Annotated in this window: 54 protein-coding genes and 1 pseudogene (1 of these 55 cut by a window edge); 37 read left to right on the top strand and 18 right to left on the bottom strand. The window is 70.6% G+C overall.

Features of this window, described 5'->3' with window-relative positions; genetic code table 11:
* Positions 1-1,219, bottom strand: partial view of an FtsX-like permease family protein gene (locus D458_RS0105620; RefSeq protein WP_017585746.1) — the beginning only. The gene continues 1,331 nt to the left of window position 1, outside the view; 1,219 of the gene's 2,550 nt are visible here — the first part of the coding sequence; its start codon is at positions 1,217-1,219; its stop codon lies beyond the left edge, outside the window.
* Positions 1,219-1,929 carry an ABC transporter ATP-binding protein gene (locus tag D458_RS0105615; RefSeq protein WP_026119032.1) on the bottom strand — a complete coding sequence of 237 codons (711 nt, stop codon included), beginning with the start codon at positions 1,927-1,929 and terminating at the stop codon, positions 1,219-1,221. Before D458_RS0105615 ends, D458_RS0105620 begins: the two co-directional genes overlap by 1 nt.
* A 170-nt stretch (positions 1,930-2,099) precedes the next feature.
* Here D458_RS0105615 and D458_RS0105610 point away from each other — a divergent pair, with 170 nt between their 5' ends.
* Both D458_RS0105610 and D458_RS0105605 read left to right on the top strand, forming a co-directional pair.
* The gene (locus tag D458_RS0105610; protein WP_239647897.1) at positions 2,100-3,314 is read left to right on the top strand and encodes a sensor histidine kinase; all 1,215 of its coding nucleotides are present in this window, start codon (positions 2,100-2,102) and stop codon (positions 3,312-3,314) included.
* Positions 3,302-3,940: a response regulator transcription factor gene (locus tag D458_RS0105605; RefSeq protein WP_017585743.1), complete on the top strand. Its 639-nt coding sequence runs from the start codon at positions 3,302-3,304 to the stop codon at positions 3,938-3,940. Before D458_RS0105610 ends, D458_RS0105605 begins: the two co-directional genes overlap by 13 nt.
* Here the strand turns inward: D458_RS0105605 and D458_RS0105600 are convergent.
* The gene (locus tag D458_RS0105600; RefSeq protein WP_083936244.1) at positions 3,925-6,975 is read right to left on the bottom strand and encodes a BTAD domain-containing putative transcriptional regulator; all 3,051 of its coding nucleotides are present in this window, start codon (positions 6,973-6,975) and stop codon (positions 3,925-3,927) included. The two genes, D458_RS0105605 and D458_RS0105600, sit on opposite strands and share 16 nt — an antisense overlap.
* Positions 6,976-7,353: 378 nt before the next feature.
* Here D458_RS0105600 and D458_RS33015 point away from each other — a divergent pair, with 378 nt between their 5' ends.
* From D458_RS33015 to D458_RS0105565, 6 genes are all read left to right on the top strand, one after another.
* Positions 7,354-7,869: a hypothetical protein gene (locus tag D458_RS33015; RefSeq protein ID WP_017585741.1), complete on the top strand. Its 516-nt coding sequence runs from the start codon at positions 7,354-7,356 to the stop codon at positions 7,867-7,869.
* A 97-nt stretch (positions 7,870-7,966) separates the two neighbouring features.
* A complete protein-coding gene (locus D458_RS0105585) occupies positions 7,967-8,578 on the top strand; it encodes a flavodoxin family protein (RefSeq protein WP_026119031.1) in 612 nt (203 codons plus the stop codon).
* 149 nt (positions 8,579-8,727) lie between these two features.
* Positions 8,728-9,390 carry a HemK2/MTQ2 family protein methyltransferase gene (locus D458_RS0105580; RefSeq protein ID WP_017585739.1) on the top strand — a complete coding sequence of 221 codons (663 nt, stop codon included), beginning with the start codon at positions 8,728-8,730 and terminating at the stop codon, positions 9,388-9,390.
* A complete protein-coding gene (locus D458_RS0105575; protein ID WP_017585738.1) occupies positions 9,383-9,595 on the top strand; it encodes a CDGSH iron-sulfur domain-containing protein in 213 nt (70 codons plus the stop codon). Before D458_RS0105580 ends, D458_RS0105575 begins: the two co-directional genes overlap by 8 nt.
* The gene (locus D458_RS0105570) at positions 9,592-10,593 is read left to right on the top strand and encodes an iron-containing redox enzyme family protein (RefSeq protein WP_017585737.1); all 1,002 of its coding nucleotides are present in this window, start codon (positions 9,592-9,594) and stop codon (positions 10,591-10,593) included. Before D458_RS0105575 ends, D458_RS0105570 begins: the two co-directional genes overlap by 4 nt.
* Entirely contained in the window at positions 10,590-11,591 is a 1,002-nt protein-coding gene (locus D458_RS0105565) for an L-histidine N(alpha)-methyltransferase (RefSeq protein ID WP_017585736.1), read from the top strand. The genes D458_RS0105570 and D458_RS0105565 overlap by 4 nt, the downstream gene beginning before the upstream one ends.
* A 96-nt stretch (positions 11,592-11,687) precedes the next feature.
* Here D458_RS0105565 and D458_RS0105560 read toward each other — a convergent pair whose 3' ends face one another.
* Positions 11,688-13,328, bottom strand: coding sequence for a PucR family transcriptional regulator (locus D458_RS0105560; RefSeq protein WP_017585735.1), 1,641 nt, complete (start codon positions 13,326-13,328; stop codon positions 11,688-11,690).
* A 300-nt stretch (positions 13,329-13,628) separates the two neighbouring features.
* Between D458_RS0105560 and D458_RS0105555 the strand changes: the two genes are divergently transcribed.
* Positions 13,629-15,314 (top strand): thiamine pyrophosphate-binding protein, encoded by a 1,686-nt coding sequence (locus tag D458_RS0105555; protein WP_017585734.1) that lies wholly within the window; start codon positions 13,629-13,631, stop codon positions 15,312-15,314.
* On the top strand, positions 15,311-16,303 hold the full coding sequence (locus tag D458_RS0105550; RefSeq protein ID WP_051049600.1) for a C-terminal binding protein: 993 nt from the start codon (positions 15,311-15,313) through the stop codon (positions 16,301-16,303). Before D458_RS0105555 ends, D458_RS0105550 begins: the two co-directional genes overlap by 4 nt.
* Positions 16,304-16,566: 263 nt before the next feature.
* Here D458_RS0105550 and D458_RS33010 read toward each other — a convergent pair whose 3' ends face one another.
* Positions 16,567-18,444 carry a rhamnogalacturonan lyase gene (locus D458_RS33010; RefSeq protein ID WP_051049599.1) on the bottom strand — a complete coding sequence of 626 codons (1,878 nt, stop codon included), beginning with the start codon at positions 18,442-18,444 and terminating at the stop codon, positions 16,567-16,569.
* A 369-nt stretch (positions 18,445-18,813) separates the two neighbouring features.
* Here D458_RS33010 and D458_RS0105540 point away from each other — a divergent pair, with 369 nt between their 5' ends.
* On the top strand, positions 18,814-20,343 hold the full coding sequence (locus D458_RS0105540; protein WP_017585732.1) for an alpha/beta hydrolase: 1,530 nt from the start codon (positions 18,814-18,816) through the stop codon (positions 20,341-20,343).
* Between the two features lie 73 nt (positions 20,344-20,416).
* On the top strand, positions 20,417-21,154 hold the full coding sequence (locus tag D458_RS0105535) for a helix-turn-helix domain-containing protein (RefSeq protein WP_017585731.1): 738 nt from the start codon (positions 20,417-20,419) through the stop codon (positions 21,152-21,154).
* 136 nt (positions 21,155-21,290) lie between these two features.
* Here D458_RS0105535 and D458_RS0105530 read toward each other — a convergent pair whose 3' ends face one another.
* Positions 21,291-23,870 carry a glycoside hydrolase family 9 protein gene (locus D458_RS0105530; protein WP_017585730.1) on the bottom strand — a complete coding sequence of 860 codons (2,580 nt, stop codon included), beginning with the start codon at positions 23,868-23,870 and terminating at the stop codon, positions 21,291-21,293.
* 394 nt (positions 23,871-24,264) lie between these two features.
* Entirely contained in the window at positions 24,265-24,702 is a 438-nt protein-coding gene (locus tag D458_RS0105525) for a CoA-binding protein (protein ID WP_026119028.1), read from the bottom strand.
* On the opposite strand from D458_RS0105525, the gene D458_RS36240 reads away from it, so the two are divergent.
* From D458_RS36240 to D458_RS38140, 5 genes are all read left to right on the top strand, one after another.
* Positions 24,701-24,880 (top strand): hypothetical protein, encoded by a 180-nt coding sequence (locus tag D458_RS36240; protein ID WP_152521060.1) that lies wholly within the window; start codon positions 24,701-24,703, stop codon positions 24,878-24,880. The two genes, D458_RS0105525 and D458_RS36240, sit on opposite strands and share 2 nt — an antisense overlap.
* A gap of 215 nt (positions 24,881-25,095) precedes the next feature.
* A complete protein-coding gene (locus tag D458_RS35295; RefSeq protein ID WP_239647896.1) occupies positions 25,096-25,575 on the top strand; it encodes a hypothetical protein in 480 nt (159 codons plus the stop codon).
* 102 nt (positions 25,576-25,677) lie between these two features.
* Positions 25,678-26,166: a DUF4265 domain-containing protein gene (locus D458_RS35290; protein ID WP_083936243.1), complete on the top strand. Its 489-nt coding sequence runs from the start codon at positions 25,678-25,680 to the stop codon at positions 26,164-26,166.
* A gap of 90 nt (positions 26,167-26,256) precedes the next feature.
* Positions 26,257-26,781, top strand: coding sequence for a hypothetical protein (locus D458_RS36235; protein WP_152521059.1), 525 nt, complete (start codon positions 26,257-26,259; stop codon positions 26,779-26,781).
* Positions 26,782-26,963: 182 nt separating this feature from the next.
* Positions 26,964-27,239, top strand: a complete 276-nt coding sequence (locus D458_RS38140) for a DUF4240 domain-containing protein (protein ID WP_083936242.1) — start codon at positions 26,964-26,966, stop codon at positions 27,237-27,239.
* Between the two features lie 232 nt (positions 27,240-27,471).
* Here the strand turns inward: D458_RS38140 and D458_RS0105520 are convergent, their stop codons facing one another.
* Both D458_RS0105520 and D458_RS0105515 read right to left on the bottom strand, forming a co-directional pair.
* A complete protein-coding gene (locus D458_RS0105520; RefSeq protein ID WP_017585728.1) occupies positions 27,472-27,876 on the bottom strand; it encodes a DUF397 domain-containing protein in 405 nt (134 codons plus the stop codon).
* Entirely contained in the window at positions 27,873-28,736 is an 864-nt protein-coding gene (locus D458_RS0105515; RefSeq protein WP_026119027.1) for a helix-turn-helix domain-containing protein, read from the bottom strand. The genes D458_RS0105520 and D458_RS0105515 overlap by 4 nt, the downstream gene beginning before the upstream one ends.
* A 328-nt stretch (positions 28,737-29,064) precedes the next feature.
* Between D458_RS0105515 and D458_RS0105510 the strand changes: the two genes are divergently transcribed.
* Positions 29,065-29,520 (top strand): ATP-binding protein, encoded by a 456-nt coding sequence (locus D458_RS0105510; protein ID WP_239647895.1) that lies wholly within the window; start codon positions 29,065-29,067, stop codon positions 29,518-29,520.
* Positions 29,521-29,665: 145 nt separating this feature from the next.
* The gene (locus tag D458_RS0105505; RefSeq protein WP_239647894.1) at positions 29,666-29,932 is read left to right on the top strand and encodes a hypothetical protein; all 267 of its coding nucleotides are present in this window, start codon (positions 29,666-29,668) and stop codon (positions 29,930-29,932) included.
* Between the two features lie 49 nt (positions 29,933-29,981).
* Here D458_RS0105505 and D458_RS0105500 read toward each other — a convergent pair whose 3' ends face one another.
* Positions 29,982-30,740, bottom strand: coding sequence for a cupin domain-containing protein (locus D458_RS0105500; protein WP_017585724.1), 759 nt, complete (start codon positions 30,738-30,740; stop codon positions 29,982-29,984).
* Between the two features lie 218 nt (positions 30,741-30,958).
* Between D458_RS0105500 and D458_RS0105495 the strand changes: the two genes are divergently transcribed.
* Positions 30,959-32,002, top strand: coding sequence for a LacI family DNA-binding transcriptional regulator (locus D458_RS0105495; protein WP_026119026.1), 1,044 nt, complete (start codon positions 30,959-30,961; stop codon positions 32,000-32,002).
* Positions 32,003-32,172: 170 nt separating this feature from the next.
* Here the strand turns inward: D458_RS0105495 and D458_RS0105490 are convergent, their stop codons facing one another.
* Entirely contained in the window at positions 32,173-33,222 is a 1,050-nt protein-coding gene (locus tag D458_RS0105490; RefSeq protein ID WP_026119025.1) for a LacI family DNA-binding transcriptional regulator, read from the bottom strand.
* 162 nt (positions 33,223-33,384) lie between these two features.
* Between D458_RS0105490 and D458_RS33005 the strand changes: the two genes are divergently transcribed.
* From D458_RS33005 to D458_RS0105460, 6 genes are all read left to right on the top strand, one after another.
* Positions 33,385-34,230 (top strand): ABC transporter permease, encoded by an 846-nt coding sequence (locus D458_RS33005; RefSeq protein WP_051049597.1) that lies wholly within the window; start codon positions 33,385-33,387, stop codon positions 34,228-34,230.
* 131 nt (positions 34,231-34,361) lie between these two features.
* Entirely contained in the window at positions 34,362-35,399 is a 1,038-nt protein-coding gene (locus D458_RS0105480) for an ABC transporter substrate-binding protein (RefSeq protein WP_017585720.1), read from the top strand.
* 6 nt (positions 35,400-35,405) lie between these two features.
* Positions 35,406-36,245 carry an ABC transporter ATP-binding protein gene (locus tag D458_RS0105475; RefSeq protein WP_017585719.1) on the top strand — a complete coding sequence of 280 codons (840 nt, stop codon included), beginning with the start codon at positions 35,406-35,408 and terminating at the stop codon, positions 36,243-36,245.
* A 52-nt stretch (positions 36,246-36,297) separates the two neighbouring features.
* Positions 36,298-37,458, top strand: a complete 1,161-nt coding sequence (locus D458_RS0105470; RefSeq protein ID WP_017585718.1) for a Gfo/Idh/MocA family protein — start codon at positions 36,298-36,300, stop codon at positions 37,456-37,458.
* Positions 37,455-38,684, top strand: coding sequence for a dihydrodipicolinate synthase family protein (locus D458_RS0105465; protein ID WP_017585717.1), 1,230 nt, complete (start codon positions 37,455-37,457; stop codon positions 38,682-38,684). The genes D458_RS0105470 and D458_RS0105465 overlap by 4 nt, the downstream gene beginning before the upstream one ends.
* A complete protein-coding gene (locus D458_RS0105460; protein ID WP_017585716.1) occupies positions 38,684-39,550 on the top strand; it encodes a sugar phosphate isomerase/epimerase family protein in 867 nt (288 codons plus the stop codon). The genes D458_RS0105465 and D458_RS0105460 overlap by 1 nt, the downstream gene beginning before the upstream one ends.
* A gap of 215 nt (positions 39,551-39,765) precedes the next feature.
* On the opposite strand, the gene D458_RS0105455 is transcribed toward D458_RS0105460, so the two are convergent.
* A complete protein-coding gene (locus tag D458_RS0105455; RefSeq protein ID WP_017585715.1) occupies positions 39,766-39,960 on the bottom strand; it encodes a DUF1918 domain-containing protein in 195 nt (64 codons plus the stop codon).
* 130 nt (positions 39,961-40,090) lie between these two features.
* On the opposite strand from D458_RS0105455, the gene D458_RS0105450 reads away from it, so the two are divergent.
* Positions 40,091-40,297, top strand: coding sequence for a hypothetical protein (locus tag D458_RS0105450; protein WP_017585714.1), 207 nt, complete (start codon positions 40,091-40,093; stop codon positions 40,295-40,297).
* Positions 40,298-40,330: 33 nt separating this feature from the next.
* On the opposite strand, the gene fdhA is transcribed toward D458_RS0105450, so the two are convergent.
* Positions 40,331-41,551 (bottom strand): formaldehyde dehydrogenase, glutathione-independent, encoded by a 1,221-nt coding sequence (gene fdhA / locus D458_RS0105445; RefSeq protein WP_017585713.1) that lies wholly within the window; start codon positions 41,549-41,551, stop codon positions 40,331-40,333.
* Between the two features lie 154 nt (positions 41,552-41,705).
* Complete coding sequence (locus D458_RS0105440; RefSeq protein WP_017585712.1) at positions 41,706-42,155, bottom strand: hypothetical protein; 450 nt, start codon at positions 42,153-42,155, stop codon at positions 41,706-41,708.
* A gap of 76 nt (positions 42,156-42,231) precedes the next feature.
* On the opposite strand from D458_RS0105440, the gene D458_RS0105435 reads away from it, so the two are divergent.
* The 6 genes from D458_RS0105435 to D458_RS0105410 all read left to right on the top strand — a co-directional run bounded on the left by D458_RS0105435 (position 42,232) and on the right by D458_RS0105410 (position 47,598).
* Positions 42,232-42,966, top strand: coding sequence for a DsbA family protein (locus tag D458_RS0105435; protein ID WP_017585711.1), 735 nt, complete (start codon positions 42,232-42,234; stop codon positions 42,964-42,966).
* Between the two features lie 4 nt (positions 42,967-42,970).
* Complete coding sequence (locus D458_RS0105430) at positions 42,971-43,846, top strand: cytochrome c biogenesis CcdA family protein (protein WP_017585710.1); 876 nt, start codon at positions 42,971-42,973, stop codon at positions 43,844-43,846.
* A gap of 265 nt (positions 43,847-44,111) precedes the next feature.
* The gene (locus tag D458_RS0105425) at positions 44,112-44,891 is read left to right on the top strand and encodes a DsbA family protein (protein ID WP_017585709.1); all 780 of its coding nucleotides are present in this window, start codon (positions 44,112-44,114) and stop codon (positions 44,889-44,891) included.
* A 155-nt stretch (positions 44,892-45,046) separates the two neighbouring features.
* Positions 45,047-45,427 (top strand): BlaI/MecI/CopY family transcriptional regulator, encoded by a 381-nt coding sequence (locus D458_RS0105420; protein WP_017585708.1) that lies wholly within the window; start codon positions 45,047-45,049, stop codon positions 45,425-45,427.
* A gap of 244 nt (positions 45,428-45,671) precedes the next feature.
* On the top strand, positions 45,672-46,619 hold the full coding sequence (locus D458_RS0105415) for a M56 family metallopeptidase (protein WP_017585707.1): 948 nt from the start codon (positions 45,672-45,674) through the stop codon (positions 46,617-46,619).
* Between the two features lie 145 nt (positions 46,620-46,764).
* Positions 46,765-47,598: a hypothetical protein gene (locus D458_RS0105410; RefSeq protein WP_017585706.1), complete on the top strand. Its 834-nt coding sequence runs from the start codon at positions 46,765-46,767 to the stop codon at positions 47,596-47,598.
* 71 nt (positions 47,599-47,669) lie between these two features.
* On the opposite strand, the gene fusA is transcribed toward D458_RS0105410, so the two are convergent.
* Positions 47,670-49,772 carry an elongation factor G gene (gene fusA / locus D458_RS0105405; protein WP_017585705.1) on the bottom strand — a complete coding sequence of 701 codons (2,103 nt, stop codon included), beginning with the start codon at positions 49,770-49,772 and terminating at the stop codon, positions 47,670-47,672.
* A 209-nt stretch (positions 49,773-49,981) separates the two neighbouring features.
* On the opposite strand from fusA, the gene D458_RS33000 reads away from it, so the two are divergent.
* From D458_RS33000 to D458_RS0105390, 3 genes are all read left to right on the top strand, one after another.
* Entirely contained in the window at positions 49,982-50,662 is a 681-nt protein-coding gene (locus tag D458_RS33000; RefSeq protein ID WP_017585704.1) for a DUF402 domain-containing protein, read from the top strand.
* Between the two features lie 189 nt (positions 50,663-50,851).
* Positions 50,852-51,838: an ATP-binding cassette domain-containing protein gene (locus D458_RS0105395; RefSeq protein ID WP_017585703.1), complete on the top strand. Its 987-nt coding sequence runs from the start codon at positions 50,852-50,854 to the stop codon at positions 51,836-51,838.
* The gene (locus D458_RS0105390; protein WP_017585702.1) at positions 51,835-52,704 is read left to right on the top strand and encodes an ABC transporter permease; all 870 of its coding nucleotides are present in this window, start codon (positions 51,835-51,837) and stop codon (positions 52,702-52,704) included. The genes D458_RS0105395 and D458_RS0105390 overlap by 4 nt, the downstream gene beginning before the upstream one ends.
* Positions 52,705-52,863: 159 nt before the next feature.
* On the opposite strand, the gene D458_RS0105385 is transcribed toward D458_RS0105390, so the two are convergent.
* Positions 52,864-54,108, bottom strand: a complete 1,245-nt coding sequence (locus D458_RS0105385; protein WP_017585701.1) for an alpha/beta hydrolase family protein — start codon at positions 54,106-54,108, stop codon at positions 52,864-52,866.
* Between the two features lie 186 nt (positions 54,109-54,294).
* Here D458_RS0105385 and leuE point away from each other — a divergent pair, with 186 nt between their 5' ends.
* Positions 54,295-54,954 carry a leucine efflux protein LeuE gene (gene leuE, locus D458_RS0105380; protein WP_017585700.1) on the top strand — a complete coding sequence of 220 codons (660 nt, stop codon included), beginning with the start codon at positions 54,295-54,297 and terminating at the stop codon, positions 54,952-54,954.
* A gap of 24 nt (positions 54,955-54,978) precedes the next feature.
* Here leuE and D458_RS0105375 read toward each other — a convergent pair whose 3' ends face one another.
* Both D458_RS0105375 and D458_RS36685 read right to left on the bottom strand, forming a co-directional pair.
* Positions 54,979-55,668, bottom strand: a complete 690-nt coding sequence (locus tag D458_RS0105375) for a response regulator transcription factor (RefSeq protein ID WP_275042277.1) — start codon at positions 55,666-55,668, stop codon at positions 54,979-54,981.
* Between the two features lie 34 nt (positions 55,669-55,702).
* Positions 55,703-56,047: pseudogene (locus D458_RS36685) on the bottom strand (two-component sensor histidine kinase); the annotation flags it as partial.

Here is a 56,047-nt window from a genome sequence, read left to right as displayed (position 1 = left end):
CGGGCGCGCGCCGGGGCGAGGACGACTCGCGCAGGGCCTCCACCGGGTCGGCGGTGGCCGGACGTGCGGCGGCGACCGTCCCGCCGACCAGGGCGGTCAGGACTGTCAGGAGGACGGCGCCGACAGCGGGCAGCGGGCCCAGGACCAGAGGCAGGTCGGCCGGGAGCACGCCGAGGGAGACGAACGCCCCGCGCATCGCCTCCGCGACCAGGAAACCGGGCAGGCAGCCCAGGGCGCCGGCGACCAGCGACAACAGCAGGACCTCCGAGCCCACCATGCGCAGCACCTGCACAGGGGTGGCGCCGATGGCCCGGAGTACGGCGAACTCGCGCCTGCGCGTGTCGATCGACAGGGCGAGCGTGCCCGACACCACGAACAGCGCGATGAGCACCGCCAGCCCGCCGAAGGACGTGGCGATGAGCAGCATCAGCCCCCGGGCCCGGTCGAGGTCGGTGAACTCCGCCCGGTGGGTGAGCGCCCCGGTGCGGGCCACCGCTCCGGTGTCACCCGCGGCCGACTCCAGGGCGGCGGCGACCGTGTCGGGGTCGGCGCCCTCCTCCATGAGCACGCCCACGGTGTCGTAGGCACCGGGATCGGCGGCCAGGCGCCCGGTCTCCTCGGCGGACAGGAACAGGGAGCTCTGGCGCCCCTCGGTTCCGGAGGCGTGGGCCACCAGGCCGCTGACACGGTAGGAGCGGGGTTCGGCCGCGTGAACGACCTCCACCGGGTCACCGACTCCCACGCCGAGCGCGGCGGCCAGCGGGGCCTCCAGGGCCACCTCGTCGGTCCGCCCGGGCGCCTCGCCCTCCGCGACCACGAAGGGGCCCAACGGGGCGGTGGCCCAGTCGTGTCCGGACACCGGGACCGGCACCGTGTCCCCCTGCGGGGAACGCACGGCCAACGTCAGGTGGTGGTCGCCGATCGCCGACGCCACCCCGTCCACGGCGCCGAAGCTGCCGACCAGGTCCGAGGACAGGCGCACCGGTTCGGTGAGCCGGGGCCGGACGGTGAGGTCCGCGCCGGGCAGGACCAGGGTCTCCTGGCCGTTGACCACCGCGTCCGCCGCCGCGTAGCGGTACGGGGTCACCGAGGAGCGCAGGCCCGACTCGACCAGCACGCCGGAGGCGACGATCAGGGCGGACCCGCAGAGCAAGGCGAGGAAAGCACCCGCGAACGAACCCTTGCGGGCGCGCAGGGTCTTCCAGGCGATACCCAGCATCACCGGCTCCCGAAGCGGCTCATGCGCGCGGCCACGGTCTCGGGCGTGGGCGCGTCGAGCGAGTCGGCGATGAGCCCGTCCGCGAGGAAGAGCACGGTCTGGGCGTAGGACGCGGCGACGGGGTCGTGGGTCACCATGAGGACGGTCTGTCCCATGGAGTGCACGGTGGAGCGCAGCAGCTCCATCACCTGGGTGCTGGTGTGGGAGTCCAGGGCGCCGGTCGGCTCGTCGGCCAGGACCAGGTCGGGCCGGGTGATGAGTGCCCGGGCGAGTGCCACGCGCTGCTGCTGACCGCCGGAGAGCTCGTTGGGGCGGTGGTCGAGCCGGTCGTGGATGCCCACCTGGCGCACCACCCGGTCAGCCCACTCGTGGTCCACGGGCACCCCGCCCAGGCGCAGCGGCATCGTGATGTTGTCCTGCACGCTCAGCGCGGACAGCAGGTTGTACGCCTGGAACACGAACCCCACGCGCTCCCGGCGCAGGCGGCTGAGGGCGTTCTGCGACATTCCCGCCAGGCTGGTCCCGCCCAACAGCACTTCACCGTCGGTGGGCCGGTCGAGCCCCGCCGCGCAGTGCAGGAAGGTGCTTTTCCCGGACCCGGAGGGGCCCATTACCGCAGTGAAGCTTCCTTTGGCAAGTTCTACGGAAATACCACGAAGGGCGTGCACCTTTCCGGCCCCCGTGTCGTATGTTCTGTGCACGTCACGCATGTGGAGGGCAGGTGTTCCTGCGGGGTTCGACCCGTTCCCCGATCCGGTACCATGTCGTTTTTTCTTCGTCCGAAACATTGCGCCCCCTTCGAATGGTATCGCCGGAATGGTAGCATCGGTTCGAAAATTGCTTTCCCGATTATCGGTCCGGGAGTTTCCTTTTGGCGTGCGTGGTTGAACTGCGGGAGGGGATGCTCGGGGGTGCGCGTGCGGCCGTCCTCTACTGCCTGCGCTCGGGGGCGGGTGCCCTGCGCTCGTGGCTCCTGCTCAGCGCCCTGATCGGGGCCCAGGCCCTGGTGGTCGTGTATGTCGGACTCCACCTGCGCCAGTGGGTCATGGTTCTCGTGGTGCGCGGAGCCGCGCGGGACCTCGCCCTGGCCCGGGGATATCTGCAAGATCCGGAACAGCAGCGGGGGGAAACCGAAAACCCCCGTTCCCCGGACACCTGGAACTCGATTCGCTGGATGTGCGTCAACTCGGCCCTCGGTCTGCTGTGCGCGGTCATCGCCATCATTCTCGGAATCGGTGTCCTGGTCTCCTTCACCTGCCTTTTCTGGTGGTGGGCGCTGCCGGCGGAAATGGCAGTGAGCCCCGGAGGTTATCCCGTCAACTCGTGGGGAGTGGCCCTCACCACTCCGCTGGTCGGACTGGTCTACCTCGTTCTCACCTGGTATTTCGTCCCCCGCACGGCGTCCGTCCACGCGCACCTGGCCGGGCGCACCCTCCGGCGGTCGGGCGTCGACCGGCTCCGGGACCGGCTCGCCGAGGCCAACATCCTTCGTCAGGAGGCGCTGGAGGCCCACGGCATGGAGCTGCGCCGAATCGAGCGGGACCTGCACGACGGCACCCAGAACCGGCTCGTCGCCGTCCGCATGCACCTGGGCCTGATCGAGCGGGTGACGGCCACGGACCCCGACCGGGCGCGGGAGCTGATGACCCGCGCGAAGGAGGCGTCGGAGGAGGCTCTCAGGGAGCTGCGCGCCGTGGTCCGCAGCATCTACCCGCCGATCCTCGCGGATCAGGGACTCGCCGCCGCCGTCTCCTCCCTCGCCTCCCGCTCGGGAGTGCCCTGCGAGGTGGCGGTCGGGAAACTGTCCCGGCTCCCGGCGGCGGTCGAGTCCGCGGCCTACTTCGTCGTCACCGAGTCCCTCACCAACGTCGCCAAGCACTCCGGTGCCACCCTGGCCCGGGTACACCTCGCGGAGGAGGCGGGCACGCTCACCGTGACGGTCACCGACGACGGCGGGGGCGGGGCCGACGAGCACCTGGGCAGCGGACTTTCCGGGATACGCCATCGGGTGGCGGCCTTCGACGGCCGGACCCGCATCTCCAGCCCGCCGGGCGGGCCGACCGTCATCGAGGTGAGACTCCCGTGCGCGTTCTGATCGCCGAGGACGACGTGCTGCTCCGACAGGGGCTCGTCCTGCTCCTGGAGGTGGAGGGGTTCGAAGTGGTCGGTGCGGCGGGTGACAGCGCCGAGTTCCACGTGATGTTCGAGGAGCTGAAGCCCGACGTCGCCGTTTTGGACGTGCGCCTGCCACCCGGCCACCGCAGGGAGGGCCTCGACATAGCAGCGCGGATCCGCGCCGAGACCCCGGGTTTTCCCGTCCTCGTGCTCTCCGCGCACGTGGAGGACGGGTACGCGGTCGAGCTGCTCACGGACAGCCACGGCATCGGCTACCTGCTCAAGGACCGCATCGGCGACGTCTCCGAGTTCTCCGACGCGCTCAGGCGCGTGGCCGGGGGAGGGGTGGCCCTCGATCCCGAGGTGATCGCCCACCTGCTCAACACGCGTTCCAGGAACGACCCGCTGGAGAACCTGAGCCCCCGCGAGAAACAGGTGCTCTCCCTCATGGCAGAGGGTCACGACAACGCCAGGATCTGCGGCCTCCTGGAACTGTCCACCCCCACGGTGGGCAAGCACATCGGCTCGATCTTCACCAAACTCGGCCTCACCGAAGAGGGGAGCAACCGCAGGGTGCGGGCGGTCCTGGCCTACCTCCGGGGCTGAGACCCCGGTTCCGGGACCGGCTCGGGTCCGTCGGATCCCAGCCGCTCGCGCAGCTCCCCGGTGAGGCGGCGCACGTACGGGCTGCCCAGGTCGGGGCGCCCCCGCACGCGCGACGCCCGGTCCAGGGCGCCCGCGGCCCCGCGCGGATCGCCTTCGGCTGAGAGCACCCGGGCCTCCAGCTCGGCCACGCGCGCGCTGACCTCGGTACTGGCCAGGGAATCCGCGAACGCCTCCGCGCGTTCCCAGGCCCTGCGGGCCCGGGACGGTCCGTCCTCGGCCAGGATCAGCTCCACCTCTCGGCACAGGACCTCGGCCCGCAGGTAACCGACGTCCACCAGAGCGCCGTCGAGCTGTTCCTGAGCCCGGTCGAGCAGTTCCCGCGCCCGTGCGCCGTGTCCTCGGAGAAGGGCCAGCTCCACCAGGCTCAACACGCACAGGATCCGGTGTTCGACGGCGGTGGGTTCGGGGTCGTCCCACACGCCGCGCAGCACGCGCTCGGCCTCGTCGAACCGCTCCGCCCGCACCAGTTCACCGCCGAGTTGGACCAGGAGCGACACCGGCTGGGCCGAGGAACCCAGGGAGCGCTCCAGCTCCAGGGCACGGCGCAGATCGCGGACTGCCCCGTCGTTCTCACCGCGTGAGGACCGGTAACCGGCGAGCGCGGCGGTGAGCTGCACGGTCGTCCACACGTCGCCCAGAGCACCGAAGGACTCCGCGGCTGAGGCGGTGAGCTGTTCGGCTCGGACGGCGTCCCCGTCGCCCTCGGCGGCCAGGGCAGCGGTGGCCAGGCCCGCCGCGCGCACCCAGGGGTGGTCATGGTTCCGGGAGGTCTCGGCGTCCGCACGCACCCCCGCGTGGTCACCGGTCGTGAGCCGGTACTTCGGGGCGATCATCGCGAGCGGAGGGTACTCCGCCAGGGCCTCGGGGGTCAGCGCGTGGTCGGCCCTCCGGGGCAGGTACCCGTCCGGGACGGGTACGGGCAGGATGGCGAGCACCGCAGGGAAGACCGCCCGGGCGGTGGCGGGGAGTTCGTCCGCGGTGCCGGACAGCTCCCCCAGCCAGCGGGCCGCCTCCTCGTAGCGTCCGCGTACCACCCAGTACCAGCACAGGGCCAGCGCGATCCGGGCCGCGAGCGCCGTTTCCCCGTGGCGCACCAGGTGGCGCATACTCTCCGCGAGGTTGTCGTGCTCCTCGTCGAGCAGTTCCAGTGCCTGTCCCTGCTCCGGGCCGATCAGCCGCAGGGAGGCGTCCTCCGCCAGGTCGGCGAAGTACCGCGAGGCCGCGTCTCGCGTGCTGCGCTCCTCGCCGCTCTCGCGCAGGCGCTCCTCCAGGTACACGCGGGGGGTCGCCATGAGGCGGTGCCGCACCCCCGACCCGGGTGACTCCGCGACCTGTACGAGGGATCGGTCGACCAGGGCGGACAGGAGGAAAGGGACGTCGGCGCGGGCGAGGCCCTCGCACACCGCCTGCGCGGCGGAGACCGTGGAACCGCCGGGCAGGATCGACAGTCTGCGCGAGACCAGGCGCTCCTCCTCGGTGAGCAGGTCCCAGGTCCAGTCGAGCACCGCGCGCAGGGTGCGGTGGCGGGCGTTGGTGGCCCGTCGGGCGCCCGACAGCAGCTGGAAGCGTTCGTCCAGGTGGTGGGAGATCTGGTGGACCGTCATCGAGCGGATCCGGGCCGCCGCCAGCTCGATGGCCAGCGGCAGCCCGTCCAGACGGCGGCATATCTCCGACACCGCCGCGGCGTTGTCCTCGTTCACCGTGAAGCCGGGCCGGGCCAGGGCCGCCAGTTCGGCGAACATCTCCACGGCCTCCGAGCCGTCGGTGCTCAGGGGATCCACCCGCACGAGGGCTTCTCCGCCGACTGCGAGAGGCTCGCGGCTGGTGGCCAGCACATACAGGTCGGGGCAGTGTGAGAGCAGCCGTTCGGCCAGCCCCGCCACGCCTTCCACCAGGTGTTCGCAGTTGTCCAGGACCAGCAGGGTGGGCGTCGCCGACAGCGCGGAGACCACGCGGGTGAAACGGTCCGGGCCGGGGGGAACGGCCGCTGCACCGCCCAGGGCACTGGCCAGCGCCTCGATCAGGCCGTCGTGTTCGCGCAGGGGGGCCAGCTCCACGAAGCGCACGCGCGGTTGCGGTCCCCGGGAGGAGCAGTACTCGGCGGCGAGCCGGGTCTTGCCGACCCCGCCCGGACCGATCAGGGTCGCCAGCCGGGTCCTGTCGAAGGCCGCGCCGATGGCGGTGAGTTCGTCGCTGCGGCCGAAGAACCGGGTGAAGTAGGGGTTCACCCACTCCCTGGGCCGGGCGGGGGAGCGGTCCCGCAGCAGTTCCTGGTGCAGCTCGCGCAGCCAGGCCGCGGGGTCGGTGCCCAGCTCACGGGAGAGAGCCGAGCGCAGACCCTCGTAGACGGTGAGCGCCTCCCCGACCCGGCCGGTGGTGTGCAGCGCCCGCACCAGCAGACCGTGGCAGCGTTCGCGCAGGGGGTGGTCCGCGCACAGGGAGCGCAGCTCCGGCAGGACGGCGGGTGCCTCGCCCAACCGGAGGACGGCGTCGGCACGGTCCTCGACCGCGGTCAGCCGGAGCTCCTCCAACCGCGCGGCGTTCTGGCGGGCGAAGTCCGCGTCCACTCCGCTGAGAGGGGTGCCGCGCCACAGGCCCAGGGCCTCGTCCAGGACGGACGCGGCCTGCCCCGGCGAGTGTTCGAGCAGACGTGTGCCCTCCGAGCACAGCCTGGTGAACGCGTGAAGGTCGACCTCTCCGGGCGCCAGGTCCAGCCGGTACCCGCCGGAGTGGGCGTCGGGGCCGATCTCCAGACCGTGCTCGCGCAGACTGCTCCGGGCCCGCGAGACCAGTCGCCGCAGGGTGTGCACGCCCCCGTCCGGGGGATCACCGTCCCACAGGTCGTCGAGGAGCGTGTCCACCGGGACGGTCCGTCCGGGGGACAGTGCCAGCCGGGCCAGCAGGGAGGTGGCACGTCCGCCCACCAAGGGCAGGCGTCGGCCCTGACCGTCCCGCACTTCGAAAGGTCCCAGCATCGCGACTCGCACGCTGGACAATCTCTCAGAGCCCGCCGTCGGCGCACAAGGCGGATCCTGCGCCGGAACCGTGCCCGTCCGTCGGGGGCGAGCCTGATGCCGTCGGCGCCGATCCGCTCGTGGTTCTCGTCGAGCAGCGTTCTTCCTGTCGGGGTGTCCACAACGAGGAGGCCGACGGCTTCTTCGGAGGGTGGTCGCCTGTGGGAGGTCTCCTCGGTGAGAACCACCTTTTCGCAGGTCAACTATTGCCCGATAACTTATCTCCTTGTAAACGATAGGTGAGGGGTTCAAGTTTCCTCGCTGGCTCTCGTGCTTCCTCTGACCCGGTCACACGGTCGGGCCGGAGTCGTTTCCGGAGGCTCCAGCAGGACGAAGGCGGTGGCGTTGGATTTCGCGGCGGAGTTGAGAGCCCTGGCGAAAAGGATCGGGGCCGATCATGGGGACCTCGACAGCGAACATGACCGCTGGGCCGTCTACTCCCGCGCGATCCGGGTCGAGGAGGAGTGGCCGCTCCTGCTGGAGCTGGTCCGGCAGGAACCGGACGGGCCGCTCGCCTCCACCGTGGTCGTGACCCTCCTGGGGGTTCTGCCCGCTGCCCGTCGCATGGACTGCGTCGAGGCGCTTCCCGTCGGGAGGAGTCGCGAGTACGCCTCGCTCCGGGCCCGGGAGCTCCTGGTCCTCGAGGGGATCGCGCGGGGAGCTCCGGGGGCGGGCGGCCCGGCCCCTGAGGTGTCAGGATGGTCGAACTGGTTGCAGCTGAGAGCCGCTGAGTCGGCTCAGGACACAAGGGTTCTCGACGCCCTGAGCGCCAACGGCGCCACCAGGAGGATCAGGCACACGGCCAAGGACCGTTTCCGCTCTCTTCGCCTGCCCACCGACCACATGGAGCGGTAGGCCGGTGAGGCTTCTCCGGCGTCATGTTCCCTTAAATTCCCCCTCTCGGGGCGCCGGGCTCGGGGAGAAGCGGGATCACTCTGGGTAGGGTGCCGCCATGTCTTCCACTCTTCGGGCCCTCGCCCTGGTCTGCAGCCTCAAACCGAGTCCGGATCCGTCCAGCAGTGAGTTGCTGGCACAGCAAGTTCTCGACGGCCTCGCCGAACGCGGGGTCCAGGGTGAGTCGGTGCGGGTCGTCGACCACCGGATCCACCCGGGTGTGGCGGTCGACATGGGCTCGGGCGACGAGTGGCCGGCGCTGCGGCAGAAGCTCGTCGACTCCGACATCCTGGTGCTCGCCACGCCCACGTGGGTGGGTCACATGTCGAGCGTCGCCCAGCGGGTGCTGGAACGGATCAACGCGGAGCTCTCGGAGACCGATGACGAGGGGCGGCCCTCGATGTACGGCAAGGTCGCCGTGGTCGCGGTGGTCGGCAACGAGGACGGTGCGCACAAGATCGTCGCCGACTGCGCGCAGGCGTTGAGCGACATCGGGTTCACCATCCCCGCCACGGGCTCCACGTACTGGAACTCCGAGGCGATGAACCCGAAGGACTACATCGACCTCGACAGCACCCCCGAAGCGGTGGCGACCACCACCGCTTCGCTCGCGCGCAATGCCGCGCACCTCGCGCGCCTGCTTCGCGAGCAGCAGTATCCGGCCTCGTGAACGACCGTTGTCCGGCCCGGCCGACGGGGACGAAGACGCCGGTCTCGCCCGCCGACTCCGGGCGCCCTCATCACTCAAAGTGACCGTGCGCGTCCGGAGAGGTGCTTTTTGGGCGATTATCGGCACGGCGGCCGGGTAGTGGACTCTCCATGCTGCTACTGAGGCCACCGGGTGTCTATCGAGCGCAGGGGGACACCTCCCTGCTCCGCCATGTACTGCGCGAGCGCGGTCGGAACGGGGAGTTCGTCGGACGCTCGGTCCTCGACGTCGCCTCGGGCACCGGGGCCCTGGGCATCGAGGCACTGCGCGCCGGAGCGGCCAGCCTCACCGCGATCGACCTGTCACGGCGCTCCGTGGCGGCGACTTGGCTCAACAGCCGCCTGCACGGCATCCCCGCGGTGGTTCTGCGCGGTGACCTGTTCGCTCCGGTGGCCTCACGCCGCTTCGGACTCGTCCTCGCCAACCCGCCCTACGTGCCCTCCGACACCCCTTCGCCTCCGCGCTACCGGATGGCGAGGTGCTGGGACGCGGGGCCGGACGGCCGGCTCCTGCTGGACCGTATATGCGCGGGTGCGCCCGCGGTGCTCGACGAGGACGGCGTCCTTCTGCTCGTGCAGTCGGCGCTCTCCGGTGAACAGGCCACGTTGGACCGCTTCGAGAAGGCGGGGCTGGTGTCCGAGGTCCTCATGAGAGCCCGCATCCCGTTCGGGCCGGTGCTGCGCTCGCGCGCTCACACGCTGCGCGACCGCGGGCTGATCGGCCCCGACCAGACGGAGGAGGAACTCGTGGTCATCGAGGCACGACATGGCTGAGGACCGCCGCAGGGTCGTCGTCACCGGTGAGGGCCCGATCCTCGTCTACGGTCCGGTCGACGTGGAGATGCCCGACGGAACGCGCCTGCTCAGCGACCGAGCGGTCACCGCTCTGTGCACGTGCGGTCGCAGCCGGCGGCGCCCGTTCTGCGACACGAGCCATCGCCGGCGGGTGCGCGACAAGAAGGAGGAGGACGGCTCATGACCGTGACGATGTCGGAGGCGCCGACGCTTCCCTCCCCCCGCGGACCGGTCTCCCGGGCGGTCCTGGCCGCGCTGCGGGGGGACCGGCCCGAGCCTCCGGACGCGGCGCAGGCCCTCCCCTACGGTGAGGACCTCCAGTTGGCGCTCTACTGCTGCTACGAACTCCACTACCGGGGTTTCGCAGGGGTCGACGCCGACCGCGAATGGGATCCGGCGCTCCTCGCGATCCGTGCCGACCTGGAAGAGGTCTTCCTCGGTGCGCTCCGGGAGGACGTGCCCGCCGGTACGGACGCCGAGGGCGAACTCGGCGCGCTCCTCGTCGAACACGTCGACGCGTTCGGGGTCTCGCACCACCTGTGGCGCCACGGGCACCTGTGGCAGCTGCGCGAGTACGTCGCGCACCGTTCGCTCTACCACCTGAAGGAAGCCGATCCGCAGACCTTCGTCGTCCCGCGCCTGCACGGTCCGGCCAAGGCCGCCCTCATGACGGTGCAGCACGACGAGTACGGTGCGGGAGACCCCGAGCGGACGCACTCCAAGCTCTTCGCCGACATGATGACCGAGCTCGGCCTCTCCGACGCCTACGGCGCCTATGTCGACTCCGCCCCCGCCGAGATGCTGGCCGAAGTCAACTTCATGTCGCTGTGCGGTCTGCACCGCGGGTTGCGCGCCGCGCTGATCGGGCAGTTCGCCACCGTCGAACTCACCTCCTCACCCGGGTCGGACCGCCTGGTCAAGGCGATGAGAAGGCTGGGCTGCGGTCCGGACGCCATCCGTTTCTACGCCGAGCACGTCGAGGCCGACGCGGTGCACGAGCAGCTCGTCCGGCGCGAGGTGATCGCGCCGCTGCTGAGTGCCGAACCCGAGCTGGCCGCCGACCTCGTGTTCGGGATCCGGAGCAGCGTCTTCCTGGCCGACCGGTTGGAGGAGCACCTGTTCCGGTGTTGGAACCGCGGCGAGTCGAGTTTCCGTGACGGAGTGGAGGCGAGCAGACCATGACGCTGTCCGGCTCGGAGGCGCGTTACCGCGTCATCCCGCTCGCAGACGGTGACGGCGGGGTCCCGGAGGACGCGGTCGTGCGGGACTGTCTCCGGCAGGACCCGCCCAGGCTCCCCCCGTGGCTCGGCTACGACGCGGTCGGTTCCGAGTACTTCGAACAGATCACCGAACTCCCCACGTACTACCTGACCCGTGTGGAACGCGCCCTGCTGGAGAGCCACTCCGCGGAGATGGCCGAGGAGCTCGCTTGCGGGCGGATCGCGGAACTGGGCAGCGGGAGCGCGAAGAAGACACGGTTGCTGCTGGAGAACTGCCTGCGGTTGGGACCGACCACCTACCTCCCGATCGACGTCGACCAGGCCATGCTGCGCTCCAGCGGAGCCGCCCTGTGCTCGGAACTGGACGAACTGCGGGTCACCGGTCTGTGGGGGCGCTACGAGGCCGCTCTGGAGTGGCTGCGCACCCACTCCGCCGGGCCGCTCGCGGTCCTCTTCCTCGGCAGCAGCTTCGGCAACACCACACGGGAGGAACGGAGTGTCCTGCTCGACGGCGTCGCCCGCAGCCTGGGCCCGGGCGGGAGCTTCCTCGTCTCCGCCGACCTGGACAAGGACCGCGAGGTTCTGGAGACCTGTTACAACGATCCCGCCGGGTACTCGGCCTTCGCCGATTTCCGGCTCAACTACCTCACCCAGCTCAACCGTCGTTACGGCGCCGAGTTCGACCTCGACGACTTCGTCCCTGATGCCCGTTACAACGCGGACACCTCCACGGTGGAAGGGCGTCTTGTGGCCCGCACCGATCTGACGGTGCCGGTACCGGGGCTCGGGATCACACTGGACATCCCGCGCGGGCGGTTCCTCAACGTCGGTTACTCGGTGAAGTTCGACGAGCAGCAGTTGGCCCGCGAAGCGGGGGAGCACGGTTTCCGTCTGCGGACCCGATGGCTGGACCCCGAGTTCCGGTACGGGATCTTCCTCTTCCGCCGTGAGGAGGCCTGAACACCCTGCCCCGGCCCGCTCTGCGCCCGAGCACTGGAACACACGACGAAGGAGTTCGGACCGGACGGTCCCCGGGGCTCCGCGCGGGCCTGTCCCTCATTCCGGGTCGAGGTGGGTGAAGGCCAGGAGCAGGCGGGCCCGGGTGACGGGGTCGCCGAGGTCCCGGCCCAGCCTCTGCTCCGCGTCGCCGATCAGCCTGCGGACGGTGTTGCGGTGCACGCCCAGGGCGCGGGCGGTGCGGTCCCAGGACCCGTTCCGGCGCAGCCACACCGCGAGCGCGGCCCGGGTCTGCGCCGCTTCGGGCGGGGCGAGCGGTGCGAGCACGCGCTGCGCGGCCCCGGAGCCCGCGGCGGTGTCGCCGCTCAACCACAGTTCGTCCGGCGGATCGGGCAGGTAGCCCCTCTGGTGCTGTTCGGTGCGGCGCGCGGACTCGGCGAGGCGTTCGGCCTCGTGCATCGCCTCGGGGAGATCGGTGACCGGGTACGCGTCGCTGACGGCGAGGTACCAGCCCAGCTCCTCGGCCTGGTCGAAGGCGGTGGCGCTGGGCGGACCGGCGGTGAACGCGCGCAGGCGGTCACGGCGGTGGTCGGCGAGGGGCGTGCGGAGCGTGCGGCGCATCCAGCGCACGTCGGAGGGCACGCCGAGGCTGCCGCCGTCGTGCCGGGGACGGACGGCCACCACCGCGTGGGCGCGGCGCCCGCGGCCGGTCAGGAGGGAACTGGCGATCAGGTTTCCGTAGCGGTCCTGTTCCCGCCGGTGGCTCGCCGGTGGCGCGGACTCGACCAGCAGGTGCATGAGGAGCTGGTCGATGGCGGTCGACTGGTCCGCGGGCAGGCTCACGACGAGGCGCATGAGGTTGGCGGCGAGGAGCAGCGCGGTCCGGTCGGTGCGGGAGAGCTCCGGGGAGCGCCCGAGGGCGATCACCGTGGAGGGTCCGCCGGCCCGCCCGCGAGCCTCGGCGCCGACGGTGACCTCGTGGGCGGTGACGGAGAAGTCGGCCCCGCCCTCGGACAGGGTGCGGAACACGGTGGGCGTCCCTCCGCGCGGGAGTGACCGCGCGGCCAGCTTCTCCTCGAGGACGTCGAACAGGGCGGCCGGGTCGGTCTCGAGCGGTCCCCGGCCGGTCTGGAGGATCTCCCCGTCGACCCGCAGCGCCGCCCATCCGCCGCTGGCCTGTGCCAGGACCCCGAGGATCCGCTGCGCGGGGCGACGCTTGAGTGCCGCCTCCGTGAGCTTGCGGGCGGTGGTGTTCATGGCGCTGAGCGAGCGGGTGCGCTCGTCCTCGAGCGCTCGGGTGAGCAGCGCGACCACCTGGGCGAAGACGACCTCGGGCGGGAGCACGACGAGCGGCAGACCGTGGGCCGAACACGCTCGGACGAGGAGCGGCGGGACCTCGGTGTGGACGGGTTCGAGACCGAACACCAGGGCGGCCACCCCCGCCGAGACCAGACGCTCCACGTAGGAGTGCACCGCGGCGGGTTCCCCGGGCAGGCCGAGGCCGGTGATCAGCAGCAGGTCCCCCGGCGTCAGGTAGTCGCCGGGGTCCTCGAGCTCGATCACCACCGGGGCGGCCACGGGGACGGCCCGGATCCGCTCCAGGAGCGCGGGGTCCGCCTCGAGCTCCGCCACGGCGGGCACCGCGAGCCCCGCCTCGAACCGGTCCGTCTCGAGCAGCGTGGCCAGGGGAACGGACGCGCGTTCCAGGTACGGATCCGGTGTTTCCGGTGGCTGCGGCATCGGGGCCTCTCAGGCGACGGGCGCTGCTGGACGTCACCAGCCAGGACGAAATGACTCGGCAGGCTGGAAACCAGGATAGTTCGTCCCTCGCTCTCGCGGAGGCCGCGTGCATAGACTCGCGCTCGTACCCGGAAGCGCCGAACGGGTTCTGTGCCACCCGCACCCCGCCCCACCAGCGGACTCGGGCCGTGCCGACCGCCGCGCGACCTCCCACCGGCCGCTTCCGGCACCTTCACACGCCGGGACCCGCGCTCCGCACATCCGCGGCCGCCCACACCCGCAACCCCTAAGGAAGTCACCTTGGCCACTCGCGACCACGGACCCCGGATCGGCGGCGACGTCGTCCTCGAAACGCTGAGCACGCTGGGCGCCAGGGGAGTCGTCGGGCTGCCCGGACAGCACGCGCTCGGACTGTTCGACGCGCTGCGCCGCTCGGACCTCACCTATCTCAGCGCCCGCATCGAGAACAACGCCGGGTTCATGGCGGACGGCTACTCCCGGGTGACCGGTGAGGTGGCCCCGCTGCTGCTGTCCACGGGACCCGGTGCGCTGACCTCGCTGTCAGCGCTGCAGGAGGCGGCTGCCTCCTCGATCCCGGTGCTCGCCATCAGCGCGCAGATCCCGGTGGCGGGGCTCGGCGGCGGCCGGCACGGCTACCTCCACGAGCTGCCGCAGCAGTCCGACTCGTTCCGCGGCATCGTGAAGAGCGTCGTCACCGTGCGCACGATGGCGCAGATCCCCACCGCCGTGGCCGAGGCCTGGCGGACCGCCCGGACCGCCCCGCAGGGGCCGGTGCTCGTGGAGGTGCCGCAGGACATCCTGCTCGCCCCGGCCGACGAGGTCGTGCCCGACCTGTCCGCGGCGCGGCTGAACGCGGAGCCGCGGCCGCTCGAACCGATCGCGGACGTGGTGGCCCTGGCCGCGCGGACCCTGGCCGGCGCCGAGCGGCCGGTCGTCCTCGCGGGCGGAGGTGTCGTGCGCGCGGGGGCCGAGGCCGAACTGGCGGCCCTGGCCGAACGGCTCGACGCACCCGTCGTCACGACCGTCGGCGGCAAGGGCGCGATGGGCTGGGACCACCCGCTGTCGGCCCGCTCCTGGATCGAGGACATCGCCACGACCGAGTTCCTGGAGGACGCGGACGCGCTGCTGATCGTGGGCAGCGGTGTCGGCGAGCTGTCGAGCAACTACCACACCTTCCGCCCGCGGGGCCGGGTGGTGCAGATCGAGGCCGACCTCGGCAAGCTCGGCTCCAACCACCCCGGGATCGGGATCCACGCCGACGCGAAGCTCGCGCTCGCCGCCCTCGACAGCCGCCTGGAGGAGAGAGGCCGCTCCTCCAGCCCCGAGCGCCGCGCCTCGGCCGGGAAGCGGATCGCGGACCTGCTCGACACCGTGCTCACCCGGGTCGAGGGCCAGGGGCTCGAGGCGGAGCTCGCCCTGGTGCGCGGCCTGCGCGAGGCGGTGCCCGCCGACACCCGCGTCTACTGGGACATGACCATCCTCGCCTACTGGGCGTGGTCGGCCTGGGACCCGCGCGACGCCGAGTTCGCGTCGGCCCAGGGCGCCGGAGGCCTGGGCTACGGCCTGCCCGCGGCGTTGGGCGCCGCGTTCGGCCGGCGTGTGAACGGCGAGAGCGGATCGGTGCTCGCGGTGTCGGGTGACGGCGGCGCCCTGTACGGCGTCGCGGAGCTTGCGGTCGCCGCGCAGCACGATCTGCCGGTGGTCTGGTTGATCGTGGACGACGGCGGATACGGGGTGCTCCGCGAGTACATGACCGGGGCCTTCGGCGAAGCGACCGCGACGGAGCTGACCCGGCCCGACTACGTGGCGCTCGCCGAGTCGTTCGGCGTGCCGGCCGAGAGCACGACCCTGGAGGACGCCCCCGCCGCGGTCGCCCATGCCCTCGAGGCCGGCGGGCCGAGAGTGGTCGTGCTGCCCGCGGTCCTCGAACTGTTCGCCCCGACCCACCTGGAGCGTCTGGCGTGAGTAGGCCACTGGTGCTCTTCACGGACCGGACCGACCTCGATCCCCGGCCCGGGCGGGCGCTGCTCGAGGACGCCGGGTGCGACACGGTCCTCGCCGAGCTGCCGAGCGACCGCTTCGCGGAGCAGGTCCTGCCGGACGGGGCGGAGCGCGCGGTCGCGCTGGTCGTCGGCTTCGCCCGCATCGACAAGCCGCTGCTCGACCGGCTGCCGAACGTCGGCTGTATCGCGACCATGAGCGCGGGGATCGACATGATCGACCGTGCCGAGGCCGAACGCCGCGGCATCTGGATCGTGAACCTCGTGGGCGCCGCGACCGAGGAGGTCGCCGCTCACGCGCTGACCCTCGCGCTGGCGCTCGAACGGCACCTGCGGGAGAGCCTCGCGGTGACCGCGTCGGGAGGCTGGACGGAGGAGCTGGAGCCGGTGCCGAGGCAGCTGAGCGGGCTCACCCTCGGCCTCTTCGGGTTCGGCCGCATCGCGCGTCGTCTCGCGGAGATCGCCGCGCCCGTCTTCGGTGCGGTCGTCGCCCACGACCCGTTCGTGGCGGAGGCACCCGCAGGGGTGAGGCTCGTCGACCGGGACCGGTTGCTCGCCGAGTCGGACGTGCTCTCACTGCACCTGCCGCTCAGCCCGGAGACCGCCGGGTCGATCGGCCGGGAGGCGTTCTCGGCGATGCGTGAGGGGGCGAACCTCGTCAACGTGTCGCGGGGTGAGCTGGTGGACCACGCCGCTCTGGTGGAGGCGCTCGACTCGGGCCGCCTGCGCGGAGCAGCGCTCGACGTGCTCGCGGGGGAGCCCGCGGACCCCGGCGACCCGCTGCGGCGCGACCCGCGTGTGCTGGTGACACCGCACGTCGCGTTCCTCTCCGATGGGTCGCTCGAGCGCTACGTGCTCGACCCCGCCGCGAACGTGCTCGAGTGGCTGCGCGTGGGAAGGCTCGAACAGGCCGCGCTCACCGGAACCGCCGTAGAACCCCTCCTGCTCGGCTGAACAGCCGCCATCGGGGTAGTTCGGCTGCCTGTCCGGCACCGTGGGGAGTCATCCGCCCCTCGGGGGCCGCGGAGAGGCCGCGCGGCCCCCGCGGGAGCCGGGCTGCCGTTCGGTGTCTCCCGGACCCGACCGGGGGACACCGACCAGCCCGGTCTCGTAGGCGAGCACCACCGCCTGCACCCGGGTCGTGCGGAGGACGGGTGCGGGGCACCCCGGCACGGTGCCGGAGTGCCCCGCGTCGGGTCAGAGCGCCCTACGTCGGGTCAGGGCGCGCCGCCCGCGGTGCCCTCACCGAGGGCGAACGACGGGTGCGGGGGCTGGTTGTAGGCGGTGTTCTGCCAGGCCAGCGCCACCCTGTACTGGGAGTCGTCCACGAGGGCGGGCACCCGCAGGTCCGTCTCGTGCGGGGTGGAGTAGATCCGCAGGGCGGTGTTGTCACTGGTACGCCAGACGACCTCTTCGCGCCAGTCGCCGAGGATGTCACCGGACAGGGCGGGGGTGGCCTTGGTGCCGTTGTTGGACGCCACGTCCTCACCCGTGAGCAGGCGGGTACCGCCGTCGGGGCCGTACTTGTCGATCCGGGTCCCGTCGAGCAGTTCACGGCTCGCGTCGCCGTCCCACCACACCAGGAAGTTGGCGGAACCCGGCTTGGCCCCGACCTCCTCGCCGTCGGCGCCGCGCAACCCGGCCACGTTCGAGGACCAGAACTCCGCCCCCGGGTTGTCCGCCCAGATGTCCCCGGCGACGCCGCGCCCGTTGTCGCCGCCGCCCGGACCGAGCTCCCACAGCGTGTCGCCGGTGGCCGCGTCGACGAGCCAGGCGTCCGGAGCCGAGGCGTTCTCGCTCACGCCGTACACCTCCAGGCCGGGCCGGTCGGGGAGGAAGTCGCCGACGTGCAGCGCGTCCCCGTGGCCGTATCCGGTCGCCCACAGGCCGGTGCCGTCGTCGTCGATGGCGGCGGCGCCGAACATGACCTCGTCGCGCCCGTCTCCCTCTGCGTCGGCGACGGACAGGCTGTGGAAGCCCTGCCCGGCGTAGCCCTGGTTGCCGGGGTCGTCGGAGTCGAAGACCCACCGCTGGGACAGCTGACCGTCGCGGAAGTCCCAGGCGGCGACGACCGCGCGGGTGTAGTAGCCGCGGGAGAACACCATGCTGGGGTTTTCGCCGTCCAGGTAGGCGGTACCGGCCAGGAACCGGTCGACGCGGTTGCCGTAGTCGTCGCCCCAGTCCGCGACGTTGCCGCGCGCGGGAACGTAGTCGACGGTGTCCAGGGCCCGGCCGGTGGTGCCCTCGAACACCGTCAGGTACTCGGGGCCGCTGAGCACGTACCCGCTCGGGTTGCGGTGGTCGGCCCCGGCGTCGCCGATGACCGTGCCCTCGCCGTCACGGGTGCCGTCGGCGGTCTTCATGGCGACCTCGGCGCTTCCGTCGCCGTCGTAGTCGTACACCTGGAACTGGGTGTAGTGGGCGCCCGCGCGGATGTTCGCGCCCAGGTCGATGCGCCACAGCCGGGTGCCGTCGAGCGCGTAGGCGTCGATGAGCACGGGGCCGGTGTGCCCGCTCTGGGAGTTGTCCTTGGCGTTGGTCGGATCCCACTTGAGGACGATCTCGTACTGCCCGTCGCCGTCGAGGTCGCCCACGGAGGCGTCGCTGGCGTCGTAGGTGTAGTCGGAGCCGTTCACGCTGCCGCCCTCGGGGCGGTCCAGGGGGACGTCCAGGTACCCGTCGGCGAAGGTGAGGGAGGGCTCCGACGGGGGCTGCTCCTCCCCGTCGACGACGGCGGCGACGGTGTAGGCGGCGTCGGAGGGGGCGCCGGTGTCGAGGTGGTTGGTGGCCCCGGTGAGGGGTTCGGGCGTGATGAGTTCACCGTCGCGGTAGACGTTGAAGGCGGTCGCGGGGTCGTCCTCGCCGAGGAGGCGCCACGTGACGAGGTTGCCGTCGGGGCCGCCGACGCTGACGACGCTCCGGTCGAGGTTCTCGGCCTGCCTGGCGTCGACGGGGTCGGCGCTGGAGGCGGTCGCGGCGGTGGTCGTGTCGTCGCCGCTTCCGGTGAGGACGACCGCGCCGAGGGCGAGCGCGGCCGCCGCGGCGGTGAGGGGGAGGGTGACGGTCCCGTGCCGTCGGTGAGCGGGGGGTCGCATGGCTTTCCTTCTCTCGGGGACGGCGAAGGGGGCGTGCGACCCCGCTTCGCCGGTGCGGGCGAGAAACATGCTCGGTAAGCGCTTACCTGCCGATGGTCGAAAGCAGAAAGTAACACGGTCGCAACGCTCTGGGAAGGCCGGTAAGGCGCGAAGGCGCGCAACGGAGGCGGTGCGCCGACCGGACCGGCCCGCCCCCACCTGCCGTGGGAGTGAGACCTGGCGACACGGGCTTGACCCTGTTCCAGGAACACAGTGTCTGCTTGCGACCGAAGTGTTGGTCGCATGCAGGGGGCAGACGTGGGGGAACGGATACCGCAGAGGGACACCGGGCCGGGGCGGCACCGGAGCCGGATCAGTGCCGGAGTCGGCGTGCTCGCGCTGACAGGCATCCTGGCGGCGTGCGCTCCGGCGCAACCGGGCGGGCAGGGGCCCGGCACCGGATCCCCGAGCGCCGATCTGGACGGCTTCTACGAGCAGGAACTGGCGTGGGAGACCTGCGCCGACTACACGACGACGGACATCGAGGCCTCGCTGCTGGAGCTGGCGCCCGGCGCCGAGTGCGCGCGCATGGAGGTGCCGTTGGACTACGGGGAGCCCGAGGGCGAACGGGCGTCGGTGGCGGTGATGCGGGTGGCGGCCAGGGGTGAGTCGACGGGATCGCTGGTCCACAACCCCGGCGGCCCGGGCGGATCCGGGGTCGTGGGCGCCGCTCTGGCGTTCGCAGGGCTGGCGGAGAGCGAGATCACCGAACGCTTCGACCTGGTCGGCTTCGACCCGCGCGGTGTCGGTGCCACACAGCCCGCCGTGGACTGCTACACCGACGAGGAGGCGGACACGGGGGTCGTTCCGCTGGGATCACAGGGCACCACCGCGCAGTTCACCGAGGACGACACCCGCGCGATCATGGAGCGCTGCGCCGAGGGCTCGGGCGGGTCCGAGGTCCTTCCGCACCTGGGGACGCGGGACACCGCGCGCGACATGGACGTGCTCCGGGCCTCGCTCGGTGAGGAGCGGCTGACCTACTTCGGTCAGAGCTACGGCACCCGGCTGGGCAGCGTCTACGCCGAACAGTTCCCCGAACGCGTGCGCGCGATGGTGCTCGACGGGGCGATGAGCCCGCTCGAAGGCAGCTTCGAGCGCCGCGTGAACGCCTACGCGGGGTTCCAGGGGGCGTTCGACGAGATGGCGGCCTTCTGCGCGGCCGAGGCGGACTGCCCGCTGGGTACCGATCCCGGACAGGCGACGGAGAAGTTCCAGGAGATCGTGCGGCCCCTGCGGGACGACCCCGTGCCCGCGCTGGGCCAGGAGTTGGACTTCGACGGCGCGGTCGGCGGGGTGATCGCCGGGCTCTACACCACGGAGAGCTGGCCGCGGATCATCGAGGGCATCGCCGAGGTCGAGGAGGGAAGCGGTGACGCCCTGATGCAGCTCATCTACGACTTCGGCATGCGCGGCCCCGACGGGGCCTGGCCCAACTCGCTCGAGGCCAACCACGCGATCAACTGTATGGACGAGGAGCGCCTGACCCCGGAACAGGGTGGCGAGCTGCGCGAGTCGACGTACGACCAGGCGCCCTTCATGGACCCGGGCGTGGACGTGACCGACGGGGCGCGTGACGGGTGCGAGCACTGGCCCGCCGAGCCCGGCCTCGGGTTCCCCTACGCGGAGGGCGTCGAAGGCCTGCCCGACACGCTCGTGGTGTCGATCACCGGCGACCCGACGACCCCGCACGCGGGCGGCATCGAGCTCGCGGACACGCTCGGAAGCGCGCTGCTGACGGTCGAGGGCACGGGGCACGGCATCGTCAGCCTCGGGACCAACGAGTGCGTGGACCAGGCCGCGGCCGCGTACCTGATCGACCTCGAAGTGCCCGAGGAGGGGGCGACCTGCACGCTGTGACACTCCGTCCAGGACTTGCCGTAGCGTCAGAGCCCGGACTCGAGCCAGGGGACGCCGGTGGAAGGAGCCGACCATGGGGTGGAGCACACGCGAACTCGCCGAGATGGCGGGCACGACGGTCAACACCATCCGCCACTACCACCGCATCGGCCTGCTCGACGAACCCGAGCGGCGGAGCAACGGCTACAAGCAGTACCGGTCGTGGCACCTCGCACGGGTCATCCAGATACGGCGGCTGCGCGAGCTCGGCGTTCCGTTGACACAGGTGGAGCAGATGGGGGACCGCCCGGGCAACGTCACCGACGCGTTGCGGGTGCTCGACGCCGAGCTCGCCGTCAGCATCGAACGGCTCCAGCGGGCGCGCGCCGAACTGGCCGTACTGCTGCACGACCGGACCCCGATCGACGTTCCGACCGACTTCGGCTCGGTCGCCGAACGGCTGACTCCGGCGGACCGTGCGGTCCTCGCGATCTCGTCCAGGTTCTACGACGAGAAGGCGATGGGCGACCTCAAGAGCATGATCGAGGCCGAACCCACCGACCTCGACGAGGAGATCAACACCCTGTCCCCCGATGCGAGCGAGGACGTCCGGCAGCGCCTGGCCGAACAGGTGGCGCGGATCATCGCCCAGCACCAGAGGGACTTCCCCTGGATGAAGGACCCGGGACCGCGACTGACCATGGTCCGGGCCGAGGCCGTGAAGACGGCGGCACAGTCCGTCAACGACCTCTACAACGAGGCCCAGCGCGACGTCCTGCGACGCGCGATCCTCCTTCTGGGCGAGGACCCGTCAGGCGGACCCTGGGCGTAGGAGACGCCCGGGGTTCCTCTGAGCCCTGACTCCGGATCCCGGCCCTCGGGATCCGACAGGTCTGGCTCACGGACTGACCGTGTGCCCCCCCGGGAGAGGGCACACGGTCATCTCGGCCGGGGCCCGTGAGGGACGGTCAGCCGCAGACCGTGCCGTTGAGGGCGAACCGTTCCGGGGAGGGGCTGTGCTCCGACGCGCTGCGGCCCACGAAACCGAAGGTCACCTCACCGCCGGCGGGGATCACGGAGTTCCAGTCCAGTCCGCTGACGGACACCGCGCGCCCGGCCTGCACGAGTTCGGAACTCCACGAGTGGCTCACCGTCTGCCCGGCGGGGAAGGACCAGTCCACCCCCCAGCCGCTGACGGGTTCGGCCCCGTTGTTGCGGACGGTCACCTGGGTGTTGAACCCGCCTGGCCAGGCGCCGTGCGTCGTGTACTCCACCTCGCAGGTGGAGGGCGCGGCCGCGGTCGCGGTGCCCTGGTCGGTGATGAAGCCGGACACCCAGGCCAGGGTCGAGTTCCAGTTGATCGTCAGCTCGTTGGTCGCCCACGCGTCGATGTGGTCGATGTAGCAGAACTGGGGTGCGCAGCCCTCCAGGTTGGCCCGGCTCACCGGATCCCAGGTGCCGGTGTCGGAGTTCGGCCCGCCGGAGAGGGTCCCCCTCGGAGGGTTGGGCAGGGCCGGGTCGAGTTGGTGGGCGTACCAGCGGCTGTGCTGGTTGACCGCGTCGTTGGTGCCGTAACCGGTGACGTACGACTGGTTGAGGGCGTTGCGCCCCAGGACGTAGTCCATCCCCTCCAGCACGGCGTCGCGGTAGCGGTCGTCGCCGCTGATGTCGTACGCGGTGGCGAGCACGACCATGTTGTTCAGGACCAGGTTGTTCGAGCCCCAGGCGAAGACGCCGCCCGCGGGGGAGTAGGCCAGACCGTACGGGTGCTCGCGCACGTTCTCCAGGTACTGATCAGCTGCCTCCAGAACCGAGGCGCGCACGGAGTCGCGGTCGGCCAGGCCGTTGGGAACGGTGGCCAGCTGGAGGCGTCCGAGCGGCGCCGTCCAGCGCCAGTCGAAGCCGTCAGCGGTGAACACCTCACCGGTGTGCAGCGGGGAGGAGGTGAGGGCTTCCTCGTACTTCGCTCCGCCGGTTGCCAGATAGAGCTCGGCAGCCGCCCAGTAGAACTCGTCGGCCACGTTGTCGTCGTCGTAGGGGCCGCCACCGGCACCCGAGGGGGCGGCGTAGCGCTCGGGCTCGGCCGCGGCCGAGGCCCAGGCGGTTTCCGCCGCAGCGAGGCAGGTGTCGGCGAACCCGGAGTCGTAGGGAGCGAACACCCGGGAGCACTGGGCCCCCGTAGCGGCCAGGTTGAGGGTGGCCGCTGTGGACGGCGGGTGCAGGTACCGCGGCTGCGGGTCGTCAGCGGGCATCATCGGCAGCCCTGTCCACTCCAGGTCGTGGATCTTGTGGTGGGCCATGCCCGCCAGTTCCTCACCCTCTGGCACCTGCATGCTGAGCAGGAACTCCATCTGCCAGCGGGCCTCGTCCAGGACGTCCGGCGTTCCGTTGTCGTTCTCGGGCACCGCCAGGGTGCCGTCGCCGACCCGCCCGGGGTCTCCGGTGGGCGCGGTGTGGGCTCTCTCGTACACACTCATCAGCTGGTGGACCGAGATGCCGCCGTTCACCACGTATTTGCCGTGGTCGCCCGCGTCGTACCAGCCGCCGGAGACGTCCAGCGCGTAGTCGCAGGGCGTGTCCGGGTGGCAGGTCACCTCGGTGTCGCCCTGGTTCGGTTCGACGCCGGCGTGACCGGCCGCGCGCCCGTAGCCGGGAGCGATCTCGTCGAGGATCTCGATGCCGCTGCGTTGCGTGTAGTAGAAGTTCAGCGAGTCCGTGGCCAGTGCGGCGTAGGGCTCCGCCGTGATGCCGAAGGGGTGGCTGGTCTCGCCGTCGGAGGTCAGCGTGTAGTCCTCCCCCTCCGTGCTGAGGTTTCCGAAGTCGATGGTGTGCACGTTCTGCCCGGAGGTGGCGTCCGTGCCGCGGGGTGTGGACGTGCCTTCGGCGACGACCGATCCATCCGCGTCGGCGACCTCCCAGGGAAGGGCTTCGGTGGCGTCGGTGACGACCGTCGCCCCCTTGGGCCCCTCGGGCAGGTAGGCGACCTGGTTGACGCGTACGCGAGGCCCGGTGTCCGGCTCGTACACGGGGGGCTCGGCTCCCCCGATCAGGGAGACCTCGTGCAGGCAGAACGCCCATCCCTGTTCGCTGCCGCCTATCTGGAAGGCCACCTGTGCGTCGTCGCGGTCGGCCGAGGCAGTGAACACGTACTCGTGGGTGGCGGGTTCGGAGCTGAGGACCGGGCGCTCGTCGAGTTCGGTGCTCCAGGGGTCCACGGGCTCCTGGACGAGGGACCGGACGGGGCGCCCGTCCAGGCCGGAAGCGGTGAAGGAGAAGCTGTAGGACTCACCCGCGACCAGTGATACGTCGTCCTGGCCGACGATCACGTCCCACGGGTCGCCGGTGCCGCCGGGCACGTCCACGCACAGGACTCCCTCCTCGGCGTTCATGTCCGCTCCGGGACTGGCCCACCAGCCCACGGTTCCCTGGCTGAAGTCGCCGTTGGTGATCTGCTCCGGCGGATCGTCGGCGTGGGCGGGGGAGGGGATGAGCAGGCCTGCGGTGAGAGTTGCCGCCGCACACAGGGCGACGGCGTTTCGAAGGGGCATGAGGTTCCTTCCGCTGGGGGTGGCGGTGGGAATGGGAGCGCTCCCAATCGTGTGACCATTATTGTGCCATGGGTCACACTGATCAAGGGGTGCAACGGCGGTGTCTACGGCCGTCCGCCCGCACGCGGTGGACAGCCTGCCGCGTATGACTCCCCCTGCTCCAGGCCCGTCCGCCGGAACGGACGGGACACGGATACCGGGTGGTCCGGGCTGGTACATGGACGCCCGGACCCTCCTTCCGGTCATCGAGGACAGGGAGAAGTTCCGAAGCGCTCACGCAGGAGACCGGGCGCTGCCGGTCCTGGAGTATCTCTGGAGCGGCAGGCCCGGGAACGGAGCCTCTCGCGCTGGTCCTGGTGGAGGCCGAGCCGACCGAGCCCTTTCGCTCGTGTGCTCAGGCGCCGCGCTTGCCCCACTCGATGGCGGGGCAGGTGTCCATCACCATCGGCACACCGGCGTCGGTCGTGCGCTGGAAAGCTTCCTCGTCGAGGACGCCGAGCTGGAACCACACACCGCGTGCGCCGATCGCGACGGCCTGGTCGGCGAACTCGCCGGCCGCCTCGGAGCGGCGGAAGACGTCGACGACGTCGATGGGCCCGACCTCGGCGGCCGCTTCGGCGAGCGTCGCGTAGGGCTTCTCACCGAGGACGTCCTTGCCGTCGGCCGCGGCACCGGGGTGGATCGGGATGATCCGCTTGCCCTTGGCCTGCAGCAACTGGGCGATGGGGTAGGCGGTGCGCCCGGGGTCGTTCGACAGCCCGACGACGGCCCAGACGGTGGTGTCGTCGAGGAGGCGTTCGATGGTCTTCGGGTCCAGCCACGGTTCGGTCATGTCGATCCAGAACATCCCCGATGCGCCGCCGATTCCCACGGAGCGGAGGCCGCCGGAGTGGGCGCTCTCTTCGGAGGGCATTCTGGTTCGGGTCACCGGGGTTCAGGCCCTGACGATCGGCCACCGTCCACAGCAGGGCGGAGAGGTCCGCGCAGTGAGCGAAAGAGATGAGCAATGAGGCTGCCAACCGACTCTGCGCTCAGCGTGGCGCAGAGCATCGTTGGCGAGTTGGTGCCGAGACGAGAGGTGCCCAGTTTCTCTAGCTGTAGTACCTCGCGGGTCGCTCGATACGAGTCTTGCCGCGGCTGTGTTGTTTCGTGAAACATAACTCCACGACTTCAATCTCAGACAGTGTGACGATTGCATGTGTCCGGTTCTCGGTGAGGAGTTTTAGTGAAGTTCGTCGTGCTCTATAAAGAGGAAGACGGTCGCTGGGTCAGATTTCTTGACCCCAATCCCTATCTGAGCATCCTCCCTGAAATCTCCGCTGATCTTCCTCCCGGTGCTCGTGAGTACGCGACGAGTCCTGATCACTATGACTTCTATGGGCGTAGGTGCGTCAAGGACCTCGAGTTGGAAGGAGTGAATCTTTCTCCGGCTGAAGGTGGCGCCTTGAACATTTCCGTCCGATTCAAAGGGAACGCTTTCAAGCACGACTCGGGAATGGTGGTGGAATATTGCTCTGTCTCGAAATTCGAAGTCGAGTCGACGGAAGATTTCAGTCGGGGTGAGTACCCGCCTTCCGGGCTTGGGAGCGTGAAGCTTGATGAGGTGCTGCCTGACTCCGGAGGGTGCAGCCACGAAATCGTCTTCACCGGTGGATCAATTCTGGTGAAGTCCAAAGACTTGAGTTGCAGGTGGACGGCTTCTTAGGGGCCACTTGAACGCCCGGACGAGGCAGAGGGATTTCGAGAACTCCCTTCGGATTCTTTTCGGGTCCTGGCTGCTGTCCTTGGCGGCCTTCATGTATGAGCGATGAAAGATAGAATGCCGAATAATATTCGCTGGAACCACGTGAAACCTCCGTTTCTTGGAGACGATGCGATGACTGTCGTCATCGACCTTGCTCGGTACGGACTCGAAGAGCAGGAGGAAGAGATCTGGGTGGAGGGTGATTCTGGTTCCACGGTGGTCTCCTCTATTCCTTTCTGTATTGACGGATTGGCCTTGTTCGACAGGATTGAACTCAACCCAGATGCTGGGGTGCTTAGCATTCTAGGGCGGTCTGGCAGGGGGGTCTTCCGTGTGCTGGTGGATCAGCGCATTGACACAGGAGAAAAGTGGAAGCTTGCGTCTCGCCTGAGTGATTTCTTTATCGGATCGGAGTTGGCGCATGAGTGGAATGGTGAGGGCTTTGTCTCCGTAGATATTCCGTCGCTCGGTGCTGCTTCTGAGGTTCAGAATGGGATTCTGGATTTCAAGAACGTCTACTGGGAGTGGGGAGTCGCATGCGAAAATCCTTGAGGAGAGATTCGTATCGAAGCTTCATCGCAGTAATTTTCTGTAGAAGGCTGATCCCTGTGAACTTCGAGTCTGTTTTGGGTGGTGGCCCTGATGAAGTTCAACTCGATGCTTGAGAGCATGATCGATCCGAGGCTGTCTGACACGGTTACATCAGGAGATTTGACTGATTTCCACAGAAATGTTCTTGATTCAGGATGGGTCGAGGAAGATCATGGTGCTTGGGTGCTGAGAACCCTTCGGGGCAGTTATTATGGCGCTAAGGGTCAGTTCTCTGACGTTACTGGATATGAGGCTTCAGTGAACGGTAGAGCGATTCCTGACCTTGATCTCGATTCCGCTGGCAGTCGTCGAGCTGAAACGCTGTTTCGGCGCGGTTATTCATTTGCTCATAGTGCACTTTTTTCACTGAGTCGGATTCAAGAGTCTCCGTCCGCTGTTGCTTACATAACAATCGGTCCAACGCTCTACGATGAAACTGTCATTATCGGAAATGTGACATTCTGTGCGATCAGGGAGGGGGTCCGTCCTTATATTGATGACATCTCTGATGTCTCTTTGTCTGGAGTCCTCTTGCTTGACTCGAATGACTGCAGTAAGTCTCTTCCTTCGGCCTGATCGGCGGTTTTGCGGGGCGGCGGTGTGATGTGAGGTCTTTCATTGGGTTGGGCGATGGATTTCTGGAAAACTGTGGGTAGGAACGAAATCTCAAACTCGAAAGAGGTTGAGGATGCCCTGGCTGGGTTGAGAGGGCGGATCGGGCTTCTTTCCTTGGGTGAGATCAGGGGTTTTATGTGGAAATGAAGTCCTCGTTAAGGGTGTTGGATTCTGCGCCCTTGAGGAATGCGAAAATTTACGTTCCGGGTCTTGGTTCTGTTTTGCAGACTGAAGATGACTTCCTGTATTCGCGGTGTGCTTGTGTTCTTTCTGGGTGCAGGGCCTATGAGGGAGTCTTGCGGGATGTTCGGAATTTCAAGAAGTATCTTGAAGCTGAGTTGCATGGGGCGGAAGGTTTGCTTTACCTGGCTGGCGAGGTGTATGAAAGAAAAACTGGAGAGGAGATGACCTTGGATTAAGGGATCATCTCAAAAGCCGTCAGCGTGCTTGCGGCAGAGGAGGATGCAGGCGGTGCCGAGCATGGCCAGGCAGGCAGAGGTCGCCATGCACATTCGGCCTGTGTCGGAATCCAGCCAGGCGATCGAACGCTCGCCCTTGTGCCGGTGCCGCCCTTGTTCCGTGCAGGGTGTGCTGGAGGCTCTGCCGAGTGCTGGCTACGACAGAGCTGAAGAGGGCTCGACCGCTGTTGGGTCAGCTGACCAGGGTTCCCCGAGTGTTGGCGCCACGAAGTTCGCCGGCGCGGGCACCGAGCGCGAAGGCGTCCCATTCGGCTTTGTCGTAGACGATGATGGGGGCCCGATCGTTGGTGGCCTCGGTCAGGGTGAATCCGCCGTCGGGGGTGAAGACAGCAGCGACTTCACCGGCCGAGGACTCTTCGCCTCTCGAAACACGGATACAGAACTCGTCCCAGTCGGTGCTGGGGAAGACCAGGACAGGGCTGGCGTCGCCGAGTTCGTGCTTGCCGACGACGGTCCAGTTGCCGAAGCGTTTGATACCGACGCAGGAGCCCTGGCCACCGGAGAACGAGGACTTGACGAACGGCCGCCGGGTGATTTCAGCGAGGGTGGGACGGAGGCCGTTCTGGGGGTTGGTCATGATGACAGCTCCTCCATGAGCTTCTTGATGTAGCTCGCGGTCGCCGCTGTGGGTGTGGCGACGTCCACGATGTGGTTCCACAGCTGCTTGTGTCGGCGGATCTCTCGCGGTTTGTCCAGGTACAGGTTCCCGCCCTGGCCTTCGATGTAGATCATCGAGGGTTCGTCTGCCTCGAACTCCAGAATGCTGAACGGGCCGCTCAGACCCGCGTGTGCGCCGACGCTCTCGGGGATGACCTGGAGGTTCACGTTGGGCTTTTGGGTGATGGCCAGTAGGTGTTCGAGCTGTGCGCGGTGAACCTCTGGGCCGCCGACCTGCCTGCGTAGGGCGGCTTCGTCCATGACCACCCACAGATTCAGTGGATCGGGATCGCGGTCCAGGATCTGTTGGCGCCGGGTTCGGAACTCCACGAGACGTTCGACGTCCTCGGGTGCGTCCTGGGGGTTGGTCGCGGCGAGTAGGAAACGCATGTGGTCCTGGGTTTGGAGCAGGCCCTGGACCAGGTGTGTTTCGTAGACGTAGATGCTGGTGGCGTCCTCTTCGCGGCCGACGTAGATGTCGAACTTGGGCGGCATGACGCTCTCGAAGTCGCTGGTCCAGTGCCGTGACTTCGCATCGGCGGTGAGCTGCCTTATGAGTTCGCGTTCCTGAGGATCCTCGACGCCGAAGAGTTCGAAGAGGTGGTCGAGTTCGAGCTTGCTCGGGACCGCGTGGCCGCCCTCCATCCGGAAGACCTTCGGGTCTCCGCAGCCGAGTTCATTCGCGACCTGCTTGCCGGTGAGTCCGGCAGCTGTGCGCTGCTCCTTGAGCCAGAGCCCCAGCTTGCGCTTGCTCCCCGCTGGGCCGCGTGTTCGCGCCACGTTCCTCCCCGTTCCAGCTCTTGGACTGTTGGGCAACCGCATGCTTGTCGCCGCCCTGATGCTATCGGAATCACCTCCCCGAAGCTTCTTTAAAAAGATTTCTGAGAAAGCTTGCGGGAGAAGCTTCGCTTGGGCATCATCGTTTTTGTCGGAGGAGCAACGAGGCGACTACACACCGTTGCTGATGGCTGATGGCTGATGGCTGATGGCTGGTGGTCGTGTGGGTGACGGTGGTTTTGGATGCCCTTCGGTGACTGTTCGTGATCATGGGTGAGGGGGCGTTATGTGTGGTGGTCGGATAGTGGGGCCTCGGCGGCCTGGTGGTGGGGTGGGGCGGTCGTCGGCTCCGTGGTGGCGGTACACCGACGGGAACGAGCAGGGGGTGGCGCGGGCCAGGGCGTGGTTCACTCGCGACGAACGACTCCAGGGCGGGCGTGGGTTCTGGGTCGGGTTGGTGGCCAGTGAGCTGGCCACGAACGCGGTGCGCCACACCGCGAGCAGTGAGAAGTACGGCCGGATGGGGCTCTCGATGGAGTTCCTCGGCAACAACACCGTCCTGCTGGGGGTGCTGGACCAGGGGCCCAGGTTCCGGGCTCCGGCGTTGATGCCCCGAGTGGTGCACCGCGAGCCGGGCGAGATGAGCCCGGGTGGGCGTGGCCTGTGGCTCGTGGACCGGATCGCGGAGTTCTGGTGGTGGGATGGCGAACGCGGCCGGCCGCTCCACCTCAGGGCGATGGTTCGCCTGGACCGGGAACCGGACCCGGAGCTGGGCGAGCTGAACTAGCGAACACGGGCGCGGCGGGAAGCGCAGCTCCGTTGCACCGGGGCCATGGACACCCGCGCGCACTCCTGAAAAGCACAGTGCCCGGGTCGGTGTTGGAGCACCGGCCCGGGCTGATCAACCACCTGAAAAGAGCAGGGGATCGACCATGCAGAACTCTACTGGGGGCCGCCATCGCAGGCCCCGGGTATCGATGGCCTCACGCCTGTGGTGGGTGTTCGCGTCGGCGGTGGCGTGGACGCTGTGCCAGGTGGGCGGCGTCCCCACGAGGACCGAGCCGATCAGGACGGCGCTGCCACGGGTGCCTCGGCGGTTGGAGCTGGCCGGCCCCAGCCAAGTGGCTTCAACCAGCGACTGGGTCCACCCGGACGAGATCGCGGGCGCCCTGGTCCGGCCCTACCTGGCCTGCACATAGCTGGGGCGGGGCCAGTGCTCCGGCTCCCGCCCCACCCAGAGGGTCTGGCCTACTCGTCCGCCTCGGGCTGCCCGGACGCCCCGTCCTTCTCGAACTTCTCGAACTTGTCGAGCCGTCCGCACATGCCCCAGGCCGGAGCCGACTCGCTCCGGTAGACCGCCGCGGACGACAGGTGGGAGGTGTCGCCCCCGGCGAGCGCGTCGAGGTGTGCGGCGGTGCGGGCGACCTCGGCCGCCGGGCCCTGCTCGAACCGGGTCCGCCACTCGGGCAGGCCGGCGGAGACCAGGTGCAGGGCTGCGGTGTGGAAGTCGGTCATCGCGGCCTTGTCACCCGCGTCCAAGCGGTTGCGCAGCTCGGCGAACCCGACCAGGGCGAGCTCGCGCCGCTTGCGGGCGGAGGCCTCGGGATCGTCGGGGTCGAGGGCGGCGGCCTCTGCGTAGGCCGCCGGGTCGGACAGGACGTCGGCCGGGAAGGTGAAGACCGCGTCGCCCGCCTCGGGCAGGCCCGCGTTCTGCATGAGGACGATCATGCGCAGGTGGTCGTCGTTGATGAGGCGGTGAACGGTTCCGGGGGTGAACCACACCAGATCGCCCTCGCCGAGCGGTGAGGAGGCGAAGCCCTCCGTGGTGAGGGTCTGCACCGCTCCCGATCCGCCGGTGATCGCGTACGCCTCGGTACAGGCCAGATGCATGTGCGGGGTGCCGCCGCAGAAGCCGTCGGAACCCTGGTCGGCGGGCCAGTCGTAGACGCGTAGGCGGGACAGGCCGATCCCGCCCGGCAGTCCCGGGATCGGGTCAGATGGGGGCATCTCGGCTCCTCCGCTCGGGGGCAGTCCGAGCACTCTGTGGAAAGCGTTTTCTGTCCGATGAAATTACGTTTCGTCACAACTCGTTGTCAAGATCGCATCGGCTAGGATTTGGCCCTGGATTCGCATCTGTGTCCCGCCGGAAATCCGACATACTGCCAGAAATCGCTTTCTAGGGCGGTGTCCTTGGCGCCGCTCAGCTGAGAAGAACGGGGGTGGAGATGCCCGCGAAACTCGCTGACGTGGCGCGGCTCGCCGGGGTGTCACCGGCGACGGTGTCCAGGGTGCTCAACGGCAACTACCCCGTGGCCAGGACCACCGCGGACCGGGTCCACCGGGCGGTCGCGGAGCTGCACTACGTGGTCAACGGCAACGCCCGGGCCCTGGCGGCGTCCAGCTCCGACCTGATCGGCGTGCTGGTGCACGACGTCGCCGATCCGTTCTTCGGCGTCATCGCCACCGGAATCCAGGACGCCATGTCCGAGGGCGACGTCCTCGCTGTCGTGTGCAACACCGGCAGCTCCGCCGAGCGCGAGCTGCGCTACCTGAAACTGCTGCGGAAGCAGCGGGCCCACGCCGTGGTGCTCACCGGCGGCTCGGTGAACGACCCGGGCCACAGAACCGCCCTCCTCGAGCAGATCACCGAGTTCACCTCGACCGGCGCGCACGTGGTCCTCTGCGGCAGACCACCCCTGACCGGTGACGACGATCCGGTCCCCGGCGTGATCAGGGTCGACTTCGACAACAGCGAAGGGGCCCGGCGGCTCACCGCCCACCTGGTGGCGCTGGGCCACCGGGACATCGGCTACCTCACCGGTCCGGAGACCCGGACCACCTCGCGGCTGCGGCTCGACGGACACCTCCAGGCCCTCTCGGAGGCCGGCCTGAGCGAGGAGCGCTGCCCGGTCGTGGTCAGCGGCTTCGACCGCGAGTCCGGTCGTGCCGGGGTGGGTGAGCTGCTGCGCCGCCACCCCGGGATCACCGCGGTGGTCGCGGGCAACGACATCGCGGCCCTGGGAGCCCTCGCCGAACTCCGGGCGCGCGGCATCGGGGTCCCCGACCAGATCTCGGTGGCCGGTTTCGACGACCTCCCCTGCGCCTTCGACGCGGTCCCCTCGCTCACCACCGTGCGCATCCCGCTGATGGAGGCGGGTCGCACCAGCGGGCTCTTCGCCCTCGACGCCTCGAGGGCGCCGGCCGGAGGGGTGCTGCCGATCCGCACCGAGCTCATGGTTCGCGACTCCACCGGCCCCGTTCCCCGGTAGCGGCCCCGCCCCTCGCCCGCGGTCCGACCGGAGCGGCGGTTCCCCCGTGATCCTGCTGTCAAGGGCGTGTTCGGCGCCCGGGGTTTCCATGGCACCGTGCCTCTGGTGGCGAGATCACCGCTGAGGAGGGCGGCCTGAGCGGGGAGGGGCGGTCCACGCTGATGAGGGGGTCAGTCCGAGCGCGGCGGGCAGGAGGCGCGCAGGATGACCTGGCCCGGAACGCAGATGTTCTCGGTGGGAGGGGCCGTGGGGTCCAGGGCGAGGTCGGCCGCCCGCCGGCCGATCTCGGCGAGGGGGAAGCGGACGGTCGTGAGCTGGGGGGTGACGTCCGCGGCGGTCTCGATGTCGTTGAAGCCGGTGACGGCGATGTCGCGGCCCGGCTGGATCCCGTGGTCGCGCAGGGCCGTCATCGCGCCGACCGCCATGAAGTCATTGCCCGCGCACAGCACGTCGGCGTCGGCGATCCGGCCGGACTCGATCAGCCTCCGCGCGGCCCGGTAGCCGCCCGAGCGGTCGAAGGTGTCGCTCTCGACCACCGTGATGCCGCCGCCCGAGGGCGCCAGCCCCTGCCGCAGGCCGTCCGTCCGCTCCATCACGGTCTCCAGCCGCTCCGAGCCCGTGATCACGGCGGCCCTGCGGTAGCCCAGGTCCGCGATCGTCGTGCCGAGCTCCCTGGCCCCGTCCGTGTTGGCCGGGCGCACGGAGTCCAGGCCGCCGACCGGCTGGCTCACGAAGACGGTCCTGCCGCCGCTGTCGGCGAAGCCCCGCAGCTCGTCGAGCAGGGCCCCGGTGTGCGGGTCCTCCGAGGTCCGGCTCCCGCTCACGAGGATGGCGCGCGGCCGCTGACCCCGGACCGTGCGTACGGAGGTGAGCTCGCGTTCGCTGTCGCGCGCGGTGATCGCGATCGTCACGATCACGCCGTGGGCGTGGGCGGACTCGGCGACCCCCGCGGCGATGGCGGAGAAGTAGGGGTCGTCGATGTTGCTGACGAGCAGGGCGAGTACGGGGGCGCTGCCCCTGGCCATGGCCTGCGCCGACAGGTCCGCCTGGTACCGCAGGTCCCGGGCCGCCTCGAGGACCCGCTCCCGGAGTTCCCGGCCGACCTTGCGGTCACTGTGGTTGAGCACCCGCGAGGCCGTCGCCAGGGACACCCCGGCGCGGGCGGCGACGTCCGTGAGCGTCGGGTTTCCGCTGGAAACCCGGTTCCTCGTCCTTCGCATTTTTGATCCCGTCCCTCGTGGGGGCATTGACACCCCGGCCCAAGCGAACTTAATATGCCCGAAACGGGAAAGCGCTATCCCACTCCGCAGGGCCGTAAAGTAAGCGCTTTCTAAGCATAGCCGAGGCTTCTCCCCACTCCCGAGGCTCGACGCGAGGTCCGCATGACGCAACAGACGCAGCAGGCTCCAGTTCCCCCACCCGCCCAGGTGTCCGAGGGTGCGCGGGGGCGCGGGCGCCCCTTTTCGCGTGTCTGGGGCGCTGCGGCCTATCCCGCCACGTTCCTCGCGCTGGTGGTGGTCGTCTGGTTCGCCGTCACCACCACGGGCCTGGTTCAGCCCTACATCATCCCTTCTCCCGTAGACACTTGGAAAGCGTTTTCCGACAACCCCGAGTACCTGTGGACACACACGCTCGTCACCACCGGTGAGACCGTCGCCGGCTTCGTGATCGCGTCGGTCGTCGGCGTCCTCGTCGCGGTCTTCATGGTCTACTCGCCGGCACTCGAGAAGACCTTCTACCCGCTCATCCTCTTCGCGCAGGTCATTCCGAAGATCGCGATCGCCCCGCTGTTCGTGGTCTGGCTCGGCTTCGGCGCCAGCCCGAAGATCCTCGTCGCGGTCCTCATGGCCTTCTTCCCGGTGGTGATCTCCGGGATCAGCGGCCTGCGCTCGGTCGATCCCGAACTCCTCGAACTCACCTCCACCATGGGCGCCTCCCCGTTCAAGACCTTCCTGAAGGTCCGCCTCCCCGCGGCGCTGCCCGAACTGCTGTCCGGTCTCAAGGTCGCGGCGACCCTGGCGGTCACCGGAGCGGTCGTGGGCGAGTTCGTGGGTGCCAACTCCGGTCTGGGCTACGTGATCCTCCAGGCCAACGGCAACATCGACACCGCCATGCTCTTCGCCGCGCTCATCATCATGTCCGCCCTGGGCGTGCTGCTCTTCGCGATCATCCAGGTCGCCGAGATGCTCCTCATCCCGTGGCACGCCTCGCGCCGCAACCGGGGCTGAGCCGGGGCCGGACCGGGGCCGCGCCGACTCCCGGAACACCGCCGGACCGCACCGGCTTCTCGGAACACCGCGCCGCACCGCTCCCCGCAGCACCCCCGCTGAGCCGCACCCCAGCAACCGAAGGACCCCTCATGGCCTCTCACCAGTACGGCACCACGAAACGTTCCACCCTGACCGTCCTCGCCGCCGGGGCCAGCGCTCTGGCCCTGGTCGCCTGCGGCGGCGGAGACGGGGAGGGGGACCAGGCCGGCGGCAACGACGCGGTGACACTCCAGCTCAACTGGTACCCCTACGGCGAACACGCCCCCTTCTACTACGGCCTCGACGAGGGGATCTTCGAGGAGCACGGGATCGACCTCACCATCGAGGCCGGACAGGGCTCCGCCCGGACCGTGCAGGCCGTCGGCCAGCAGAGCTTCGACTTCGGCTGGGCCGACACCCCCGCGCTGCTGGCCAACATCGACGAGGGGGTCGACGTCAAGTCCGTGGGCGTCTACCTCCAGGACACCCCCGCCGCCGTGCAGTTCTTCTCCGAGACCGGCATCTCCGGCCCCGAGGACCTCAAGGGCCGCACGATCGCGGTCTCCGCCGGTGACGCCGTCACGCTCACGTTCCCCATGTACCTGGAGGCCATCGGGCTCTCCGAGGACGACGTCGAGCAGCAGAACCTCGACTCCGCGGGCAAGAACGCGGCGCTGATCTCCGGCCAGGTCGACGCCCTCATCGGCTTCGGCCACGACCAGGGCCCGAAGATCGCCGCCGAGAGCGGCAAGGAGATCGACTACCTGCGCTACTCCGACGCCGGGCTGAGTTACTTCAGCAACGGCCTGCTCACCCACAGCTCCACCATCGAGGACGACCCCGAACTGGTCGAGCGGATGGTGGCGGCCACCACGGACGCGTTCACCGCCGCCCAGGAGGCGCCGGAGGACGCGGTCGCCGCGATGGAGGGCAAGGACCCGCAGATGCCCAGCGGCGAGGTGCTCCTGCAGCAGTGGGAGGGCACCATCGAGCTGCTGAACACCGAGAACACCGAGGGCATGGCGCCCGGCCACACCTCCGAGGAGGACTGGCGGGAAACCATCGAGGTCCTCGCCGAGGCCGGGCTCATCGACGAGCCCAAGGAGACCGACACGTACTTCGACGGCTCCTTCACCACGGAAGGGTAGAAGCGCATGTTCGCCAGGACAGCCGACCGCGCCCAGGACGGCGCGGGCGCCGGGTCGCCGCAACCGCAGGGCCCGATGGTCGACATCCACGGGGTCGACGTCACCTTCCAGACCAAGGACCGCACGGTGCACGCGCTCAGCGGCATCGACATGACCATCGAACCCGGCGAGTTCCTCAGCATCGCGGGACCCTCCGGCTGCGGGAAGTCGACCCTGCTGCGGGTCATCGCCGGGCTCACCGCAACCAGCGCGGGCGGGGTGACACTGCGCGGCGCCCCCGTGGAGGGGCCCCGCCGCGACGTGGGGTTCGTCTTCCAGCGGGCGGCGCTCCTGGACTGGCGCAACGCCCGCGACAACATCCTGTTCCAGGCCGAGATGCGCGGGCTGCCCAAGGCGTGGTCCCGCAAACGCGCCGACGAACTCATCGAGATGACCGGCCTCACCGGCTTCGAGAAGGCCATGCCCTTCGAGCTCTCCGGCGGGATGCAGCAGCGCGTCTCCCTCTGCCGCGCCCTGCTGCACGAGCCCGACGTCCTGCTCATGGACGAACCCTTCGGCGCCCTCGATGCGCTGACCAGGGAGAACATGAACGTCGAGCTGCGCCGGATCTGGGAGGCCACCGGAATGACGGTGGTGCTGGTGACGCACTCGGTGGCCGAGGCCGTGTACCTGGCCTCGCGCGCCGTGGTCATGGGGCCGCGCCCCGGACGCGTCATCGAGGAGTTCGTCATCGACCTGCCCGGCCACCGCGAGTACGAGACCACGCTCGAGAACCCCGAGTTCCAGCGGATCAGCGGTCGTATTCGTGAGCTTCTGGGCTCCACTGCCACCACAACCGCCGACTGACCCCCCAGTCACTGTTGGCCGACCGAACGATCCTAGACAGGACCTGCACGACATGACGATTCAGACGATCGGGATCATCCTCAACGGCGTCACCGGCCGGATGGGCTATCGCCAGCACCTGGTGCGCTCCATCCTGGCCATCCGGGACGAGGGCGGCCTCGAACTGCCGGACGGCTCCCGGGCGCAGATCCGCCCCGTCCTCGTGGGGCGCGACAAGGAGAAGCTGGACCGGATCGCCCTGCGGCACGACATCGACGAGTACACGACGGACCTGGACGCCGCGCTCGCCGACGACAGTCTGGACATCTACGCGGACTTCCTGCTCACCAGCGCCCGCGTCCCCGCGCTCCGCAAGGCCATCGCGGCCGGCAAGGCGATCTACAGCGAGAAGCCGACCGCCGAGACCTACACGGAGGCCGCGGAACTGGCGCGCGAGGTCGAGCGCGCCGGGCTGCACAACGGTGTGGTGCACGACAAGCTCTACCTGCCGGGGCTGCTCAAGCTCAAGCGGCTGGTGGACTCCGGGTTCTTCGGCCGGGTGCTCTCCGTGCGCGGTGAGTTCGGCTACTGGGTGTTCGAGGGCGGCTGGCAGCCCGCCCAGCGGCCCAGCTGGAACTACCGCAAGGAGGACGGCGGCGGCATCGTCGTGGACATGTTCCCGCACTGGAACTACGTCTTCGAGAACCTGTTCGGGCCGGTGCGCTCGGTCTACGCGCACACCGAGACGCACATCCCCGAGCGCGTCGACGAGAAGGGGCGGACCTACAAGGCGACCGCCGACGACGCCGCCTACGCGATCTTCCAGGTGGGCGACGGCACCGTGGTCCAGATGAACTCCAGCTGGTGCGTGCGCGTGGACCGCGACGAACTCGTGGAGTTCCAGGTGGACGGCACCCACGGTTCGGCCGTGGTCGGCCTGTTCAACGGGCGCGTGCAGACCCGTGAGGTGACCCCGCGTCCGGTGTGGAACCCCGACCTCGCGGACACCCACCCCTACCGGGCCGACTGGAGCCCGATGCCCGACAACGCGGAGTTCGGCAACGGCTTCCGGGCCCAGTGGGAGGAGTACCTGCGCGACTTCGTGGCCGGTACCCCGCACCGCTTCGACTTCGCGTCGGCCGCACGCGGTGTGCTGTTGGCCGAGCGGGGTCTGGAGTCCGCCGAGTCGGGCCGCCGCATCCAGCTGGACGCGGAGACGGAGGGCGCCCGATGACCGGGGCACAGCAGCCCGAGGCGCCGCAGCTGGAGGTACTGCTGCCGCGGTCCTCGGGCCGGATCGACCGGCGGACGCTCGCACCCGTGCAGGCCCCGCCCCTGCCGCGCGGACACCACAGGGTGCGTTCGGTCTACGCGGCCGCGCACGTGGTGCCGGTCGCCTGGGGTGAGAACGTGCCCGGCGCCCCCGCCGAGATCGACTGGGACGCCACCCTCGGGTTCCGCCGGCGGGTGTGGGGTCTGGGCCTGGGCGTCGCCGAGGCGATGGACACCGCGCAGCGCAACATGGGGCTGGACTACGCGGCCACCCGTGAACTGGTGGAGCGCTCGGCGCGCGCCGCCGCGGAGTTCGGCGGCGAGCACGGGGTGCCCACCCGGGACCTCATCGTCTCCGGGGTCAACACCGACCAGCTCCCGGACGCCCCGACCGGCCTGTCCGAGGTGGTGCGGGCCTACCGTGAGCAGCTCGAACACGTGGAGTCCACCGGCTCCGGGGTCGTGCTCATGGCCAGCCGGCACGTCGCGGCAGCCGCGCGCGACGCCGCCGACTACGTGAAGGTCTACTCCGAGGTGCTGGGAGCCGCCAGCACACCGGTGGTCCTGCACTGGCTGGGCGAGGCCTTCGACGCCCGCCTGGCCGGGTACTTCGGGTCCCGTGACACGGCCGAGGCCATGGACACGGTGGTCGGGATCATCGAGGAGAACGCGGACAGGGTCGCCGGGATCAAGCTGTCCCTGCTGGACGCGGAGGCCGAGCGGGAACTGCGCTCCCGGCTGCCCGACGGGGTGCGCATGTACACCGGCGACGACTACAACTACGTCGACCTCATCCTCGGCGACGGCGAGCAGCACTCGGACGCCCTGCTGGGCGCGTTCGCCGCCTTCACCCCGCAGGCGTCCGCGGCGCTGACCGCGCTGGAGGCGGGCGACACCGACGGCTACCGGCGGATCCTCGGCCCGACCGAGGCCCTGTCCCGGCACGTCTTCGCCACGCCCACGCAGTACTACAAGACCGGTGTGGCCTTCCTGGCCTGGCTCAACGGGCTCCAGCCGGGGTGGTCGATGGTGGGCGGGCTGCACTCGGCCCGCAGCCTGCCGCACCTGGCCCGCATCCTCGAACTCGCCGACGCGTGCGGGGCCCTGGTGGACCCGGCCCTGGCCGCGCGCCGGTGGCAGGGGCTGCTGCAGACCCAGGGCGTCACCGCTGAAGGGGAGGGACGGTAGTGAGCACCGAACGCTTCTCGCTCAACCAGGCCACGATCAAGAAGGCCGATCTGGCCGCCACGATCGACCACGCCGTGGCCGCGGGGGTCCGGTCCGTGGGCCTGTGGCGCGACAGGGTCGCCGAGGTGGGCCTGGCCGAGGCGGCCTCCCGCCTGTCCGACTCCGGTCTGCGCTTCTCCAGCCTGTGCCGGGGCGGGTTCGTCACGGACCCGGCCACCGCGGACGAGCAGTGGAAGGAGAACCTGCTGGCGCTCGACGAGACCGCCGCGCTGGCCGAGGCCGGAGCGCCCGGTTCGGCACCGGTGCTCGTACTGGTCGTGGGCGGGCTGCCGCCCGGCGACCGGGACCTGGCGGGTGCCCGGGAACGGGTCCGTGAGGGGCTGCACCGGCTGGCACCCGAGGCGCGTGCCCGCGGGGTGCGCCTGGCGCTGGAGCCGATGAACCCGATCTTCTGCGCGGACCGGGGCGTGGTCGTCACGCTCGGACAGGCCCTCGACCTGGTCGCCGACCTCGACCCGCAGACAGGCGGAGTGGTCGTGGACACCTACCACGTGTGGTGGGACCCCGAGGTGCTGCCGATGATCGAGCGCGCCGGGGCGGAGGGCCGGATCGCCTCCTACCAGGTGTGTGACTGGCTCACCCCGCTGCCCGAGGGCGCGCTCCTGGGACGGGGCCTGCCCGGCACCGGACACATCGACTTCGCCTCCCTGACCCGCGCGGTCGAGGCGACCGGCTATCAGGGGGACATCGAGATCGAGGTGTTCCACCAGCAGGTGTGGGACGCGCCGTTCGCGAGTGTGGTCGAGGACTGCGTGAGCTCCTTCGACCGTGTGATCGCACCGCACCTGGCCACGAGCCGAGCGTAGAGCCGAAGCGCGCGGTGCCGGGGGAGGGCGGGGCTCTGCCCGGTCCCGCCCTCTCCCGGCGCAGCCGCGACCGCCCCGAACCGACCCCTCCGGCCCGACCTGCATTCGGACCGGAGGGGTCTTCCCTGTCCCGGGACCGGCCCCGGGACGGGCGCCCGGGGCGCTCCCCGGACACGGAGGAGCCCCGGCACGCGGGCCGGGGCCTGATCCGTGGATCAGTCGCTCGGTGTTCTGGGGTGCACCACGGTGTCGGGACCCGGGTAGACGACCCTCTCCTCGCCGTCGGCGAAGCGGACCATGTAGGGCGGGCCGTCGTCGGCGCCGCGGACCTCGATGATCTCGGCCTCGTGTTCGCCCTTGGAACTGGTGACCCCGTGTGTGTGCAGGTGGTCTCCGACGGTCGCTCGCATCTGCTCTCCCTACGGTTCGACGACCGGCCTCCCCCAGGCCGGTCACAGTCGGTGGTACCCGCCCGAGGGTCCGGACGAACCCGGTCCACATGGGAAAACAGCGGCCAATCGGACAACCTAGGATGGCCGGGTGAACAAGCTCTCCCCGATCATCGCCTTCGCCGTCTTCATCGGTGTGTACGTGCTCGCGCGGCCCCTCACCCGGGACTTCCTGGAGTCCTGGGTCGCTCTGGAGGGTGTGGCCCTCGGCCTGGCCTCCCTGGTGGCGTCGGTGGGTGTGGCCGCCCTCGCCGCCGGGGCGGTGCTCTACGTGTCCCGGATCGTCTCGGGGGAGTGACCCCGAGAGCGCTGCCCGGACAGCCGGGACTCCTCAGCCGGTTCCCAGGTAGCCGTTCGGGTCGAGCACGTACTTGCTCGCCGCGCCCTTGTCGAAGGATCGGTAGCCCTCGGGCGCGTCCTCCAAGGGGAGGGCGACGGCGTTGACCGCCGCGGCGATCCGGACGCGGTCGTTGAGGATCGCGGCCATGAGTTCGCGGTGGTACTTCATCACCGGGCACTGACCGGTGAAGAAGGCGTGCGACTTCGACCAGCCGAGCCCGAAGCGGATCGACAGCGAACCCGCCCTGGCGGCCTCGTCCGCCGCTCCCGGATCACCCGTCACGTACAGGCCGGGGATGCCGATGGAACCGCCGGCCCTGGTGACCTCCATCGCCGTGTTCAGGACACTGGCGGGGGCCTCCTCCGAGGACTTGTCCCCGGTCCCGTGCGCCTCGAACCCGACGGCGTCCACCGCGCAGTCCACGGCGGGCGTGCCGAGCAGCTCCTCGATCTGGTCGCCGGGGTCGCCCTCGGAGACGTTGACCGTCTCACAGCCGAACTCGCGCGCCTGGGCGAGGCGTTCCCCGTTGAGGTCGCCGACGATCACCACCGCGGCGCCCAGCAGCTGGGCCGAGGCGGCGGCCGCGAGGCCCACGGGACCCGCACCCGCCACGTAGACGGACGAGCCCACGCCCACACCGGCGGTGACGCAGCCGTGGTAGCCGGTCGGGAAGATGTCCGAGAGCATCGTGAGGTCGAGGATCTTCTCCAGCGCCTGCTCGCGGTCGGGGAACTTCAACAGGTTCCAGTCGGCGTAGGGCACCAGCGCGTACTGGGCCTGTCCGCCGACCCAGCCGCCCATGTCCACGTAGCCGTAGGCCGAACCGGGGCGGTCCGGGTTGACGTTGAGGCAGATCTCCGTCCGCCGGGCCTTGCAGTTCGTACAGCGGCCGCAGGCGATGTTGAACGGAACCGAGACCAGGTCGCCGACCTCGACGAACTCGACGTCGGGACCCTTCTCCACCACCTCCCCGGTGATCTCGTGGCCCAGGACCAGGCCCTCGGGCGCGGTGGTGCGGCCCCGGACCATGTGCTGGTCACTGCCGCAGATGTTGGTGGCGACGACTTTCACGATCACGCCGTGCGGAACCTTGCGCCCCACGTTCGCCGGGTTGACCCCGGGCCCGTCCCTCAGCTCGAACCCCGGGTAGCCGATGTCCGCGACCTCGACCTCGCCGGGCCCCTGGTAGACGACTGCTCTGTTGCCTGTCATGGTCCTTCCCGCCTCTCCGCACCGGTAGCTCTGTGTCCCCGGTGCGTGTGGATGTCCTCTCCCCCTTTCCGTCGGGGGCCGGGGTTAACCGGAAGTCCGGTCGGGGGAGGGGCGGCGGACCGCTGACGGGTCCACGGGCGCGCGGACGCGGTGGCTACGGACGCGCGGCGGCGGGCAGCGGGCAGGAGGCGTTCGCGCGGAGCCGCGCGCGCAGGGCCACGGTCAGCAGGACCAGCCCGGCCGCGGCGAGCAGGGGCTGGACCGGAGCGAACCAGGCCATCGCGCCGCTGGAGCCCAGGGCCAGCAGGACGATCTTGTTGCAGACCGGGCAGCCGATCGCGAACCAGGCGAGGAGGCTGCCGCCGAGTCCGCGTCGGCCGCCGGGGCCCTCGGAGCCTTCGGGGACGGGGCGGATGTAGGTGGCCAGGAGCAGCCCGGACAGGACGGCGGTGGCCGCCCAGACGGGATAGGACCACCAGGTGGGGTCGATCTCACGGGCGAAGACCCCGTTGGGGATCAGGACCGCCGACAGGCCCAGGACCAGTAGGGTCAGGGCCGTCCCGGCTGTCGCGGTCGCCCACTGGCGGGCACCCCAGTCGCGCATGTTCCGTCCCTTCGGCAGGCCTCTGTTTCTATCTTCCTTAGAGTACTCTCTACGCAACATAGAAAAGAGGGGTCGAATGTCGAAGAATCCCCGAAGCCGGGGCCTGTCGCCGCTGCTGCTGGCCAGCGCGGTCGCGGCCTCCCTGATCGTGGCCGTGCTCGTGGGCCTCAACCTCGATTCCGGCGACGACTCGCAGGACCGGGGAGCACCCGCCGCCGCGGAGCCCTCCGAACGGGCTCCGGCCGACGAAGGGGAGGAGGAGCCGGACCGGGAAGCCGACTCCGGGGACCCCATGAGCCTGGGGGCGGCTGACGCGCCCGTGGTCATGGTGGTCTACGCCGACCACATGTGCCCGTTCTGCGCCGCCTGGGAGCGGGACACCCTGCCCGAACTGGCCGAACGCTACGTCGACTCCGGTGACCTGCGTATCGAGGCGAGGGCCTTCCCCTACCTCGGTGACCGCTCCCACGCCCTGGCGGTCGGAGCGGAGGCGGCGGCCCGCCAGGAGCTGTTCTGGGAGTACCAGGAGCAGGTCTTCCTGCGCCAGGACGAGATCAGGTCCGCGGGTGATCCCGAACCGGTCATGGTGGAGATCGCCGACCAGGTCGGCATGGACCAGGACCAGTTCACCGAGGACCTGGACGACGCGAGCCTGACCGAGGCGGTCGACCAGGACTTCGCCGAGGGGCAGCAACTGGGCCTGAGCGGTACCCCGTCCTTCCTCATCAACGACGAGCCCCTCCTGGGCGCCCAGCCCATGGACGTGTTCGAGGCCCGCATCGACGAGGCCCTCGCGGCCGAGGCGGGGTGAGCTGATGGACATCGGTTTCGTCGCGGCCGTCATCGGAGGGCTCCTGGCACTGCTGAGTCCCTGCAGCGCCCTCCTCCTGCCCTCCTTCTTCGCCTACGCCTTCCGGGACGCGGGCCGCCTCCTGCTGCGGACCGCGGTCTTCTACTTCGGGCTGTGCCTCACCCTGGTGCCGCTCGGAGCGGGCTCGGCCCTGGTGAGCGTCCTGTTCTACGGCCACCGGGAACTCCTCATCACCGTGGCCGGAAGCCTCATCATCGTCTTCGGGATCGCGCAGGTCCTGGGGCTCGGCTTCTCCTTCGGAGTGTTCTCACGGGCCCAGGGCAGGTTCGCCGGGGGCCGGGGCAACCTCTCCGTGCTGGGCCTGGGGTCCGTCTACGGGCTCGCCGGTTTCTGTTCCGGCCCCATCCTCGGCGGGGTCCTCACGGTGGCCGCCACCGGGACGCCGGTCCGCGGCATGCTGCTCATGGCCGCCTACGGCCTGGGGATGGCGCTGCCCATGTTCCTCATGGCGCTGCTGTGGGACCGGTTCGACCTCGGCCGCAAGGGCTGGCTCCGGGGGCGCAGCCTGGAGATCGGACCGGTGCGCACGCACACGACGGCCCTGGTGTCGGGCACCCTGTTCATCCTCATCGGCGTCTTCTTCCTGGTCTTCGACGGCACCGCCTCGATCACCGCACTCCCGGGCATGGGGTGGATGGAGGAGCTCGCACTCAGCGCACAGGAGCCCCTGTCCCGCCTCGGGGGCGCCACCGACGCGGTGGCCGTCGCCGCTCTGGTGATCACGGTCTCGCTCGTGGTCGGGGGAACCCTCCTGGCCCGGGCCAGGGCGCGCGGCCGGGAGGCGCGGACCGGGGAGGAGGAACGCGATCCCGCCGCCTAGACGTGCTGTTCGGCGGGCACGCACCCCGGTGGGCACGCACCCCGGCGGGCGAGGGCTCTCCCGCCGGCCGCGGTCCTTCCCACTCCGCGGGCAGGTCGGCTCGCGGCGGCGGGCCGGGGATGGGATCGTGGCCGGGTGGCCCCGTCCTTCGCGGCCGCCCGGTGTGCCCCCGTCGCGCACCGTGGCGCACCGGCACGCCTCCATCTATTTCTATCGTGCGTAGAATAAGCTCTATCTGCCATAGAAAACGGGGGCTGGGAGAAGTATGCCGAAGGACGAGGGGTCGACGGGCGCGGAGCCCAAGGGGTCCGCGAAGTCGAGGAACACCGGGCGCGGAGGTGTCTCCCCGCTGTTGCTGGGCGGGGCGGTCCTCGTGGCCCTGGCGGTCGCTGTGGTCGTGGGCCTGCGGACGGAGGGCAGCGGACCGGACCGGCAGACCCCCGACACCGCGTCGGTGGTCGACCACGTCGACGCCGAGCAGCGCGAGTGGGGCCAGGCCCTGGCCCGCCGCACCGACGACGACCCGATGGCCCTGGGCAGCGCGGACGCCCCCGTGGTCCTGGTCGCCTACTCCGACTTCGCCTGCCCCTACTGCGCCACCTGGGCCCAGGAGACCCAGCCCGAGCTGGTCGAGCGCTACGTGGACTCCGGCGACCTGCGGATCGAGTGGCGGGAGTTCCCCTACCTGGGAGAACTGTCCCAGACGCTGTCGGTCGGAGCGGTCGCCGCGGGTGAGCAGGACGCCTTCTGGGAGTACCAGGAAGCGGTGTTCGACCGGCAGGACGAACTCAAGTCCGCCGCCGACCCGGACTCCGTCCTCGACGAGATCGTCGCGGACCTCGGGCTCGACACGGACCGCTTCCAGGAGGATCTGGGCTCCGAGCGCAGCGGCATCGAGGTCGGCCACGACTTCGTCGAGGGACAGCAGATCGGTGTGAGCGCCACCCCCGCCTTCATCATCAACGGTGATCCCGTCATGGGCGCGCAGCCCCTGGACGTGTTCGTCCGGAGCGTGGACGCCGCCCTCGCCGCGGCCGGGGAGTGACGGCGGTGCGCGTCGGATCGGCCGCCGCGGTACCCGGCGTACGGCTCGCGACCCTCGCGGTGGCCGTGGCCCGGCGGCCCGGCGCCGGAGAGCGCTGAGAGGTGTACGTAGTTACCTATCCTTGGAAGGAGAAGCGCATGACGAACGGTGGTCCAGTGAGTAACACGGTTCCGGGACTCGGGTCACTGGAGTCCGAGGTGATGGGCGTCCTGTGGGCCGCCGGGCGGCCGATGAGCGTGCGCGAGGTGGTCGAGGCGCTGGCCGACCGCGAACCGGCCTACACCACCATCTCCACGGTGCTGGAGAACCTGCGGCGCAAGGAGTGGGCCGACCGGGAACGCACGGGCCGCCTGTGGTTCTACCGTGCGCTGCGCGACCGCGCCTCGCACGCCGCCGACCGCATGCAGGGTGCCCTGGACGACAGCGGAGACCCGCAGGTGGCCCTGCTGCGGTTCGTGGACCGCATGGACCCGCAGAACCTCGACGTCCTCCGGGAACTGCTCGCCGACATCCCCCGGCACGAGGACTCCCCGTGAGCGCGCATCCCTCGAACGGCGACGGACCGCGCGCGGCCCGAACCGCCACAGCCGGCTCCGGCGCGGACACCGCCACCTAGGGCCGACTGCCGCGCGTCCTCTCCCGGAGGGCGCGGAACCGACGCCGGACCACGCGCCCACGGCCCGGGCCCGCCCCGGACCCGCCCCGGACCCGCCGCCTTCGTGGAACACCTTCGAGGCCCCACCGGAGCGGACGCCGCACAGGACGGAAAGGTAAGGACACATGACCTGGTCGGGACTGGCGCTGGTCGCCGTGCTGCTGTGGAGCGTGGCGGGGCCCCGGGCGCTGCGCGGGTTCCAGACGAACCTGGGCGCCAGCGCCCGGGCGATGCTCGCGCTGTGGACCCTGGCCACCGCCACATGGCTGCTCGCCTGCGCCGCCCTGCTCGCCACCCTGGTCACACGGGTGATGGGGCCCGGCGTGAAGTCGCTCATCGCCGCCTGCGTCGACCTCTTCCAGGCCGTGCACGAGAACGGTGCGGAGAGCGGGGTCGTGGCCGCGGGACTCCTCGGCGCCGCGGGACTGGCCCGGCTCTCCTGGGCCGCGGCCCGCCGCAGCCGGGCACGACGGGTCTGGTCCCGCGAGCACGGCCGGGCGCTGGCGGCCGGCGGGCGCCGACGCACCCTGCACCTGGACCGGGTCTGGCTGCTGGACCGCCCCGAACCCGCCGCCTACTGCATGCCCGGCCGGAGGTTCGGCATCGTCGTGACCCGAGGCGCCCTCGACCGGCTGACCGGCCCCGAACTGCGCGCGGTCCTCGCCCACGAACGGGCCCACCTGAGGGGGCGCCACCACCTCCTGGTCACCTGGGCACGGCTGCTCGACACCGCCTTCCCCGGGGTGCCGCTGCTCCGTGCCGCCGCCGCGGAGGTCCCCGAGCTCGTGGAGTGGGCCGCCGACGACCGTGCGGCGCGGGAGACCGGACCGCACGCGCTGGCCCACGCGCTGGGGATCATGGCGGCCTCGGGGGTACGCGGCCCCGACCCGGCCCTGTCCGCGGCGGGCGCCTGCCCGGTGCGGCGGGTGCGCCGCCAGGTCCAGCCGCCCGAACCCCCGGCCGGGTGGGCCGCCCACACCGCCGCGGCGCTGATCGTGGTGCTTCCCCTGGCCCTGACGGTGCTGGCGACCGTGCTCAACGTGGTCGTCCCGCACTGCGACTGCATGGGCTGAGCTCGCGGACGGCAACGCCCTCGGAGGACGTTCCGCTGATGCTGATGGGGCCCTGGGGGCCCCTGGGACTCCCGAAAGCCCCGTGGCCCAGGACATCCGCCGTGCCCCATAGCGGTGACCGGTGCGGTTGGGCCATCCTGGGTGCGTGCAGAGCGAGATCGAGGACGTCTACCGGGTGTTCGCGCGCTACCCCCGACCCGCGAGGGTGGAGGGGTGTCGGCACTGCGTCACCGAGAACGACCACCAGGACCTGCTCGGAGCGCCGCTGAGGGAACTCGACGCCGAGCGGCTGCGCCGTTTCGCCCACAAGGCCCTGAACACGTGGGGCGACGTGGACGACCTGCGCCACTTTTTGCCCCGGCTCCTCGAACTCGCCCTCCGCGGTGACGGCGACCTCCACGGGCTCTTCGCCAAACTCCGCCAGGCCGGGTGGACGGAGTGGCCCGAGGACGAACGCGAAGCGCTCCGCGCCTGCCTGGCCGTCTGGTGGGAGCACGGACTCTCCGGAGAGGACCGTGCCGACGCACCGCTCGGGACCCTCGCGGAGGCCGGGGACGACCTCGGCCCCTACCTGGATTCCTGGTGGGGCAGGGACACCCCGCAGGCGCTGTGGGCACTGGCCGACCTGGTCAGCGAGGTCGCGCACACCGCGCCCCGGGCACGCGACGACCGGGTGGTCGCCTGGCTGGCAACGACCCGGGGGTGGCTGGAGAGCGGGTTCTTCGAGATGGCCGAGTCCGGGCGCACGGAGCTGGCCGAAGCCCTCTCGGAGGCCCGCCAGCTCCTGGACCTGGTCACCCTGGACGAGCCGGCCTCCTCGGAACCCACCGGGACCGTCGGCCCCGGGACCACCGGCCCTGGAGCAGAGGCTCCGGAACCCGGTGGCCGGAGAACCGGCGAACAGGGGGCCGGCCACCAGGGGGCCCGGGGCCCGGACGCCGACGGTCCGGAGGCGACTGGCCCGCCCGAACCGCGCTGAGCGGCCCGGACGGAGCCCTCGTCGCCGAGGGCTCCGCCTCGCCCGCTCACCCGTCCGGGCACGCCGGTCGGTCAGGCCTGGGCGACCACGGCCGCCGCGACCGACTCCGGCACCTCGGCGTAGGAGTCGAACCGCATCGTGTAGTCGGCCCGCCCGGACGTGCGGCCGCGCAGGTCGCCCACGTAGCCGAACATCTCCGTCAGCGGCACCAGCGCCGACACCGCCTTGGCCCCGTACCGGTCCACCATCGACCGAACCCGGCCGCGGCGGGCGTTGAGGTCGCCGATCACGTCGCCCATGTGATCCTCGGGCGTGGTCACCTCCACGTCCATCACCGGTTCCAACAGCACCGGGGACGCCTGTGCCGCCGCCTCCCGGAACGCCTGGAACGCGGCCGTCCGGAAGGCCAGCTCCGAGGAGTCCTCGGAGTGGGCCGACCCGTCCAGCAGCGTCACCCGCACGCCGGTCAGCCCGTACCCGGCCAGGGCGCCGAGCCGCATCGCCTGCCTGCAGCCCTCGTCCACGGACGGGACGAACTCACGCGGCACCCGGCCGCCGGTCACCCGGTCCACGAACTCGTGGTCCCCGCCCCCGGGCAGCGGTTCCACACGGATCCGCACCCGGGCGAACTGGCCCTTGCCACCGGTCTGCTTCCGGTGCGTGTACTCGACCTCGGCCGCACGCCGGAGGGTCTCCCGGTACGCGACCTGCGGCCGGCCCACGTTCGCCGCCACACCGAACTCGCGCCGCATCCGGTGCGTCAGGACCTCCAGATGCAGCTCACCCATACCGCCGAGGACGGTCTGCCCGGTCTCGGCGTCGGTGCGCACCCGGAAGGAGGGGTCCTCCTCCGCCAACCGCTGCAGGGCGGTGGCCAGCTTCTCCTGGTCGCCCCGCGAGCGCGGTTCGACGGACACCTGGATGACCGGGTCCGGGAACTCCACGGACTCCAGCAGCACGGGCGCCGCCGGATCGCACAGGGTCTCTCCGGTGGTGGTCCGCTTCAGACCCATGACGGCGACGATGTCACCGGCACCCGCCGACGCGATCTCCTCGCGCTGGTCGGCGTGCATGCGGTAGATCTTGCCGATCCTCTCCTTGTGTCCCTTGGCGGCGTTGAGCAGCGGGGCGCCCGTACGGATCCGCCCGGAGTAGACCCGCAGGAACGTGAGCTTACCCAGGTGGGGATCGCTCATGACCTTGAAGGCCAGGGCGGAGGTCGGGACGTCGTCGGACGTGTCGCGGATGACCACGGCGGCGGGGTCGCCCGGGACGTGTCCCTCGGCGGGCAGGACGTCCAGCGGGGACGGCAGGTAGCGAACCACGGCGTCGAGCAGCGGCTGCACACCCTTGTTCTTGAACGCGGTCCCGCACAGCACGGGCGTCACGGTCTCGCCGATGGCACCGGCGGTGAGCACGAGCACGACCTGGTGGATCTGCTCCTCCGTGGGTTCGATGTCCCGGAGATAGAAGTCCATGAGCTGCACGTCGCGTTCGGCCAGGGTCTCCAGCAGGCGCTCACGCCAGTGGAGGGCCTGCTCCACCAGCTCCTCGGGCACGGCCACGTCGTCGTAGGCCTCGCCCGGGGCGGTGTCGGCGGGCCAGACCAGGGCCCGCATCCGGAGCAGGTCGACCACACCGCGGAAGCCCGCCTCGGCACCGATGGGCAGCTGGAGCACCAGCGGTGTCGCGCCCAGGCGTTCGGCGATCATGTCCACGCAGCGCGCGAAGTCCGCGCCCACCCGGTCCAGCTTGTTCACGAAGCAGATCCGGGGCAGGCCGTACCGGTCGGCCTGGCGCCACACCGTCTCGGACTGCGGCTCCACACCGGCCACGCCGTCGAACACGGCGACCGCGCCGTCGAGCACCCGCAGGCAGCGCTCCACCTCGGCGGTGAAGTCGATGTGTCCCGGGGTGTCGATGATGTTCACCGTGTGCGCGACCCCGTCCAACGCCCACACACAGGTGGTGGCGGCCGAGGTGATGGTGATGCCGTGCTCGCGCTCCTCCGGCAGGTAGTCCATGGCGGTGGTGCCGTCGTGGACCTCGCCGACCTTGTGGGAGACACCGGTGTAGTACAGGATGCGCTCGGTGGTGGTGGTCTTGCCCGCGTCGATGTGGGCCATGATCCCGATGTTGCGGACCGCGGCCAGGTTCAGCTGGGTGGTGGCCATGGTGTCGTTCCTCTCTGCGATCGTCGGGGCGACCATTCGGGGCGGTGCGCGCATGCCTGTCGGACCGTGGGTACGGCCTGCCGCCAGGACCCGGCACCGGGAAGTCCCCGTTTTCAGGGGGTTCCGGTGTCGGGGCCTGGCGCGAGCGTACGGCTCCGGGTACGGGCGTATCCACGGGTTTTAGGGGGGTTCAGGCATTGGGGAAGGGCATGCGGCCGGCGGACGTGATCGATCGGGCCCTGTATCTGGGCGGGCACCTGAGCCTGGCGGTGAGGGCCCGGGTGGTGGCCGACGACGAGCGCGGGATCCTGGCCTGGCTGCCGAACGGGTCGCCCGGCTGGGCCGTGGACCTGCCCGAGGGCCGCCACCTGCGGGACGTGCCCGTCGCGGAACGGCCGCCAGGGGGATACCCGATGCGTGCGGAACGCTGGTGGCGGGGGCACTCCCTCATCCTCGAACCCCACGGCGCCCGGCACGCGGTCTGGTGGGCCTTCGACACGGACATGGGGTTCGGCTGGTGGTACGTGAACCTCGAGGCCAGACGGGAACGCGTGATCGAGGGCGGACGGGGACAGGGCACCGAAGGCGGGACGGGCCGTCCGCCCGGGAGGGCCATGGACCTGATCGACCACGAACTCGACGTGTGGGTCGAGCCGGACCGCACCTGGAGGTGGAAGGACGAAGCCTCCTTCGAGGCCAAGACCGGGACGGAAGGGCACTGGACGGCGGAGGAGGCGGTGCGGATCCGCGAGGAGGGAGCGCGGGTCGCGGCTCTGGCGGAGGCCGGGCGCTTCCCCTTCGACGGTACGTTCCAGGACTTTCGCCCCGACCCTTCTTGGGAGCTGCCCGAGCCGGGGCCCTGCCCGCCGGTCTTCCTCGACGCCCGCTGACGGGACCTGGTTCAGCGGGTCGTCCGCCGGTGCCGGGCCGTGGCAGGGCGAACAGTCCGACCGCTCGGCCGGCGGCATAGGCACAAGTGGGTAGAGGGGTGCTGCCGAAACGCCGATGCGGCGGTGCGGGGCCGGTTCCTAGCGTGGGGTTCTCCGAAGCACGAGACCCCACCACGAAGGGACCCCGCCGTGCTCATCGCACGCGAACTCACCAAACGCTACGGACCGCGCACCGCCGTCGAAGAACTCTCGGTCACCGTCGCCCCCGGCCGGGTGACCGGTTTCCTGGGGCCCAACGGCGCGGGCAAGTCCACGACCATGAGGATGTTCGTCGGGCTGACCCGGCCCACCTCCGGGGCGGCCCTGGTCAACGGACGCCCCTACGAGGACCTGGCCTGGCCCGCACGGGAGGTGGGCGCCCTCCTGGACGTGGCGGCCGCGCACCCCGGCCGAACCGCCCGGGCACACCTGCGGGCCAAGGCCCACGTGTGCGGACTGCCCCGGAACCGGGTCGACGAGGTCCTGGCCGAGGTCGGGCTGTCCGAGGTCGCCGACAGGAGATCGGGCAGTTACTCGCTCGGCATGCGGCAGCGCCTCGGGGTCGCGGACGCTCTCCTCGCCGACCCGGGTGTGCTGCTCTTCGACGAGCCCGTGAACGGCCTGGACCTGGACGGGGTCCGGTGGATGCGCGACCTCACCCGCCGGCTGGCCGACGAGGGGCGCACCGTGCTGGTCTCCAGCCACCTGATGAGCGAGATGGGGCAGGTCGCCGACCACCTGGTCGTGGTCGGGCGGGGGCGGCTGATCGCCGACGCCCCGATCAGCGAGGTGATCTCGGCGTGGTCCCGCACCCACGTGGTCCTGCGCAGCCCGGACGCGGGACGGTTGCGCGCCCGACTGGCCCGGGAGGGGGTCCGGATCGAGACCGGAACCGGAGGGGACTCCGCCGGAGAGGAGCTCCGGGTGTTCGGACCGGGTGTCGAGGAGGTCGGTGACCGGGCTTATGAGGAGGGGGTCCGGGTGCACGGGCTGCGGCTGGAACAGGCCTCACTGGAACAGGCCTACCTGGAGCTGACCGGTGAGTCGGTGGAGTACGGGGCGCGTACCGCACCCGTTACGGCGGTGCGGACGGGGGCCGACGGCGCGGGCCGCACGGCCGAGGAGGTGGAGTCGTGAAGGGGACGGAGACGACCGAGGGGGCGGCTGGTGCGGGCATCCGGCGCGTGGCGGCGCCGCGGGGTCCGGACGGTGCCCGGGTGACGCGGACGGCGCGGCTGGGGCGCGAGCTCGCCGCGGAGTGGGTCCGGGTGTCCTCGCTGCGCTCCACCTGGTGGTGCGTGGCGGCGGCGGTGGTCGGCATGACCCTGTTCGCCGCGATGATGGGCTGGTCGCAGCTGAGCCGGGTCCACGAGAACCCGATCGCGAGCGACGGGGTGAAGTTCGCCCAGCTCACCTCACAGGGCTACTTCTACCTGGTGCAGTTCACCGTGCTGGTGCTCGCGGCGCTGGTGTCGACCGGCGAGTTCGCCAACCGGAGCGTGACGGGAACCCTGGTGTGGAATCCGGACCGCACCACGGTGCTGGTCGCGCGCGTCCTGGTCACCGCCGGACTGGCGTTCTGCGCGTCGGTGGCCGCGGGGCTGGTCGGGACCGGGGTACTGGCCGCGCTGCTGGCCTCCCACGTGACCTTCCCGGTCGCGGAGGTCGCCGTCACCGTGCTCGGCGCCGGGGCGTGCATGGCGCTGTTCGCGGCGATGTTCGTGGGCGTCGGGACGGCGCTGCGGGGGACCGCGAGCACCGTCATGGCGGGGTTCCTGCTGCTCCTGGGGCTGCCGATGGTGATGATCATGTCCGGGGTCCAGCTGGTCGACGACCTCGCGGCGTTCACCCCGGGGGCCGCCGGGATCGAGTTCTACGCCGCCGGTGACGCCGGTTTCTACACCGCGCCGTTCGACGGGCCGATCAACGTCGTCGTGGTGGCGGGGTGGACGGTGGCGGCACTCCTGGTCGCGTGGACCGAGCTGCGCCTGCGCGACGTGTGACGGCACCGAGGGCGGAGCCGGGAGCGCGTTCGGCGCGGGAGACGGGCTGAAGGGCGGAGGACGGGAACGGGCCGGAGCGGTCGCCACGGGGGCGTGCCGCTCCGGCCCTGCCGTGTCCGGCGGTCCCGGACCGGCCCCGGCCCGGTCCCGGTAGGCGGGTCAGTCGACGAACTCGACGACCGGGTGCTCGGGGGAGGGGCCCTCCAGCAGGGGCTCCTCCGTCCCGCGCAGGTTCGCGTCGAAGAAGGCCAGCAGGTACGCGCGCTGCGCGGCGATCGAGGCCTCGGGGTCGACCTGGCCGATCCCCTGCGCGGTCCTCTGCTCCCAGGAGCGGCCGGAGAGGCCGTGCTCGGCCTCGAGCACGGGCAGCGCCCACTGGTCGTCGGAGAACGACCGGTGCTCCCCGTCCGCCATGTACAGCTCCAGGAACGGGCCGGTCGAGGCCTCCCGGAACAACTGGAGGTCCCGGTGGTGGCGGCTGGTGTGCGGAAGGTCCGCCCCGGACAGCCCGGCGCCGAAGTACAGGAACGGGCGCTCCACCCCGCGCGTGGTCACGTCCGCCCACGCCTCGTCGCTCACGTGGTAGGCCGTACTCCCGTCCAGGTTCGCCCCGGCGGCGATCCGGTCGTCCACCAGCATGGTCTCGGCCGTGGTCAGGCCGCCCGCGGAGTGCCCGAACATCCCCACGGTGCCGGTGTCGGCGGCCTCCTCCAGGTACGGGGGCAGGAGCGCGCCCCCGGTCAGGGAGTCCAGGACGAAGCGGGTGTCCAGGGTCCGGACGGCGATGGCCTCCCGATAGGTGTCGGTCTCCTTGTCGGGGAAGTTCAGCCGGAGCACCCGGCCGTCGGGCAGGTCCACGGCCGGGGTCTCGTACACGTGGTCCACGGCGACCACCAGGTAGCCGTGCGAGGCCAGCTCCTCGAGGAGCACCGCGTTCGTGGACCGGGACTCACCGAACCCGGGCGAGTACAGGATGACGGGGAGCCGGTCCGGCCCCCCGGTGACGGGCGCGTCGGGGAAGGCGTTGGCCGTGGCGGCCTCAGCGTCCACGGCGCCGCGCGGCACCCCCGCCTTGTCCAGGCCGCGGCTGAGCGCGGAGGCGGCGGACGGGGAGAGGTAGGGGGCGGGTTCGGCGTCGGGAGCGGGCTCCGCCGGATACCAGAGGTCGACCATGAGGTCGCGCTCGTCCGCGCCCTCCATCCACGGGTGGCCCCGGGAGGGGTCGACCAGGTGGACCTCCGTCCGGCCGACCGCGTGCGGGCCGGTGGGCTCGGGCGGGGACAGGACCGTGGGGTCTCCCGTGGTGGCGGCCGAGTAGGCGGCGGGCACGGCGAAGGAAGCCGCCAGGACCAGGGCGGCGGTGGTGTGGGCGAGCAGTCGGCGGGATCGGTGCGGTGTGACCATGCCCGAATCCTGTGCTGTCGGCGCCCCCGGGCACATCACCTGAGCGGCAGCGGGCGGCTAGTCACAAAGGGGTAGGCGGCCGGGACGACGAAGGGGCAGCGGGCGGGAGACCCGGTGGCCGGGGCGTTGGTCACAGAAGGGCGGCCGGGGTGTCGGTACCCGATCGCCGGATGAAACACTCCGCTCATGCTCGGTATCACTGACCTGCCGACCTACCTGGCAGGGCTCGTTCTGATCGTCCTCCTGCCCGGGCCCAACTCGTTGTACGTGCTCTCCGTCGCCGCGCGCAGCGGTACCCGTACCGGGTACAAGGCGGCCGCGGGCGTGTTCACCGGCGACACGGTGCTGATGCTGCTCGCGGCGGCCGGGGCGGCCTCGCTCCTCCGGACCCACCCGCTGCTCTTCGCGGTGGTGAAGTACGCGGGAGCCGCCTACCTGATCTGGATGGCGATCGGGATGCTGCGTTCCGCGTACGCCATGTGGGCCTCCCGGCACCAGCGGGCCGAGGACCAGCGGGCCGCCGACACGAAGGTTCCCGTGACCGCGGAGAAGCCCTTCCGGCGGGCGTTCACGGTGTCCCTGTTCAACCCGAAGGTGATCCTCTTCCTGATCTCCTTCTTCGTGCAGTTCGTCGACCCCGCCTACGCCTACCCGGCGCTGTCCTTCCTGCTCCTGGGCTCCCTGCTCCAGTTCGTCAGCTTCCTGTACCTGTCCGTGCTGATCTTCAGCGGAACCCGGCTGGCCGCGGCCTTCGGACGGCGTCGGCGGCTTTCGGCGGGGGCCGCCTCGGCGGCGGGCGCGCTGTTCCTGGGCTTCGCGGTGAAGTTGTCGGTGAGCAGCGCCTGACGGCGCGCGGCGCCGGGCCCGGGGTCAGGGGTGGTCGAGGAGTCCGGCCTCGTAGGCGAGGATCGCCGCCTGCACGCGGTTGCGCAGGTCGAGGCGGGTGAGGATCGAGCGCACGTGGACCTTCGCGGTCCCCGGGGCGATGGCCAGGCGGCGGGCCACCTCGTCGTTGGAGCACCCCTCACCCAGCAGCGCGAGCACCTCGCGTTCGCGGTCGGTCAGGGCCGCCGCACGCTCCCGTGCGGCTGACGCGCGCGACATCCGGCCGCCCGTGGCGTCGAGCTCGCTGATCACCCGCCGGGCCACCTCCGGCGACAGGTAGGCACCGCCCTCCACCACCGCGCGGATCCCGGACACCAGCTGGTTCGGGTCGCCCGACTTCAGCACGAACCCGGACGCGCCCCCGGCCAGGGCGCGCGCGATGTAGGCGTCCTCGGAGAACGTGGTGAGGATGATGACGGCGGTTCCGGGGTACTCGGCGCTGATGGCCTCGGTGGCCCGGAGCCCGTCGGTCCCGGGCATCTGCACGTCCAACAGGGCGACGTCCGGGGCCAGCTCCGCCACCAGGGACACCGCCTCGGCGCCGTCGGCGGCCTCCCCGACCACCTCGATCCCGGGTACCGAGGCGAGGATCGCGCCGATCCCGGCGCGCATCATCACCTCGTCGTCGGCCAGGACCACCCGGATCGTGCCGCCGCGCTCACTCGTATCTCCCACGGGCCCAGAGTAGGGCCCCAGTCCGCCGCCGGGCCTACTGCGTGCGCTCGATCTCCTCCTTGGACACGAGCACACCGTCCGCGAAGCACAGGCGGTACACCGGCGGCAGTCCGTTCTCCGCGGTCACCAGGAAGTAGCGGCACTCGTCCGCGCCGGCCGGTGGCGGAGGCGGGTCGTCGACCGAGCTCGCGGGGTAGGCGTACCGGGGCAGCTCGGCCTCCACCGCCGCACGGGAGTCCCCCACGGACAGGCGTTCGTAGCGTTCCGGGGGCAGCACCGAGTTGGCGCTCACCCCCCAGAGCGCCAGGAAGACGACCCCGGTCAGCGTCAGTCCCAGGACCGAGGGGACGACGACCGCTGTGACCAGGCTCCGGCGGGC

It is taken from the genome of Nocardiopsis ganjiahuensis DSM 45031, from assembly GCF_000341085.1.
Classification (GTDB): Bacteria; Actinomycetota; Actinomycetes; order Streptosporangiales; family Streptosporangiaceae; genus Nocardiopsis; species Nocardiopsis ganjiahuensis.
This window is presented reverse-complemented; position numbering and strand designations above follow the sequence as displayed.

Excerpts from the sequence above, each read along its gene's own strand:
- D458_RS0105600 (WP_083936244.1), bottom strand. The coding sequence starts at position 6,975 with ATGCTGGGACCTTTCGAAGTGCGGGACGGTCAGGGCCGACGCCTGCCC.
- D458_RS0105565 (WP_017585736.1), top strand. The coding sequence starts at position 10,590 with ATGACGCTGTCCGGCTCGGAGGCGCGTTACCGCGTCATCCCGCTCGCA.
- D458_RS0105560 (WP_017585735.1), bottom strand. The coding sequence starts at position 13,328 with ATGCCGCAGCCACCGGAAACACCGGATCCGTACCTGGAACGCGCGTCC.
- fdhA (WP_017585713.1), bottom strand. The coding sequence starts at position 41,551 with ATGACAGGCAACAGAGCAGTCGTCTACCAGGGGCCCGGCGAGGTCGAG.
- D458_RS0105570 (WP_017585737.1), top strand. The coding sequence starts at position 9,592 with ATGACCGTGACGATGTCGGAGGCGCCGACGCTTCCCTCCCCCCGCGGA.
- D458_RS0105475 (WP_017585719.1), top strand. The coding sequence starts at position 35,406 with ATGTTCGCCAGGACAGCCGACCGCGCCCAGGACGGCGCGGGCGCCGGG.
- D458_RS33005 (WP_051049597.1), top strand. The coding sequence starts at position 33,385 with ATGACGCAACAGACGCAGCAGGCTCCAGTTCCCCCACCCGCCCAGGTG.
- D458_RS0105490 (WP_026119025.1), bottom strand. The coding sequence starts at position 33,222 with ATGCGAAGGACGAGGAACCGGGTTTCCAGCGGAAACCCGACGCTCACG.
- D458_RS0105480 (WP_017585720.1), top strand. The coding sequence starts at position 34,362 with ATGGCCTCTCACCAGTACGGCACCACGAAACGTTCCACCCTGACCGTC.
- D458_RS0105585 (WP_026119031.1), top strand. The coding sequence starts at position 7,967 with ATGTCTTCCACTCTTCGGGCCCTCGCCCTGGTCTGCAGCCTCAAACCG.
- D458_RS0105535 (WP_017585731.1), top strand. The coding sequence starts at position 20,417 with ATGGGGTGGAGCACACGCGAACTCGCCGAGATGGCGGGCACGACGGTC.
- D458_RS0105505 (WP_239647894.1), top strand. The coding sequence starts at position 29,666 with ATGCAGAACTCTACTGGGGGCCGCCATCGCAGGCCCCGGGTATCGATG.
- D458_RS35290 (WP_083936243.1), top strand. The coding sequence starts at position 25,678 with ATGAAAGATAGAATGCCGAATAATATTCGCTGGAACCACGTGAAACCT.
- D458_RS0105430 (WP_017585710.1), top strand. The coding sequence starts at position 42,971 with ATGGACATCGGTTTCGTCGCGGCCGTCATCGGAGGGCTCCTGGCACTG.
- D458_RS0105530 (WP_017585730.1), bottom strand. The coding sequence starts at position 23,870 with ATGCCCCTTCGAAACGCCGTCGCCCTGTGTGCGGCGGCAACTCTCACC.
- D458_RS0105525 (WP_026119028.1), bottom strand. The coding sequence starts at position 24,702 with ATGACCGAACCGTGGCTGGACCCGAAGACCATCGAACGCCTCCTCGAC.
- D458_RS0105415 (WP_017585707.1), top strand. The coding sequence starts at position 45,672 with ATGACCTGGTCGGGACTGGCGCTGGTCGCCGTGCTGCTGTGGAGCGTG.
- D458_RS0105385 (WP_017585701.1), bottom strand. The coding sequence starts at position 54,108 with ATGGTCACACCGCACCGATCCCGCCGACTGCTCGCCCACACCACCGCC.
- fusA (WP_017585705.1), bottom strand. The coding sequence starts at position 49,772 with ATGGCCACCACCCAGCTGAACCTGGCCGCGGTCCGCAACATCGGGATC.
- D458_RS0105435 (WP_017585711.1), top strand. The coding sequence starts at position 42,232 with ATGTCGAAGAATCCCCGAAGCCGGGGCCTGTCGCCGCTGCTGCTGGCC.
- D458_RS0105455 (WP_017585715.1), bottom strand. The coding sequence starts at position 39,960 with ATGCGAGCGACCGTCGGAGACCACCTGCACACACACGGGGTCACCAGT.
- D458_RS33000 (WP_017585704.1), top strand. The coding sequence starts at position 49,982 with ATGCGGCCGGCGGACGTGATCGATCGGGCCCTGTATCTGGGCGGGCAC.
- D458_RS33010 (WP_051049599.1), bottom strand. The coding sequence starts at position 18,444 with ATGCGACCCCCCGCTCACCGACGGCACGGGACCGTCACCCTCCCCCTC.
- D458_RS0105500 (WP_017585724.1), bottom strand. The coding sequence starts at position 30,740 with ATGCCCCCATCTGACCCGATCCCGGGACTGCCGGGCGGGATCGGCCTG.
- D458_RS36240 (WP_152521060.1), top strand. The coding sequence starts at position 24,701 with ATGTCGATCCAGAACATCCCCGATGCGCCGCCGATTCCCACGGAGCGG.
- D458_RS0105615 (WP_026119032.1), bottom strand. The coding sequence starts at position 1,929 with ATGCGTGACGTGCACAGAACATACGACACGGGGGCCGGAAAGGTGCAC.
- D458_RS0105470 (WP_017585718.1), top strand. The coding sequence starts at position 36,298 with ATGACGATTCAGACGATCGGGATCATCCTCAACGGCGTCACCGGCCGG.
- D458_RS0105575 (WP_017585738.1), top strand. The coding sequence starts at position 9,383 with ATGGCTGAGGACCGCCGCAGGGTCGTCGTCACCGGTGAGGGCCCGATC.
- D458_RS0105495 (WP_026119026.1), top strand. The coding sequence starts at position 30,959 with ATGCCCGCGAAACTCGCTGACGTGGCGCGGCTCGCCGGGGTGTCACCG.
- D458_RS0105465 (WP_017585717.1), top strand. The coding sequence starts at position 37,455 with ATGACCGGGGCACAGCAGCCCGAGGCGCCGCAGCTGGAGGTACTGCTG.
- D458_RS0105520 (WP_017585728.1), bottom strand. The coding sequence starts at position 27,876 with ATGACCAACCCCCAGAACGGCCTCCGTCCCACCCTCGCTGAAATCACC.
- D458_RS38140 (WP_083936242.1), top strand. The coding sequence starts at position 26,964 with ATGAAGTCCTCGTTAAGGGTGTTGGATTCTGCGCCCTTGAGGAATGCG.
- D458_RS0105425 (WP_017585709.1), top strand. The coding sequence starts at position 44,112 with ATGCCGAAGGACGAGGGGTCGACGGGCGCGGAGCCCAAGGGGTCCGCG.
- D458_RS0105440 (WP_017585712.1), bottom strand. The coding sequence starts at position 42,155 with ATGCGCGACTGGGGTGCCCGCCAGTGGGCGACCGCGACAGCCGGGACG.
- leuE (WP_017585700.1), top strand. The coding sequence starts at position 54,295 with ATGCTCGGTATCACTGACCTGCCGACCTACCTGGCAGGGCTCGTTCTG.
- D458_RS0105580 (WP_017585739.1), top strand. The coding sequence starts at position 8,728 with ATGCTGCTACTGAGGCCACCGGGTGTCTATCGAGCGCAGGGGGACACC.
- D458_RS36235 (WP_152521059.1), top strand. The coding sequence starts at position 26,257 with ATGAAGTTCAACTCGATGCTTGAGAGCATGATCGATCCGAGGCTGTCT.